At 33.0% G+C, this 57,671-nt stretch carries 54 protein-coding genes; 26 read left to right on the plus strand and 28 right to left on the minus strand.

Features of this window, described 5'->3' with window-relative positions; genetic code table 11:
* Nucleotides 1-57 precede the first annotated feature (57 nt).
* Nucleotides 58-930, minus strand: a complete 873-nt coding sequence (gene speB, locus MY490_RS21450; protein ID WP_069033703.1) for an agmatinase — start codon at nucleotides 928-930, stop codon at nucleotides 58-60.
* Between the two features lie 12 nt (nucleotides 931-942).
* On the minus strand, nucleotides 943-1,770 hold the full coding sequence (gene speE / locus MY490_RS21455; RefSeq protein WP_025671010.1) for a spermidine synthase: 828 nt from the start codon (nucleotides 1,768-1,770) through the stop codon (nucleotides 943-945).
* Nucleotides 1,771-2,082: 312 nt separating this feature from the next.
* On the opposite strand from speE, the gene MY490_RS21460 reads away from it, so the two are divergent.
* Nucleotides 2,083-4,101 (plus strand): transglycosylase domain-containing protein, encoded by a 2,019-nt coding sequence (locus MY490_RS21460; RefSeq protein ID WP_248267452.1) that lies wholly within the window; start codon nucleotides 2,083-2,085, stop codon nucleotides 4,099-4,101.
* Nucleotides 4,102-4,257: 156 nt separating this feature from the next.
* On the opposite strand, the gene MY490_RS21465 is transcribed toward MY490_RS21460, so the two are convergent.
* Nucleotides 4,258-4,770: a YwhD family protein gene (locus tag MY490_RS21465; protein ID WP_025671008.1), complete on the minus strand. Its 513-nt coding sequence runs from the start codon at nucleotides 4,768-4,770 to the stop codon at nucleotides 4,258-4,260.
* 10 nt (nucleotides 4,771-4,780) lie between these two features.
* On the minus strand, nucleotides 4,781-5,449 hold the full coding sequence (locus MY490_RS21470) for a site-2 protease family protein (protein ID WP_248267453.1): 669 nt from the start codon (nucleotides 5,447-5,449) through the stop codon (nucleotides 4,781-4,783).
* Nucleotides 5,450-5,613: 164 nt separating this feature from the next.
* Between MY490_RS21470 and MY490_RS21475 the strand changes: the two genes are divergently transcribed.
* Nucleotides 5,614-5,799: a 2-hydroxymuconate tautomerase gene (locus tag MY490_RS21475; protein ID WP_025671006.1), complete on the plus strand. Its 186-nt coding sequence runs from the start codon at nucleotides 5,614-5,616 to the stop codon at nucleotides 5,797-5,799.
* 51 nt (nucleotides 5,800-5,850) lie between these two features.
* Here MY490_RS21475 and MY490_RS21480 read toward each other — a convergent pair whose 3' ends face one another.
* Together MY490_RS21480 and MY490_RS21485 are read right to left on the minus strand one after the other, a co-directional pair.
* Nucleotides 5,851-7,164 (minus strand): HD domain-containing protein, encoded by a 1,314-nt coding sequence (locus MY490_RS21480; protein WP_248267454.1) that lies wholly within the window; start codon nucleotides 7,162-7,164, stop codon nucleotides 5,851-5,853.
* Between the two features lie 382 nt (nucleotides 7,165-7,546).
* On the minus strand, nucleotides 7,547-7,774 hold the full coding sequence (locus MY490_RS21485; RefSeq protein WP_248267455.1) for a YuzB family protein: 228 nt from the start codon (nucleotides 7,772-7,774) through the stop codon (nucleotides 7,547-7,549).
* A gap of 219 nt (nucleotides 7,775-7,993) precedes the next feature.
* On the opposite strand from MY490_RS21485, the gene MY490_RS21490 reads away from it, so the two are divergent.
* Nucleotides 7,994-8,842 carry an RsfA family transcriptional regulator gene (locus MY490_RS21490; RefSeq protein ID WP_248269450.1) on the plus strand — a complete coding sequence of 283 codons (849 nt, stop codon included), beginning with the start codon at nucleotides 7,994-7,996 and terminating at the stop codon, nucleotides 8,840-8,842.
* A 363-nt stretch (nucleotides 8,843-9,205) separates the two neighbouring features.
* Nucleotides 9,206-10,051 carry an octanoyl-[GcvH]:protein N-octanoyltransferase gene (locus MY490_RS21495; RefSeq protein ID WP_248267456.1) on the plus strand — a complete coding sequence of 282 codons (846 nt, stop codon included), beginning with the start codon at nucleotides 9,206-9,208 and terminating at the stop codon, nucleotides 10,049-10,051.
* Between the two features lie 133 nt (nucleotides 10,052-10,184).
* Here MY490_RS21495 and pta read toward each other — a convergent pair whose 3' ends face one another.
* The gene (gene pta / locus MY490_RS21500; protein ID WP_248267457.1) at nucleotides 10,185-11,156 is read right to left on the minus strand and encodes a phosphate acetyltransferase; all 972 of its coding nucleotides are present in this window, start codon (nucleotides 11,154-11,156) and stop codon (nucleotides 10,185-10,187) included.
* 235 nt (nucleotides 11,157-11,391) lie between these two features.
* Here pta and hemQ point away from each other — a divergent pair, with 235 nt between their 5' ends.
* From hemQ to gerQ, 3 genes are all read left to right on the plus strand, one after another.
* Nucleotides 11,392-12,138: a hydrogen peroxide-dependent heme synthase gene (gene hemQ, locus MY490_RS21505; RefSeq protein ID WP_248267458.1), complete on the plus strand. Its 747-nt coding sequence runs from the start codon at nucleotides 11,392-11,394 to the stop codon at nucleotides 12,136-12,138.
* Between the two features lie 221 nt (nucleotides 12,139-12,359).
* The gene (locus tag MY490_RS21510; RefSeq protein WP_248267459.1) at nucleotides 12,360-12,788 is read left to right on the plus strand and encodes a cell wall hydrolase; all 429 of its coding nucleotides are present in this window, start codon (nucleotides 12,360-12,362) and stop codon (nucleotides 12,786-12,788) included.
* Nucleotides 12,789-12,816: 28 nt separating this feature from the next.
* Nucleotides 12,817-13,203 (plus strand): spore coat protein GerQ, encoded by a 387-nt coding sequence (gerQ, locus tag MY490_RS22265; protein ID WP_348983776.1) that lies wholly within the window; start codon nucleotides 12,817-12,819, stop codon nucleotides 13,201-13,203.
* A gap of 51 nt (nucleotides 13,204-13,254) precedes the next feature.
* Here the strand turns inward: gerQ and MY490_RS21520 are convergent, their stop codons facing one another.
* Together MY490_RS21520 and MY490_RS21525 are read right to left on the minus strand one after the other, a co-directional pair.
* A complete protein-coding gene (locus MY490_RS21520) occupies nucleotides 13,255-13,620 on the minus strand; it encodes a DUF423 domain-containing protein (protein ID WP_248267460.1) in 366 nt (121 codons plus the stop codon).
* An 18-nt stretch (nucleotides 13,621-13,638) separates the two neighbouring features.
* Complete coding sequence (locus MY490_RS21525; RefSeq protein ID WP_248267461.1) at nucleotides 13,639-13,929, minus strand: YwdI family protein; 291 nt, start codon at nucleotides 13,927-13,929, stop codon at nucleotides 13,639-13,641.
* 139 nt (nucleotides 13,930-14,068) lie between these two features.
* Between MY490_RS21525 and MY490_RS21530 the strand changes: the two genes are divergently transcribed.
* On the plus strand, nucleotides 14,069-14,881 hold the full coding sequence (locus MY490_RS21530) for a Cof-type HAD-IIB family hydrolase (RefSeq protein WP_248267462.1): 813 nt from the start codon (nucleotides 14,069-14,071) through the stop codon (nucleotides 14,879-14,881).
* A 57-nt stretch (nucleotides 14,882-14,938) separates the two neighbouring features.
* Here the strand turns inward: MY490_RS21530 and MY490_RS21535 are convergent, their stop codons facing one another.
* The 6 genes from MY490_RS21535 to MY490_RS21560 all read right to left on the minus strand — a co-directional run bounded on the left by MY490_RS21535 (nucleotide 14,939) and on the right by MY490_RS21560 (nucleotide 22,142).
* The gene (locus MY490_RS21535) at nucleotides 14,939-15,607 is read right to left on the minus strand and encodes a uracil-DNA glycosylase (protein WP_248267463.1); all 669 of its coding nucleotides are present in this window, start codon (nucleotides 15,605-15,607) and stop codon (nucleotides 14,939-14,941) included.
* A gap of 76 nt (nucleotides 15,608-15,683) precedes the next feature.
* On the minus strand, nucleotides 15,684-16,667 hold the full coding sequence (locus MY490_RS21540; RefSeq protein WP_248267464.1) for a YeiH family protein: 984 nt from the start codon (nucleotides 16,665-16,667) through the stop codon (nucleotides 15,684-15,686).
* A gap of 112 nt (nucleotides 16,668-16,779) precedes the next feature.
* A complete protein-coding gene (locus MY490_RS21545) occupies nucleotides 16,780-17,709 on the minus strand; it encodes a glycosyltransferase family 2 protein (RefSeq protein ID WP_248267465.1) in 930 nt (309 codons plus the stop codon).
* Between the two features lie 106 nt (nucleotides 17,710-17,815).
* Nucleotides 17,816-19,963, minus strand: coding sequence for a YhgE/Pip domain-containing protein (locus MY490_RS21550; protein ID WP_248267466.1), 2,148 nt, complete (start codon nucleotides 19,961-19,963; stop codon nucleotides 17,816-17,818).
* A gap of 164 nt (nucleotides 19,964-20,127) precedes the next feature.
* Complete coding sequence (locus MY490_RS21555; RefSeq protein ID WP_248267467.1) at nucleotides 20,128-21,225, minus strand: ABC transporter permease; 1,098 nt, start codon at nucleotides 21,223-21,225, stop codon at nucleotides 20,128-20,130.
* Nucleotides 21,222-22,142, minus strand: a complete 921-nt coding sequence (locus MY490_RS21560) for an ABC transporter ATP-binding protein (RefSeq protein WP_248267468.1) — start codon at nucleotides 22,140-22,142, stop codon at nucleotides 21,222-21,224. The genes MY490_RS21555 and MY490_RS21560 overlap by 4 nt, the downstream gene beginning before the upstream one ends.
* A 359-nt stretch (nucleotides 22,143-22,501) precedes the next feature.
* On the opposite strand from MY490_RS21560, the gene MY490_RS21565 reads away from it, so the two are divergent.
* Entirely contained in the window at nucleotides 22,502-23,548 is a 1,047-nt protein-coding gene (locus tag MY490_RS21565; RefSeq protein WP_248267469.1) for an acyltransferase family protein, read from the plus strand.
* Nucleotides 23,549-23,574: 26 nt separating this feature from the next.
* Here the strand turns inward: MY490_RS21565 and MY490_RS21570 are convergent, their stop codons facing one another.
* Nucleotides 23,575-24,114, minus strand: a complete 540-nt coding sequence (locus MY490_RS21570; protein ID WP_432707027.1) for a PTS sugar transporter subunit IIA — start codon at nucleotides 24,112-24,114, stop codon at nucleotides 23,575-23,577.
* 273 nt (nucleotides 24,115-24,387) lie between these two features.
* On the opposite strand from MY490_RS21570, the gene MY490_RS21575 reads away from it, so the two are divergent.
* The gene (locus MY490_RS21575; protein ID WP_248267470.1) at nucleotides 24,388-24,885 is read left to right on the plus strand and encodes a precorrin-2 dehydrogenase/sirohydrochlorin ferrochelatase family protein; all 498 of its coding nucleotides are present in this window, start codon (nucleotides 24,388-24,390) and stop codon (nucleotides 24,883-24,885) included.
* 36 nt (nucleotides 24,886-24,921) lie between these two features.
* Here the strand turns inward: MY490_RS21575 and MY490_RS21580 are convergent, their stop codons facing one another.
* Nucleotides 24,922-27,102 (minus strand): DNA topoisomerase III, encoded by a 2,181-nt coding sequence (locus MY490_RS21580; protein WP_248267471.1) that lies wholly within the window; start codon nucleotides 27,100-27,102, stop codon nucleotides 24,922-24,924.
* Between the two features lie 617 nt (nucleotides 27,103-27,719).
* On the opposite strand from MY490_RS21580, the gene MY490_RS22220 reads away from it, so the two are divergent.
* The 3 genes from MY490_RS22220 (at nucleotide 27,720) to pepT (ending at nucleotide 31,432) form a co-directional block, all read left to right on the plus strand.
* A complete protein-coding gene (locus MY490_RS22220) occupies nucleotides 27,720-29,303 on the plus strand; it encodes an Ig-like domain-containing protein (RefSeq protein ID WP_282439826.1) in 1,584 nt (527 codons plus the stop codon).
* Nucleotides 29,304-29,542: 239 nt separating this feature from the next.
* Nucleotides 29,543-30,073, plus strand: a complete 531-nt coding sequence (locus MY490_RS21595; RefSeq protein ID WP_248267472.1) for a lysoplasmalogenase — start codon at nucleotides 29,543-29,545, stop codon at nucleotides 30,071-30,073.
* Between the two features lie 117 nt (nucleotides 30,074-30,190).
* On the plus strand, nucleotides 30,191-31,432 hold the full coding sequence (gene pepT, locus MY490_RS21600) for a peptidase T (RefSeq protein ID WP_248267473.1): 1,242 nt from the start codon (nucleotides 30,191-30,193) through the stop codon (nucleotides 31,430-31,432).
* Nucleotides 31,433-31,467: 35 nt separating this feature from the next.
* Here pepT and MY490_RS21605 read toward each other — a convergent pair whose 3' ends face one another.
* The gene (locus MY490_RS21605; RefSeq protein WP_248267474.1) at nucleotides 31,468-32,664 is read right to left on the minus strand and encodes a class I SAM-dependent rRNA methyltransferase; all 1,197 of its coding nucleotides are present in this window, start codon (nucleotides 32,662-32,664) and stop codon (nucleotides 31,468-31,470) included.
* Nucleotides 32,665-33,062: 398 nt separating this feature from the next.
* Here MY490_RS21605 and MY490_RS21610 point away from each other — a divergent pair, with 398 nt between their 5' ends.
* Nucleotides 33,063-33,947 (plus strand): acyltransferase, encoded by an 885-nt coding sequence (locus MY490_RS21610; RefSeq protein WP_248267475.1) that lies wholly within the window; start codon nucleotides 33,063-33,065, stop codon nucleotides 33,945-33,947.
* A gap of 273 nt (nucleotides 33,948-34,220) precedes the next feature.
* Here MY490_RS21610 and treR read toward each other — a convergent pair whose 3' ends face one another.
* The 4 genes from treR to MY490_RS21630 form a co-directional block, all read right to left on the minus strand.
* Nucleotides 34,221-34,946, minus strand: coding sequence for a trehalose operon repressor (treR, locus tag MY490_RS21615; RefSeq protein ID WP_348983777.1), 726 nt, complete (start codon nucleotides 34,944-34,946; stop codon nucleotides 34,221-34,223).
* A gap of 23 nt (nucleotides 34,947-34,969) precedes the next feature.
* Nucleotides 34,970-36,646, minus strand: a complete 1,677-nt coding sequence (gene treC / locus MY490_RS21620; RefSeq protein ID WP_248267476.1) for an alpha,alpha-phosphotrehalase — start codon at nucleotides 36,644-36,646, stop codon at nucleotides 34,970-34,972.
* Nucleotides 36,647-36,715: 69 nt separating this feature from the next.
* Nucleotides 36,716-38,134 carry a PTS system trehalose-specific EIIBC component gene (treP, locus tag MY490_RS21625; RefSeq protein WP_248267477.1) on the minus strand — a complete coding sequence of 473 codons (1,419 nt, stop codon included), beginning with the start codon at nucleotides 38,132-38,134 and terminating at the stop codon, nucleotides 36,716-36,718.
* Nucleotides 38,135-38,520: 386 nt separating this feature from the next.
* Nucleotides 38,521-39,735 (minus strand): ROK family transcriptional regulator, encoded by a 1,215-nt coding sequence (locus MY490_RS21630; RefSeq protein WP_248267478.1) that lies wholly within the window; start codon nucleotides 39,733-39,735, stop codon nucleotides 38,521-38,523.
* 243 nt (nucleotides 39,736-39,978) lie between these two features.
* Here MY490_RS21630 and MY490_RS21635 point away from each other — a divergent pair, with 243 nt between their 5' ends.
* The 3 genes from MY490_RS21635 to MY490_RS21645 all read left to right on the plus strand — a co-directional run bounded on the left by MY490_RS21635 (nucleotide 39,979) and on the right by MY490_RS21645 (nucleotide 42,779).
* Complete coding sequence (locus MY490_RS21635) at nucleotides 39,979-40,797, plus strand: purine-nucleoside phosphorylase (RefSeq protein ID WP_248267479.1); 819 nt, start codon at nucleotides 39,979-39,981, stop codon at nucleotides 40,795-40,797.
* 454 nt (nucleotides 40,798-41,251) lie between these two features.
* Complete coding sequence (locus tag MY490_RS21640; protein WP_248267480.1) at nucleotides 41,252-42,160, plus strand: EamA family transporter; 909 nt, start codon at nucleotides 41,252-41,254, stop codon at nucleotides 42,158-42,160.
* A gap of 205 nt (nucleotides 42,161-42,365) precedes the next feature.
* Nucleotides 42,366-42,779, plus strand: a complete 414-nt coding sequence (locus MY490_RS21645) for a CBS domain-containing protein (protein WP_248267481.1) — start codon at nucleotides 42,366-42,368, stop codon at nucleotides 42,777-42,779.
* A 49-nt stretch (nucleotides 42,780-42,828) separates the two neighbouring features.
* On the opposite strand, the gene MY490_RS21650 is transcribed toward MY490_RS21645, so the two are convergent.
* From MY490_RS21650 to MY490_RS22225, 3 genes are all read right to left on the minus strand, one after another.
* Complete coding sequence (locus MY490_RS21650) at nucleotides 42,829-43,431, minus strand: hypothetical protein (RefSeq protein WP_248267482.1); 603 nt, start codon at nucleotides 43,429-43,431, stop codon at nucleotides 42,829-42,831.
* A gap of 9 nt (nucleotides 43,432-43,440) precedes the next feature.
* A complete protein-coding gene (locus MY490_RS21655; RefSeq protein ID WP_248267483.1) occupies nucleotides 43,441-44,643 on the minus strand; it encodes a ParM/StbA family protein in 1,203 nt (400 codons plus the stop codon).
* Nucleotides 44,644-45,397: 754 nt separating this feature from the next.
* A complete protein-coding gene (locus MY490_RS22225; protein ID WP_282439827.1) occupies nucleotides 45,398-45,709 on the minus strand; it encodes a glycosyltransferase family 2 protein in 312 nt (103 codons plus the stop codon).
* Nucleotides 45,710-46,326: 617 nt separating this feature from the next.
* Between MY490_RS22225 and queC the strand changes: the two genes are divergently transcribed.
* The 9 genes from queC to MY490_RS21705 all read left to right on the plus strand — a co-directional run bounded on the left by queC (nucleotide 46,327) and on the right by MY490_RS21705 (nucleotide 54,079).
* A complete protein-coding gene (gene queC, locus MY490_RS21665) occupies nucleotides 46,327-46,992 on the plus strand; it encodes a 7-cyano-7-deazaguanine synthase QueC (RefSeq protein ID WP_248267484.1) in 666 nt (221 codons plus the stop codon).
* A complete protein-coding gene (gene queD / locus MY490_RS21670) occupies nucleotides 46,985-47,461 on the plus strand; it encodes a 6-carboxytetrahydropterin synthase QueD (RefSeq protein ID WP_248267485.1) in 477 nt (158 codons plus the stop codon). The genes queC and queD overlap by 8 nt, the downstream gene beginning before the upstream one ends.
* Entirely contained in the window at nucleotides 47,454-48,170 is a 717-nt protein-coding gene (gene queE, locus MY490_RS21675; protein ID WP_248267486.1) for a 7-carboxy-7-deazaguanine synthase QueE, read from the plus strand. Before queD ends, queE begins: the two co-directional genes overlap by 8 nt.
* 5 nt (nucleotides 48,171-48,175) lie before the next feature.
* Nucleotides 48,176-48,673 (plus strand): preQ(1) synthase, encoded by a 498-nt coding sequence (gene queF, locus MY490_RS21680; RefSeq protein WP_248267487.1) that lies wholly within the window; start codon nucleotides 48,176-48,178, stop codon nucleotides 48,671-48,673.
* Nucleotides 48,674-48,804: 131 nt separating this feature from the next.
* On the plus strand, nucleotides 48,805-49,491 hold the full coding sequence (locus MY490_RS21685; RefSeq protein ID WP_248267488.1) for a response regulator transcription factor: 687 nt from the start codon (nucleotides 48,805-48,807) through the stop codon (nucleotides 49,489-49,491).
* Nucleotides 49,491-50,495, plus strand: coding sequence for a sensor histidine kinase (locus MY490_RS21690; RefSeq protein WP_248267489.1), 1,005 nt, complete (start codon nucleotides 49,491-49,493; stop codon nucleotides 50,493-50,495). The genes MY490_RS21685 and MY490_RS21690 overlap by 1 nt, the downstream gene beginning before the upstream one ends.
* A gap of 104 nt (nucleotides 50,496-50,599) precedes the next feature.
* Nucleotides 50,600-51,361, plus strand: coding sequence for an ABC transporter ATP-binding protein (locus tag MY490_RS21695; RefSeq protein ID WP_098426301.1), 762 nt, complete (start codon nucleotides 50,600-50,602; stop codon nucleotides 51,359-51,361).
* Nucleotides 51,351-53,294 (plus strand): FtsX-like permease family protein, encoded by a 1,944-nt coding sequence (locus tag MY490_RS21700; protein WP_248267490.1) that lies wholly within the window; start codon nucleotides 51,351-51,353, stop codon nucleotides 53,292-53,294. Before MY490_RS21695 ends, MY490_RS21700 begins: the two co-directional genes overlap by 11 nt.
* A 113-nt stretch (nucleotides 53,295-53,407) precedes the next feature.
* Nucleotides 53,408-54,079: a YdeI/OmpD-associated family protein gene (locus tag MY490_RS21705; protein ID WP_248267491.1), complete on the plus strand. Its 672-nt coding sequence runs from the start codon at nucleotides 53,408-53,410 to the stop codon at nucleotides 54,077-54,079.
* Between the two features lie 86 nt (nucleotides 54,080-54,165).
* Here MY490_RS21705 and MY490_RS21710 read toward each other — a convergent pair whose 3' ends face one another.
* From MY490_RS21710 to MY490_RS21720, 3 genes are all read right to left on the minus strand, one after another.
* Nucleotides 54,166-54,369, minus strand: a complete 204-nt coding sequence (locus tag MY490_RS21710; RefSeq protein ID WP_248267492.1) for a YbdD/YjiX family protein — start codon at nucleotides 54,367-54,369, stop codon at nucleotides 54,166-54,168.
* On the minus strand, nucleotides 54,359-56,437 hold the full coding sequence (locus tag MY490_RS21715; protein WP_248267493.1) for a carbon starvation CstA family protein: 2,079 nt from the start codon (nucleotides 56,435-56,437) through the stop codon (nucleotides 54,359-54,361). The genes MY490_RS21710 and MY490_RS21715 overlap by 11 nt, the downstream gene beginning before the upstream one ends.
* A gap of 284 nt (nucleotides 56,438-56,721) precedes the next feature.
* Nucleotides 56,722-57,612 (minus strand): TetR/AcrR family transcriptional regulator, encoded by an 891-nt coding sequence (locus MY490_RS21720; RefSeq protein ID WP_248267494.1) that lies wholly within the window; start codon nucleotides 57,610-57,612, stop codon nucleotides 56,722-56,724.
* Nucleotides 57,613-57,671: the final 59 nt, after the last annotated feature.

Consider the following 57,671-nt stretch of genomic DNA (forward strand, 5'->3'; position numbering starts at 1 on the left):
AAATTCAAAATAAAAAGGCGATTCTCGATGAACGAAAATCGCCTTTTGCAAATCTATTTATTTTACCCAACCTAGTAAAATTTCACGAATAAATTTACTTGCCGCAACTTGAGTTTGCTCTGCATGATCGTAAACTGGAGCTACTTCTACTAAGTCTGCCCCAACAACGTTAATATCACTGTTTGCGATTGCTAGGATGCTATCAAGCATTTCTTTTGATGTAATACCACCTGCTTCAAGAGTTCCTGTTCCAGGAGCATGTGCAGGATCTAATACATCGATATCAATCGTTACATATACTGGACGGCCGGCAAGCGTTGGAAGTACTTTCTTTAAAGGCTCAAGCACTTCGAATTTGAATAAATTCATTCCAACTTCTTTAGCCCATTCAAATTCTTCCTTCATACCAGAACGGATTCCAAATGAATAAACATTTTTTGGTCCAATTAAATCACAAACTTTTTTAATTGGTGTTGAGTGAGATAATGGCTCACCTTCATATGAATCACGTAAATCAGTATGAGCATCAAAGTGAATAATAGCTAAATCCGGGTATTTCTTGTACATAGCTTTCATTACTGGCCATGATACAAGATGCTCCCCACCCATTCCTAGAGGAAATTTACCTTCAGCTAATAACCCGTCAATATAATCTTCAATCATATCAAGGCTTCTTTGCGCATTACCAAATGGTAATGGAATATCCCCTGCGTCAAAATACTTAACTTCTTCTAGTTCTTTATCTTGATATGGACTATATTCCTCTAATCCAATTGAAACTTCACGAATACGCGCAGGACCAAAACGAGAGCCTGGTCTGAAACTTACAGTCCAATCCATAGGCATACCATAAATAACTGCTTTACTTTCTTCAAAGCTTGGATGACTCTTAATGAATACATTTCCAGAATAAGCTTCATCAAAACGCATAATAAAGCCCCCTTATTTAGTAAGATCAGCTACAAATTTTGGTAATACGAACGCTGCTTTGTGTAGCTCTTTAGTATAGTATTTTGTCTCAATATCAAAGAAACGATTCTCTTCTACTTCAAGTGGATCATGTTTTTTCGAACCGATTGTAAATGTCCACATTCCACTTGGATATGTTGGAATGTTTGCAATGTATAAACGAGTGATTGGGAAGATTTCTCTTACATCACGTTGAACTTGTGTGATTAACTCAGGAGTAAACCATGGGTTGTCCGTTTGAGCTACAAAAATACCATCTTCTTTTAATGCTTTAGAAATACCAGCATAGAAGCCTTTTGTAAATAAGTTAACTGCAGGACCAACTGGTTCAGTTGAGTCTACCATAATTACATCGTAAACATTTTCACTATTTGCAATATGCATAAATCCATCGTCTACTTTTACTTCTACACGTGGATCTTCTAATTTTCCTGCAATTTCAGGTAAATATATTTTAGAGTACTCAATTACTTTTCCATCGATTTCAACTAGAGTTGCTTTCTTTACGCTTGGGTGTTTTAATACTTCGCGAATAACACCGCCGTCACCGCCACCTACAACTAATACGTTTTCAGGATTTGGGTGTGTGAATAAAGGTACATGCGCAACCATTTCGTGGTAAACGAACTCATCTTTTTGAGTAGTCATAACCATACCATCTAAAATAAGCATGTTTCCGAACTCTTCTGTCTCTACCATGTCAAGCTTTTGAAACTCAGTTTGCTCTGTATGTAAAGTTTTATTAATTTTAGCCGTAATTCCAAAGTTTTTTGTTTGTTTTTCAGTAAACCATAATTCCATTTAATGCATCTACCCTTCTTTATCAAGATTTAGTTTGAAACATAGGTATCGTTTTGTCGGGGCTGAACAAAGCGCCTCCACTTTTCCGATTATGTTTCGTATTATCCCCACTCTTCCTAATTCCTATCGGATTTGTGTTGTTACGACAATTTTTTGCCGTACAAAAGAAAAGTATAGAGTAATTTTTGTGAAATGCAAGATTTTTAAAGCTAAATTATTTGATATTTTTTCTACGTTAATTTGAATAAAATTTCTCTTAATCTACCATACTAGTATTAAATTAGAGAAACGAATCGAGAGGAGGATACATTTTTGTATAATATCAATTACTCTTTTCATTGGCGTACACTTCAAAAGGTCGGTATTTTGCTTACGATTATTTCAATTTCAGGAACACTATTTTTATCTTGTGTCTACTTGTTTGCAGCTACGTCTACAAAACCTTCATTATTTATTGAGTCAAATTCCAGTTATTATGATCACAATCAAAAGCTAATTAGTAAAACTAAGCTACTTCAAAATCGTAAAACACTTAAAATTGCAAATGTGCCTCCAATTGCAATCAATAGTATTTTAGTATCTGAGGATCGTAATTTTTTTCATCACCATGGCTTTGACTTAAAAAGGTTGGGTTCTGCTATTTTAATTAATATAACAAAGGGACAATACGCTCAAGGCGCAAGTACAATAACCCAGCAACTTGCAAAAAACTTATATCTTTCACAACAAAAAACACTTAATCGTAAATTAAAAGAGGCTTACTTAACGATGAGACTTGAGTCAGCTTACAGTAAAAATAAAATATTAGAAGCATATTTAAACACCATTTATTTTGGACATGGTATATATGGTCTAGAAACTGCGGCAAATACCTTCTTAGGAAAAGAGACAAACGAGCTGACAATTGGTGAATCGACATTTTTATTAAGTATTCCAGCCAACCCTTCTAAATATGATCCTTATGTTCATTTTTCATCAGTAAAGGAAAGGCAAAAACGAATTTTATCAGCACTTGAACAGAATAAATTAATCAACTCAAAAAGTGTTAAAAATGCAATTGATGAAACGATTAGGTTAAAACCAATTAAACACACTTCAAATTCTTCATTTACATCCTATTTCCAACAAAGCGTTCAAAAAGAAATTACTGCTTCAATTGGACAATCAATCAATAACAATGGTAGCCAAATTTATACAACATTTAATCCCGCTATTCAAAAACACATTGATCAAGCTTTTGATAAGTATATTAGGCCAATACCTGATTTACAGGCTAGTGTAGTCGTATTAAATAGTCAAACTGGTGAAGTATTAGGGATGACAGGAGGCCGTGAGAAAGGACAGTTTTTATTTAATCGAGCAATAGCGTCGAAAAGACAGGTTGGAAGTACAATAAAACCAATTCTATATTACAGTGCACTCGAAAATGGATATACCCCTTCAACAAGACTTCAAAGTAAGCCTACAATATTTCATTTTGAAAATGGAGATTCATATAGCCCAAAAAATAGTGGTAATCTATACGCACATGATTCAATTACTCTAGCTAAAGCTATTGCCGTTTCAGACAATATATACGCTGTAAAAACCCAACAGGCGATTGGAACTGACGAATTTATTAAAGCACAGAAGTTATTCCATTTAACCATACCAAATAACAATCTAGCTTCAATGGCACTCGGCACTCAAGATGCTTCATTGCTCGATATGACAAGAGCGTATGCTTTAATTGCAAATAATGGTAATGAAGTTATTCCCCATTTCGTAAAAGAGATTAAGACTCAAACTGGAAAGACAATTTATAAAGAAAAGTTTGATAAAAAACAAAGATTAGATAAAGATCAAACCATTATTCTTAAACAACTAATGAACGGTATGTTCAACACAAATTTTTCAAGCTACTTGCCAGTAACAGGTACTAGTATTATTCCTGAACTATCAAAAGATTATTATGGTAAAACTGGCACTACAAAAACGGACAGTTGGATGATTGGATTCCATTCGAATCTTATTGTTGGAGTATGGGTTGGATATGATCATTCAAAAAATTTAACCATAGAGGAAGGTTCACTGTCGAAGAAGGTATGGGCATCAGTTATGACAAATTTATTGGATAAAAATATAGACACTAAACTACCTAGTGATCTAATTAAAGTTGCTGTAGATGAAAAGACTGGTCTTTTGTATAAAGAAGGCTGCGGCGATAAGGTTTCACTTTATTTTCGTAAAGGGACACAACCTACAAAACCTTGTATGAATAAAAAAATGTACCCAAAACATAAAAAGGAAAATAAAGACAGTAAGCCTTGGTATTCAAAATATTTACTGTAAAAACAAAAGACCTCACCAAATTGGTAAGGTCTTTTGTTTGTCCTAGTCCTAGCTTTGTCCAAGCTATTATTAGTTTACTTTATTTAGTCTTAAATGTAAAAAGATTATTCGACGATTTCTTCAAATTTTTTATATAATTTTCCAATAAAAAGTATACTAACCTAAAAGTTCAGTTTTTAATTGTTCAGATGAATTATTCCACATCTCTTCATTGTGCGATTTTAAGAAATTGGCTAATAATTTACGAGACTTTTCATCCATCTGTTCAACCATTATTTTACGTTTCATCGCTTTATCCATTTTATTTACGTGGTCAGGAAGAAGCTTATATCCCCTTCTAGCTTCACGATCAACAGTCATGTAGCAACCTGTTACTCCAGCATAATAAGGACCGCTTTCCGTTCGCTCAGTTGCGACCCACACTAACCAATAAGGTTTTCCATTAGGAACTTCATCCTCATTCGTTAAAAACTTGATCCCCTTTTCAACTGAACTTCTTGCGTGCATTGCACCGATATCTACAAAAACATCATTCTCTTGTATATCAATAAAGACAGGCGAAATATTTTCTAAACTAATTGCTCCAACACCAAATCCGCCATGCCCACTCGTTGAATCATTTTTTAATATATTAAAACCTAGTGATTTCTTTTTTGGTTGATCAGACATTGTGCCCCTCCTAAAAAATTAATGGTGTAACGATTGAATTAATCCAATGAAAAACTGACGGTATAGCAACCTGAAAAATTGGTTGAATTGTATAGTTATCTAATGGAGTTAATACTAAAACTAAAAATACAAATGCCCCATACTGCTCATATTGTGACATTTTTGCACGAAGATCATTAGGAGCCAAATCCTCTAAAATTCGATATCCATCTAGTGGTGGAAGAGGAATTAAGTTAAATACAAATAATACTATATTCATTTGAATGAAAATATTAAAAAAAGAATCTAAAGTAAGTGATAGTGCTTGTGGGAAAGAATGAAAAAATCCGTATTTATATAATAATGAATAAACGATTAAACCAAGCGTCGCTAGAATTAGATTACTAATCGGACCCGCTGCAGTGGTTAAAATTCCTGCTAATCTCGGATGTTTAAAGTTATGGCGATTTACAGGAACTGGTCTTGCCCAACCAAAGCCTAAAATAATAATCGCAATTGTACCGAAAATGTCTAAATGTCTAAATGGAGAAAGCGTTAATCTGCCTTGTCTTTTTGCCGTGTCATCTCCAAATTTATAAGCTACATAAGCATGCGCAAATTCATGAACTGATAACGAAATTGCAACAACTAATAATATTAATGGTATATCTTTTAATGGATATTGAAAAAATGATCCCATTCTTTGCTCCTTTCGAGAAATGGCTGTTTTATGTAACTGAACGGTTAATTTATTTATAGTTTAATTTATTCTTTATGATTTCTTCAATGTTAATCGATTTAATCGTTATTATTCTGACTTCCTGAGTTATAATAAAAATGAAATAAAACGAAGGAGGTCATATTATGCCATACGTTACAGTAAAAATGCTAGAAGGTCGCACTGAAGAACAAAAGAAAGCATTAGTTGAAAAAGTTACTGATGCTGTAAGTGAAACAACAGGTGCTCCAACTGAAAAGATTGTTGTATTCATTGAAGAAATGACAAAAAACCATTATGCAGTTGCAGGCAAGCGCCTTAGTGACGAATAGAATTTCCTTACATACATCAATAGTAAACGGAGAAACTTCCGTTTACTATTTTTATCTTCTTTTAGCCCCTGCTATTTCTTCAATCATTTCGATTACTTTCTTTTTCTTTTCATCAGGATTGTTATAAATTAAATCATGAGGAAAATATAACTTAGAATCGAATAACTTTTTACCAGTTATTCCATCTACTAGCTCTGATTTACGCGAGATTTCTTTCAAATCACCGTTCGTTTGCAATAGTAAAATCGGCTTCTTCCCACCTTCTTCACCATACCTAAAGTAATCATAAGCCTCGTCTGAAATTGTATCAATAACTAAATAGTATTCCGGGTCTATCTCTATTTCTAAAAATAAATCTTTTAATTCAGCAAACTTTTCAGTATGTTTTTGTGTATCAAAGTCTACATATTGAAATAATTTTCTATCTAAGAACCGTTGACATAGATCACTCAAGATTTGGTCAGATTCCTCTTGCCATACTTGGAAATAATACAAAAGGACTGATTCATCTAATTTGATATATTCATCTAAATCAACTTTTCCTTCAAACAAAAGACCAAAATGAACTGGAACATAATTAAAATGGTAACCTGTTTCGTGCAAATATTTAGCCCTTTGTAATATTTTTTGTAAAATGGCTTCCGCACTTCTAGATACTGGATGGAAGTAAACTTGCCAGTACATCTGGAAACGACTAATCAAGTAGTGCTCAACAGCATGCATACCTGATTGTTTAATAACAACGCCATCTGGTCGAGGACGCATAATTCTCAAAATACGTTCCATATCAAAATTACCGTAACTTACTCCAGTGTAGTATGCATCTCTAAGAAGATAGTCCATTCGATCTGCGTCAATTTGGCTTGAAATCATGCTCGTAACTAACTTATTCGCCGATGTTTTCTCAATGACTTCTGATACTTTCTTAGGAAAGTCATCACTTACTTTTCTTAGGATTTCGTTAATTTCTGTTGAACCCTCAATAATTTCTCTCGTTAATTTTTCATGATCTAAATTAAAAATCTTCTCAAATGTATGCGAAAAAGGACCATGACCAACATCATGTAATAATCCAGCACAAAGAGCTAATAAGCGATCATCATCATTCCATTCAGGACGACCAGAAAAAACATCATCTACCATACGTCTTATAATTTCATAAACGCCAAGCGAGTGAGTAAATCGACTATGCTCAGCTCCATGAAACGTCAGATAAGTAGTACCCAGCTGCTTAATTCTGCGTAGTCTCTGAAATTCTTTCGTACCTATTAAATCCCAAATAACTTGATCTCTTACGTGAATATAACGATGTACAGGATCTTTAAATACTTTTTCCTCATAAAGCTTTTGGAAACGATATGACATATCTTGGCCCCCTTTCAATATGTATACTAATTTCTTTATATGCTAATTGATTTACTTTCTGAACAGGACTCTATTATCTTTCCTTATGTCGCTCTAAGCATTAACCCCTAAAGTCATAACCAAATGTTAAGGAAGGTAAAAACCAATCTTCTACATTTATTATTAATTCTTATCCCTTAATCCTTAAATATTAAAGTTAAAATAGGTATTTCATGGTGTCTAGTTCCGAAAGCTAGCTCTTCGGTAATATTCCATCCATCTTCGAAGTGGAAAAATCGCCACTTCTTCAGCTGAATGGAGATATTCCCTTCAGAGCTGGGCAAGCTTTCTCCACATTTCAATCTATTATATCAAAAAAACGCTCCTAAAGATGAAGGAGCGTTTAATTCTTACCTAGTTTTGACTTTATCTTTACAAGTAGTTCATCTTCGTTTGGTGCAGATAAGGGACGATTGTTTACGAAACAAAATGATTTTTTACGCCCTGGTCCACAGTAAGATTGACAACCAATTTTAATCTCTGCTTCATCATCTATTCTTTTTAAGCGAGGGACTAATGTTTTAATATTTGTCGCCTGGCAGTCATCACATATTCTGAATTCATTTGACATTTTTTTACAACCCTTTCTGTTCTAAATTGAACATACTCAGCAGTAATTTTACTCGTTCCAAAAAGGACATGCAAGTTTTCCAATTAAATCACTCCAAATAGTATTCTATTATTTTCTATTTTTTGTATAGTTTTCTATTTTTTTGTCCAAACTTCTATTAATCAGCTAGGAAATTAAATCATTAATTGAATAAAAGAAAGTTGAGGGGAAATTTCTATGATGAAATTAAGACAGGATGCTTGGACTGAAGAAAATGATTTACTTTTAGCAGAAACCGTTTTACGTCACGTACGAGAAGGTAGTACCCAATTAAATGCCTTTGAAGAAGTAGGCGATGTTTTAGAACGTACTTCGGCTGCATGTGGTTTTCGTTGGAATGCTGTAGTCCGCTATAATTATGAGAAAGCACTTCAATTAGCAAAGAAATTTCGTAAAGAAAAGCTTCGACACGCTAAAGGTGAAGATGCAAAGAAAAAATTATTATATACACCTTCTGAATCTAGTTATATACAAACAGATGTATCTAGTAATTTGGATCGTTATTTAAATGATGAACAAGATTTGGAATATGGTGTTGAACTCGATCAAGAATTTGGGTCTTTTGTGGAAACTGATAATGAAAATGATGTAAGTGTAGAAGTAAGGCATATCGAGGAACCAACGACTGAAATCTATTCTAGTATTCCTTCCGTTCAAAATCAGTATCAATCACAGACTCAGACTCCACCAGCTTCACCAATGAATACAAGAAAAAGTTCAATTACAATGTTTGATGTCATCCAGTTCTTACAAGGTCTCTCAAGCAGTCAAATTGGTAGCGATCGTTTAGTCCGTGAAAATGATCAACTAAAAAGAGAGCTTATGCAATTACAGGAACGAAATTCACAGTTACAGAGACAAGTAGAAAAGCTTGAAAAAGACGCTACTACTGTTCAAGAAGACTATGAAACAATGATGAAAATAATGAACCGTGCTAGAAAATTAGTATTATTTGAAGAGGAAGAGAAACCAGCAGCAACATCGTTTAGAATGGATAAAAACGGAAATTTAGAAAAAATTGCAGAATAACATTGTCGGTTTTAATATAGGGGAACTAAATCAAAATTAAGATTTAGTTCCTCTATTTTTATGCATACTATATTTGAAAATCCTGCTACAGTCTATTAATTTCCTAAAAATGATTTTTTAAAGAATGCTAGCTGTTTTTCAAGAGTGACTGGGTCACTGAACGAAGCGCCTATATACACGATTATTATTTTCAGCTCGAATAGATTTATATGGATCTGTTTTCTGAAATCATAATTTAATTACTATATTTTGATTCTAATTATTTTCAACCTATAGTTACTATTTAGAATATGAAGTTTTTTTATTTAGTTTAAAACCATGCTAAAATAGGAAAACAAACGCAAAACGCAAGGGGCTTATTTAATGAATCAACATTTGAATCGGTTACAAACAGATGAAATACGTTTTATAGACGGCTCAACTTTAGGACCATCCTTTGAGGCGATCCAATCTTTTGCATTAGATGACACATTATGTACAAAAATTGGGAAAATGGAGTCTCCAACAACAATTCGTACTTGGGTACATCACAATACAATAGTTTTAGGTATTCAAGATACTAGACTACCGAATTTAACAAATGGGGTTAAATTCCTTAATGATCAGGGATACAAAGCAATCGTACGAAATTCTGGTGGGCTTGCTGTTGTTTTAGATGAAGGTGTTCTAAATATATCGATCCTGTTTCCGGAAGTGGAACATAAGCTGCAAATTAATGATGGTTATGAAACGATGTATGCACTAATTCAAGATATGTTTAAGGATATAACAGATAAAATAGTTGCAAAAGAAATAGTAGGATCATATTGTCCAGGAGATTTTGATTTAAGTATTAATGACAAGAAATTTGCGGGTATCTCTCAACGTAGGATCCGTAAAGGGGTTGCTGTTCAAATTTATTTATGTATTAACGAAAGTGGTTCAAAACGTGCTTCAATTATTAAAGATTTTTATAAAATTGCGATTGATAACAAAGAAACTTCGTTTAAATATCCTACAATTATACCTGAAACAATGGCATCTCTTTCTGAACTACTATCATTAAATCTTACAGTGACGGATGTAATGACAAGACTACTTCAATCATTAATTAAATTAACGCCAAAATTAACACCTAACTCCTTACTAGATGATGAAATAGAATTATATAATTATCACTTGCAACGAATGATTAATCGTAATTCGGATATAAGTTCTATGCAAGAATGATTAGAACAGTTTTTTATGATTTTCTTATATTGAGATTTATCAGTAATTAAACTAACACTAGGTGTTCCATAAAAAAAAGAGTGCTCAAAAGTTCATTGACTTAAGAGCACTCTTTTTCTTAACTCCGTCCTAATTATAGTGACTGTGCAGCTGTGATGATTGATAATTTATATACGTCTTCACTGTTACAACCACGAGATAGGTCGTTAACAGGCATATTTAGTCCTTGTAGGATTGGTCCGATTGCTTCAAAATTACCTAAACGTTGAGCAATTTTGTAACCAATATTACCTGCTTCCAAGCTTGGGAATACGAATGTATTAGCATCTCCTTGAATAACTGAATCGGGAGCTTTGCTTTTTGCAACAGAAGGAACAAATGCTGCATCAAATTGGAACTCGCCATCTAAAGTTAATTCAGGAGCAAGCTCTTTTGCAATTTTAACTGCCTCTGCAACCTTTTCAGTTTCAGGCGATTTTGCAGATCCTTTAGTTGAAAAGCTTAACATTGCGATTTTAGGGTCAATGTCAAATAGTTTAGCTGTTTTTGCACTTTCAATTGCAATTTCAGCTAAATCTTGGCTATTTGGGGCAATATTAATCGCGCAATCTGCGAATACGTATTTCTCATCCTCACGAACCATGATAAATACACCAGATGTTTTTGTAACGCCTGGTTTTGTTTTAATGATTTGAAGCGCTGGTCGTACTGTATCGGCTGTTGAATGTGTAGCACCACTAACTAAACCATGAGCAATGTTTGCATATACTAACATCGTTCCAAAGTAGTTTGGATCTAATAATGCTTTACGAGCTTGTTCTTCTGTCGCTTTTCCTTTACGGCGTTCAACAAAAGATGCAACTAATTGCTCCATTTCTTCATAAGTAGATGGGTCTAAAATTTCTACACCTTGAAGTTCTAATCCTAAGCTACTTGCTTTTTCTTTTACGTTATCTACGTTACCTATTAAAATCGGTTTTAATACATCTTCTTTTGCTAGTCTGTCAGCTGCTGATAAGATTCTCTCATCTGTACCTTCTGGTAAAACAATTGAAATACCTTTACCTGATACTTTTTGTTTAATGCTTTCAAATAAGTTGCTCATAATTGCCTCCAAGATCTTTAAAATTATTTTATTTGTACATAATTAGAATAAAACCTTTTTAGAATAATGAAAAATATAATATATTTAATAAAGCGCTATCATTTAAAGTAAATTAATTCCTAATTTTCTAACTAAATTTGGATTTTGTATAATTTTGTATGTTTTTACAAAATACTTTTATTTGTAGTATGCTATATAAATGAAAATCAATACGATAACGTTTGGGGGATTTAAAATGAGTGAAGCTGCAAAAACTTTAGATGGCTGGTATTGTTTACATGATTTTAGAAGTATGGATTGGCATGCTTTTAAACAATTAGGTAGTGATGAGCGTCAACTAGCGATTACAGAGTTCCAACAAGTTTTCTCAAAATGGAACCAAGTTGCTGATACTGGTGAAGGTAGCCATGCTATTTACAATATTTTAGGTCAAAAAGCAGACATTATGTTTATGGTTTTAAGACCTACAATGGATGAGTTATTACATATTGAAACAGAAATTAATAAAACTACATTATCTCAGTATATGATTCCAACTTATTCATACGTTTCTGTAGTTGAATTAAGTAATTACTTAAGCGAAGAAGATGGCGATCCATATCAAAATCCGCATGTTCGCGCTAGACTTTACCCTGCTTTACCAAAATCTCAATACGTATGCTTCTATCCAATGGATAAAAAACGTGAAGGCGAAGATAATTGGTACATGCTTCCTTCAGGTGCTCGTAAAGAAATGATGTACAGCCACGGAAAAATTGGTCGTGGATACGCTGGTAAAGTTAAACAAATTATTACTGGTTCTGTAGGCTTTGATGATTATGAATGGGGAGTTACTTTATTCTCTGAAGACGTACTTCAATTCAAAAAATTAATCTATGAAATGCGCTTTGATGAAGTAAGTGCTCGTTATGGAGTATTTGGTTCATTCTTTGTTGGAACGATTCTAAAAGAAGACGCATTCTCAAAATATCTTTACGTATAATTGAATACTTAAGGGTATCCACTGAATACGATCAGTCATAGTATATAAATTAAAAGACTTCTCTTTTTTGAGAAGTTTTTTTATTTTCCTGTTGGAAAAGAAGTCATATGTTTCTTTCAATTTTAATATAGTTACAGTAGTGAACGAACTAATTAGTCCTCGCTTTCCGATCACCAATGGGATTCATGCAGAATAGATAATTCGGATGAGGAGGCTTATTTATGGGTGTAATTCGATATACCGATGCCGAGGTTTCTTTACTTGCTAGATTAATGCGTGCTGAAGCTGAAGGTGAAGGTAAAGAAGGTATGTTAATGGTTGGAAATGTATGTGTTAATAGGGTTTTGTCTGATTGCTTAGATTTTAGAGACATTCGAAGTTTAACAGATATGGTTTATCAGAATCCAGGTGGATTCGAAGCTGTTCAAAAATCTTACTTTTATCAACGTGCTAGGGACCAAGATATTGAGCTATCTAGAAAAGTAATAGCGGGACAGCGTTTTTGGCCAGCAACTTATGGCTTATGGTTCTTCAGACCTGCAGGTTCATGCCCAGGAACTTGGTTTAACCAAAAACTAGCAGGAAGATTTAAGTCGCATTGCTTTTATCAACCAACTGCTGGAGATTGTCCTAAAGTTTATAGCGTTTAATTTGATTTAACTAAGGGAGGTTTTTTCTTTGAGTAATCCTTACGAATATTATCCAAATCTTTATCGTGCGGTGCAACCTGCCCAAGGGCAAGGACAACAAGCAGGACAGGGGCAAGGATTTGCAGCACCATCAGGCGGTATGATTTCCCAACAAGGTCAAGTTACTGCCACGGCTGGCCTTTTTGAACAATCCTATGTAGAAAATATACTTAGAGCCAATCGTGGGAAAATTGCTACGGTTTATATGACATTTACTGGTCACCAACAGCAAGTATTTGTAGGGTATATTATGGGAGCTGGACGCGATCATATTGTACTCAGAGATGTAAATACAACTAAAACCTTCATATTGTTAACAATTTACTTAGATTACGTTACATTTGACGAAGAAATAGCTTTACCTTATCAACTTTAAAAAAAAGTGTTCAATATAGTGCAATAAATGCACTTTTATTGAACACTTTTCTTATTTCATTACTGAAATTCCTACTAATATCCAAGCTACTAAAAATGCTAAACCACCTAGTGGAGTAATCGCACCTAGTATTTTAATTCCAGATATACTTAATATGTACAAGCTTCCTGAGAATAAGATGATTCCTATTATAGATAACCATCCCGCCCACATTAATTGAGTTGTTGAACCAAATTTATCAATTAAAAATGCAATGATAAATAGACCACCTGTTTGAAACATTTGATATTGAACAGCTTTTTGCCAAATTTGTAGTGATCTTTCGGAAATTTTCCCCTCAAGTCCATGTGCTCCAAATGCACCTAATGCGATTGCTAAAAAAGCAAAAATACTACCTAATAAAAAAAATAGTTTCACTTCTTCTCCCCCTTTATCTTAAAAATCTAATAATGATCCACTTTGTTCCGAGTCATCCAATTTCGGCATAACAGAAGGTCGGGACATAATAGGCTGACTTGGTATTGATTGAACGATACCACTAGTTACTATATTCTTTGGAACCTCTACACCGTTGCTTTCGTCTTCAAGAAGCAACTCGCATAAAGAACGAATACTGGCAATTCTTTCTCTAAACTGTCCAGGTTTTTGCGTACTTACTTTTGCCTTATGTAACTCATTTTCAATTTGCTGGATTACTTTTTCTACACTGATATTCAGATAAATCACCACCAAACTTTATTAACACAATCCAATAAATCCTATTATACTATGGCTTTTTTCTGAAAGCGAATACCAACCAAATTAAGCACTATTTTAATCGAACGGTGGTATACTAAAAAAGTTAATTTTTAGGAGGTAATGTAATTTGAACTATAAAATGATCGTTTTGGATATCGATGACACACTTTTAACGGATCAACATGTTATTTCGCAAAAAACGAAGGAAGCTTTACTCAAAGCTCAAGATATGGGTGTAAAAGTAGTGTTAGCTTCCGGTAGACCAACCTTTGCTATGCATAAGTTAGCCGAGGAACTATTACTACATGATTATGGTAGCTATGTCCTATCATTTAACGGAGGAATCATTACTGACTATCGAACAAAAAATAATGTTTATGAATGTACACTAACAAAAGAGCAAGCACATGAACTTTATGAGATTAGTAAGAAACATAATGTCTTCGTTCATACATATGTTGAAAATGATATTATTACAGAAAAAGGTAATCAATATACTGATATCGAAGGCCAGCTCACAGGCATGCCTATTAAAGAAGTAAGCAGCTTTACTGAGCATGTGCAAAATGACGTTGTAAAATTGTTAATGTTGGAAGATCCAGAAAAATTAGCTCAAGTTGAAAAAACACTTCAAAAAGAGCTTGAAGGTAAAATTAGTGTCATGCGCTCGAAGCCATTCTTTTTAGAACTAACGAACAGTGAAGTAGATAAAGGTAAAAGTCTAAATCATTTAATTCAAATTTTAGGAATTCGACAGGACGAAGTAATCGCTGTAGGAGATGGATATAATGACCTACCAATGATTAAATTTGCGGGTCTAGGTGTTGCGATGGGAAATGCACCTCAAGAAATTAAGCAACAAGCAGATTATGTCACTGATACAAATAACGAAGATGGCGTCGCTAAAGTTGTTGAAAAGTTTATATTGAGTAATAAGTAATGAATGCAAGAAAGGGCTGTCTTTTTAGACAACCCTTCTTTAAACTTCATTTATAAACTACTCTACTGTCCAGTCAATCGGTTCTAGTTGAAGTTCTACTAGTTTTTGGTTAATTTGTGAAAATGGTTTACTCCCAAAGAACCCTCTACTAGCTGACAATGGACTTGGATGGTTTGACTTTAATATGACGTGGTGGTTACTCGTAATCAACTCTTCTTTAGCTTGAGCATGTTTACCCCATAGAACAAAAATAATCGGACGATCTTGCTTATTTAACTCGGATAAGATTGTATTCGTAAATAGTTCCCATCCTTTATTTTTATGCGAATTCGGTTCCCCTTCACGAACAGTTAAAACAGTATTTAATAATAAAATCCCCTGCTTCGCCCACTTTATTAAATAACCACTCGTTGGAATTTCTACCCCTAAATCTTTGTTTAATTCCTTATAAATATTTCTTAATGAAGGAGGTATTTTTACTCCAGGTAATACAGAAAAACTTAAACCATGTGCTTGACCTGGCTGATGATAAGGATCTTGTCCAATAATCACAACTTTACAATTTTCATATGAACACTCGTTTAAAGCCTGAAATAAATGCTCTTTGGCAGGGTATATTGTTTGTTCACTGTATTCTTTTTCAAGAAATGCCAATAAATCTTTAAAATACGGTTTTTCAAACTCTGGTTTTAATTTTTCTCTCCAATCTGATGATAGTTGAAGCAATGAAATACCACCTTTCCTGACGAAATTTCCCGAGAAATAGATCTGTTTTGTTGTTTCTTGTCGTTGTTCGCAGTTATTAATAGATTACTTGAATTAGCAAAATTGCGATGATGATTTGAAAACCTACGATGCTTAATGCATAAAGTGAAAGCGACTTCCCATGTTTAATGATCATTTTTAGATTTACATTTAAACCGATTGCAGCCAATGCAATAATCTCAAATAAATGACTAGTCTTATTTGAAATATTCGTAGCCCAACTTGGTAGCAATCCTAAACTACAAAAAACACAAAGGATGACAAACCCAATTACATACCAAGGAAATTGAATTTTTACTTTTTCAATAGATTCCTCTGCTAAGTGTCTTCTTTTTATAGTAGATAAGCTAAAAACTACAACAACTAAAAAAACTACTCGAATTAGTTTAAATAAAGTGGCATAATTCTTTACCTCATCATTTACTAAACTACCGCTAGCAACTACTTGTCCAACTGATTGTAATGTACTTCCGATAAGTGCTGAGGTGGGCAATGTTTCTGAGTGATATAGTACAGATGCTATTAAAGGCAGAATAAACATTAAAACAGTTCCCATCATATTTACGAGTGTGACAGCCAATCCTTTTTCTTCTTGTGTGGCTTGTATAGCTGGGGCTGTTGCTCCAATTGCTGACGAACCGCAAACTGCATTTCCACTTGCCATTAAATAGCTAAAATTTAAACCAAAACCTAATTTTTCGCCTAACCAGATCGTAAAAATAATGACTAAACACATTTGTGTTACGATTAACAAAATTCCTTTTAATCCTAGTAGGCTAATCATTTGAATGCTGATCGTTGCTCCTAATAAAAATATTGAGACCTCTAATAATTTACTTTCTGCAAACTTTCTACCGCCTTCAAAATAAGGCTTTAGATGTACTGTATTACCGACAATCAACCCGATTAATATTGAAAATGTTGCAGCTCCAACCGGCAATATATAAGAAAATGTTTCACTAATAAGTGCAATAAAAAGGCAAAGAATTACCCCCGGAATAACTTTATAAATATTCCCCATATTATTCTCCAAGCTTTCATTAAAATATTATTCTATCTTTGAATATTATGTAACGAAAAAAGAAATTCGACAAGATTCTTGTCGAATTTCCAAATTTATCATATTTTAACATTTAATTTTTTTCATCATAGCTTGAAGCTTCAACAATATACTGGGGTCTTCTTTTTGTTTCGTAATAAATCTTACCTAAATATTCGCCTAATACTCCAATCATCAAGATTTGAACCCCGCCAAATAACATAATAAAATTGGATATCGTATATAATCCAGGAATTCTAATCCCAACTAAAAGAACCTTAAAGCTCATCATAATAAAGATTACAATACTTATACCAATTAATAATAATCCGACTTTCGTTAACAACCTCAATGGTCTTGTATTAAAGCACAATATATATTCAATAGATCTTTTTATTGAATCTATTCTTTTTACTTCGGACTCTTTGTTAATGATTCTTGATGTTATTTCGAACTCAATTGTTTTTATCTTGTAACCAATCCAGTTAAAAATACCTTTTGAATAGCGGTTTGATTCTGGCATGCTTAAAATAGCATTCACTACTTTTCTGCTTAACAAACGAAAGTCTGATTCGTTTTGCAAAATATCAGGGTCCACAAATTTTTTAATAACCTTCTCAAAAATGCCCTTTTTTGCTTTTTTTAGAACTGTATTCTCTATTTTTTTCGATGCTACTACATGGTTATGTCCTTTTTTGTATTCATCCATCATTTCTAATATAACATTCGGTGGATGTACAAAGTTGCCATCCATTAGAATGACTACATCGCCTTTTGCATGTTCAAGTCCAGCACAAATTGCTCCCTCTCTTCCGAAGCGGCGAGTAAACGAGATATATTTCAAATGACTGCTATGATTTGCAACAACTTGAAGTGCTAGTAGTGTATCATCATCACTTCCGTCGTTTATATAAATAATTTCATAATCTTCTTTAAGTAATTTTACTGTATTTGATAAATTAACGTGAAATCTCTCAAAATTTTCTCCATTGTTATAGCAATATACAATAACTGATAATTTCATACAAAACACCTACTTCTCCTAAAGCTATGAAGATATAACTTTTATCTATGTTATAGCACTTGGCAAAACAGTTCAATGATTTTTATATGAATTTTTTTTCAAACGACTAATGGATGAGTCTACTCTTCTTGGAAAGATCCGCAATTTTATTTGCTCTTTTATTAATAGTTGGTTTAAGAACTACCCCTACAATGGTTGCAATGATGACAAAAAGAACTAGTATTGGAAGGTCCTTATAAATGGTTTCCCAAACGATTCCACCAGTCGCCTCCCTTAGCAAGCTTAATGCATAGGTAAAAGGCAGGAACGGGTTTATTTTTTGGAAAAATGGCGGAGTTACTTGAATCGGATAAACTCCTCCCGCTCCAGATATTTGGAGAACTAAAAAAATAATACCGATGCCTTTCCCGATATTTCCGAAAACCGAAACAAGCGTATAAACTATAAACGTAAATACAATGCTAATCAATAGTGCAAATAAGATAAAATAACCTTTACTTGCTGCATAAGTACCTAATATCAGGAAGTTACCAGTAGTCACTACTAATGTCTGTAATACCCCAATAGTTATAAAGGTCAATAGTCTTCCAAAATAAACTTCTCTACTTCTATATGGCTTTTCTTCATGTACTTCAGTAGTTAATAACGATACCATTAATAAAGCTCCTACCCATAACGACAATGTTGTATAAAAAGGGGTCAAGCCTGTGCCATAATTCGGTATTGGAAACATTCGCTCCTTTTTTATAGTGATTGGGCTGGAATAAAAGTCGCTTACCTTCTCTATATCTGTTCGTAGAAAATTAATTAAATCCTCGATGCTTCCTTTTTCTTTAGCCTTTCTAATTTCATTCGCTATTTTTTTTATTTTCGCTTCAATCATTGGTAACTCATTTACTAATTGTTGTATATCACCCTTTTTGGTTGCTAATAAATTTGAGGTGTCCTGTAGTACACCTTTTATTGTAGGTATATTCATTTTTGCATCAGCCAAAACAGTCTGGGTATTTTTTAATGATTCATTCACTAATCTTGAAGCTTCACTTATTTTTGGCGCTAAATCTTGATCAAAATTTCCAGTTAAACTGTTTACTTTGTTATTTAAACTTGCCACGCTTTCACTCATCTTTTTAAGTAAATCACTCGGTAGACCGTTTCCGCTTTGTATTGCACTTTTTAATTGAGCATTTTCATTTTGAATCATCAATAGATCTGCTTCTAAATCTTTTAATGTACTAACATTTTTACTAAAATCTACTTTAGTACCTAAGCTATTTAATGATTGAAGAACTTGATTTAAAGAAGTAACCATATTTCTTGAATTCGGTAGCACTTTTCCGATCTCATTCGATAGCCTCAAGGATTCGTCTTGATTATACGTTTGATTCTGTAATTGTGATAATGTACTTTGCATAACAACAGACTGGTTTTGGAGTAGGTTAAGTGTTTCTTTAATAAGTGGAGTTGAATCTTGAATTGCTTTGTTAATTTGATTAAAAAACCCACTTAAACTTGCCGTTAATTTTTCACCATTTGCTATGATATTATTAATCAATTCCATGTCTTTTTTTGTAGTTTGAATAACGCTTTGTACTTTTTTATAGTCATTTAAGGCTGTATTCACAGTTGTCTTTATTTCGGGTAAGTCTTTTTCAAGCTTAAAAACCATTTGTTCAAATTTTTTTATTTCAGGTAAATTTGCTTGTAAATCAATTCCTATTTTATTAAACTCCTGCAATACTTCTTTACTTACGGTCTTTTCAAATTTCTTTGTAATCTCACTCGCAATACCCGTTGCACCTTTTTCAGTATATTTCGGCGCAACAATATTTAGCTTTTCATTAACTTGATAAACGAGTTCAGGTTTTTGAGGATGATTTGTTAAAACCGTGCTAATTTTATTTGAAAAATCATTTGGGATTAAAATACTAGCGTAATATTTTCCTTGTTTAACCCCTTCATTTGCGACTTTTTTACTTGTAAATCTCCAGCCTAAAGAAGGATTTTGTTTTAAAGAATGTATTACTTCGTTTCCGATATTAATTTTATTGTTTAAGATAGTAGCACCATGATCCTCATTTACTATTGCAATTTTTAAGCCCTTTGTATTGCCGTACGGATCCCAAGAGGCCTTTATATTAAACCATGCATACATTGAGGGCATGATAATTAAACCAATGATAATCATCAATGCAGCCCAATTTGTTACAACCCGCTTTACATCACGAAAATAGATTTCAAATATTGAACTCACCTATAACTCACCTAATCTTAATTTTTAAATAGTATGCAATAAATTCTGCATAACTATTCTTAAAGGCAAGAATGGGAGTCGGGATAAGAAAAGGTAAAATAAAAAAGACTTTCACCAAATTAGCGAAAGTCTTTTCTGCAAAATTCATTATCTAGTTTCTGCCCTTACTCCCATCTAAATGTACGTGCAGCGATTAAGAAGCTTACGACCATCCAGACACATAGCCAGCCGAAATCTGGAAGTAAATCACCAAATGACGCTCCGACATTCATGATGTCACGCATTGCGGTTGATAAGTGCGTAATTGGAATTGTCTTTATAATTGGTTGTAAATATTCGGGCATATTTTTTACAGGGAAAAATACTCCACCTAAAAACATTAGTGGGAACGAAATGAAGCCAGCAATTGGCCCAGCACTTTCTGGACTTTTCGCTAAACTTGCTATAATAAATCCAATGCTCATAAATGTTAATGTACCTAATACAACAAACAATACTACTAACAGGAATGAGCCTCGAATACTAACGTCGAATCCAAAGTAGCCAATTAGAATTGTTAAGATAGCTTGTAAACTATTTAATATTAGCCTTGCTGTAATTTGAGCGGCAATAAAGGTTGAGGCTCTTAATGTGGTGCCTTGCATTCGTCTTAGTACGCCTCGTTCTCTCCAAGACGCAATTTGGCCAGCGACACCATTCATATTATTATTCATGATTTGCATTGCAATAATCCCAGGCACTAAAAAGTCTAAATATGAAAGAGTAATTCCAGCTACTCCTTTAAAGTCTGTTACGATTTTAGGTGTATACCCGGCCATTTGTTTACTAGCGGCATCAACATATGCTGTAATCGTTGCTATTCCACCTTGAAGCTGGCCTGCATTACTTTCATTATAAAGTACTTTTATTTGTGCAGGAGCGGATTGTTGTTTAGTTGTAACTTGATTTTGAAATCCTTTTTTAATGACGATTACAAAATCGGTTTTACCATCAGATAATAATTTCCTAGACTTTAATTCGTTTGTTTTTTTATGAATTTTAAGCGACTTTTGTTTCTCTAAAACAGTTGTAATTTGTTTACTTACTTGAGTGTTATCATAATCAATTAGGTTTACTGAATAACTAGTTGTATTTCCATCATTAAACATTAATCCGAAAATAATCATAAAGAAAAAAGGAAATAATAGTGTCCAAATTAGTGCTTGACGATTACGTACATAAATCCGGAGTTGCGCTAAAGTCAATTGATAATAAGCCTTCATTCTTCACGTAACCCCCTTCCAGTCATATGTAAAAATACGTCCTCAAGAGTCGCAGTTCTAGTCGATAAATCCGAAATTGTCATATCTTGTTCTTTTGTATATTCAAGCAAAGCCATTAATGAAGCTTGTAAGTTACGAGTATACAATGTTACGAAATCATGGTTAATCACGACATTCATTACATTATCTAAATGTGCGAACTTTTCATCTTGCTCTGGTATTTTTGTCTTAAATTCAATCGCGCTCTCTGCAGAAATTGAACTAACTAGATTGTTTGGTGTATCTAGCGCAATTAATTTGCCTTTATCCATGATACCAATGCGATCTGCTAGTACATGAGCCTCATCCATATAGTGGGTTGATAAAACTACTGTTTTACCTCGTTCTTTTAGTTTTAATATGATTTCCCACAACGTTCTACGAGCTTGTGGATCAAGTCCTGTAGTTGGCTCATCTAAAAATATGATTTGAGGATCATGAATTAATGCTAATGCAATCGCTAATCGCTGTTTTTGTCCTCCTGATAATCCTTTTACTAGACTATTTTGTTTCTCAGATAAAAGCATTTCATCGATCAACGGTTCTATTGGAATATGACTTGGATAAAAGCTTGCATACATTTCAATGATTTCTTTTACTTTTAACAGTTCAAATAATGATGTTGATTGGAGTTGGATTCCAATCTCTTGTTTGATTTTATATGAGTCTTTACCGATCACATGCCCTGCAATAGTAGCCGTTCCTTCATCTGGTTTTCTTAAGCCTACAAGCATTTCCATTGTTGTTGATTTACCAGCTCCATTTGGGCCGAGTAATCCAAATACTTCACCTTTTTCAACTTCAAAACTAATTCCATTAACAGCGTAAAAATCTCCATATCTCTTTTTAAGATTTTCAACTTTAATAATTGAGCCCATTGTTTTCCCTTCACCTCGACTAATGAAATAATTATTTAAAAGTGTACTATCATTTTTAATTCAGCCTGCTAAGTATATAATGTAAAAATTAATATATTTGTCGAAAGAACTGAATATTAATAATTTTTAATAAAAATTTACATTTTTTACCAATATTTATCATCCGATTCTACACCTAATATGAAAATTTATTTATTGCATTTATGAAATATTCATTTACATTTTATAACTTGATTGTAACGTCCATGTTGTCACTTTGTAATACTCATCGGTTACAATATGTTGGACATTATTTAAAAAAATTGGCTATGGTTTGAAGTTTTTACTCTTTAGGCGAGCCACAAAAACAAGGTGATAAAATGAAAATAGAACGTGAAAATTGGTTGGATGTTGCCAAAATGATCGGCATCTTTTTGGTTGTTTATGGTCATTCTACAGAAGGTCCGAATTCTATTACATTTATTTACTGGTTCCATATGCCCTTATTTTTTATTATTAGTGGCTATTTATTTAAACCGGTCAATTCAATTAATGAACTCAAATTTTTTATAAAAAAACTAACATGTAGATTACTTGTACCGTACTGTACGTATTTAGTTTTATTTAGTTTATATAACATGACAATTGAGGTAATAGACGGTACCATTAACCAATCAAATTTAGTAAAAGAAGTCCTATCATTGTTAATTGGTGGTAGATTTATTACTGGAGTCCATGGCGTATTTTGGTATGTGACATGTTTATTTATTACTCAAATATTATTTGCGTTAATCTGTTTATACTTTAAAAAGAATAGTACCCGTCTATTCATCGTAATCGCTTGCTATTTGCTTGCACATTTTGAAACAATTAAATTAATTCCACATATTGGTAAAAATACCTTTAATGAAATTTCGATTCCATGGAATATGGATGTTGCTCTACTAGCTATTTTCTTTTTAGGGTTAGGTTTCTTTACGAAAAAGTTGATAGCGTCAATTTCTAACTTCCTTGGAATATCATGTATTGCACTTAGCATCGTTTATATGACCTTATATGAATTGAATAAATTAGACTACCATCTAAGTCTTAAATATTTAAGATATAACCATTTATTTTTAGATGCTTTGATTCCAATAACAATGACGATTGCCGTACTATATTTATGTCAAAAATTAGCAAAACTACAATTTATCCAGCCTTGCACAATCTTTGGTAAAGAATCATTAACAATAATGTACATCCATATTTTTGCGAATGCTGTTTTTTCACAGTTTTTCGATTATGGACCGTTATTGTACACAATGATTGGTTTAGCTGTGCCTATGATTGCGAAGAAATTTATTATTGAATCACAACCTACTATAAAACCATTATTCATTGGTTTAAATGTAAAACGAAAACATTTTAAAGTAAGAACTGCATAAAAAAAAATAGCCCTAGGGCTATTTTTTTATTTTAATGTAGCAATAGCTGCGTCTGTACCTCTTTGAATTGAGCCAGTTGCTGTAACTTTAATATTTTCTAGCGCATCTCCATTTGTAAAAATAACTGGAGTAATTGTGCTTTTTGCATTTTCTTTTATATAGTCCATATTGAATGTTAATAAATGATCTCCAGCATTAACTTTTTGTCCTTCTGTTATATGCGCATCGAAACCTTCACCATTTAGTTTAACTGTTTCTAGTCCAACATGGATTAAGATTTCAACACCTTCATTTGAACGAATTCCAATAGCGTGTTTTGTATGGAATACTTGTACGATTTCTCCATCAAAAGGAGCTACTACAACACCTTCAGAAGGTGTAATAGCAAATCCATCACCCATCATTTTTTCTGCAAATACAGGATCTGGTACTTCAGATAGTGGATGTATTTCTCCAGTTAATGGCGCTTTAATGACAACTTCCTTAGCTGCTTCTTTAGTTACAGGAGCAGATCCTTGTTGTTGTTCTTCCTCTAAACCGAACATTTTTTTTAATTTGTTAAACATAATACTCACCTTTTCTTTAATTTAGATTCCAGTCTTATCATTATCTTTTCAGAAAAAATAATACTAATTATCCTAACAGAAAAAATACTTTTATGCTAAAGAAAAGATGAACTTTTATTGAATTATTAACAAAACTGTATCATTTTTACAATAATAGACATGAAAAACCTCTAATGAATCATTAATTAGCTAGTTCTAAAAATTGGCATTACATATGATAAAATGATGATGCATAAATATTTGTCCATACAATTAATAGATAGGAGCGATTAGATGACTGAAATGGTTCCATTAGTTTTCTCACTTCAAAACAAAAAAATAACGATCATCGGTGGTGGAAAAATCGCTTATCGAAAAGCAAAAGCATTTATAAAAAGCGGTGCTTCGATTACGATTATTAGCCCTCAACTATGTGATGAATTTAAACAGTTACCTACAATAAAATGGATAAATAAGTATTTTGAAAAAGCTGATCTAACTGGAGCTCATATTGTTATTGCAGCTACAGACGATAAAAATATTAATAAATTCGTCAAAGATTGTACTTCAGATTTCCAATGGTTTAATGATGTAAGTGATCAAAATAATAGTGATTTCCATACACCGGCAGTAGTTCGTAGAGGCGACCTTATTGTATCAGTCTCAACGTCAGGTAAAAGTCCAGTCCTATCTAAAAAGATAAAAAAGGAACTGGACACTTATTTTGACGAACATTATAGTGAAGTCGTGGATGAATATGCTATTGAACGAAAAAAACCAGTCATAGAGTAAACTCATATGACTGGTTAAAAGTGCAGAGTCTCTGCCTTATTGTTTTTTCAGCTTTGCTAAGGCTTCTGCAAATGGGTTATTAAATGGTTCGTCATCTTGTTTGTTCTGTTGTTTTAAATATTTTTGAACATCATGTTTAGAAACTTTACTATTTTTTTCTTGCGAACGTCGATCTTTAAAAGTAGAAAGTTTTTCTCTATGCCCACATGCACATACAAAAATTTGACCTTCTCCTTCGCCTCTTAGTTCTAAACGTTTGAAGCAATTAGGACATCTCGCGTTAGTAGATTGAGAAATTGTTTTACGATGACCACATTCCCTATCCTGGCAAACTAACATTTTTCCACGTTTACCGTTTACTTCTAACATTAGCTTTCCACAGTCGGGACATTTAGTGCTAGTCATGTTATCATGCTTAAATTTTTGTTCAGTTTGTTTTATTTCTTTCACAGCATCTGAAGAAAAACGAATCATTTCACTCATAAATTTTGATTTAGCTAATTTACCTTTGGAGATGGCTTGAAGCTTCTGCTCCCACTCGGCTGTTAGGGCTGGTGATTTCAAGGCTTCTGGAACAAGGTTTAATAATTGCTTGCCTTTATTAGTGATGAAAATATCTTTTCCCTTTTTTTCTATTAAAAAGCTACTGAAAAGCTTTTCAATAATATCTGCTCTAGTTGCAACTGTCCCCAATCCGCCTGTTTCGCCTATTGTCTTTTTTAAATCATTACTATTACCAGACATAAAATGGACTGGATTTTCCATTGCACTTAAAAGTGTGGCTTCATTAAAGTATGCTGGTGGTTTCGTATGCCCTTTAGTTTCAATAATTTTAGCTACTTCAATACGCTCATTCTCATTAATAATTGGTAATCGTTGATCCTCTGTACTATCAAGATCGTCTTCATCCTTAAAGACCTCTTTCCATCCCAGTGAAATAACCCTTTTACCTTTTGCAACAAAGATCTCATTATCAATTTCTGCGATAACTTTTTCTTGTTCATATACATATGGAGGTAGTAAGACTGCTAAAAATCTTCTAACGATTAGATCATATATTTTAAATTCTTTTGAAGAAAGTTCACTTAATATAGGTGCTTGCTCTGTTGGTATAATGGCATGGTGATCTGAAACCTTATTGTCATCTACAAATGACTTATTTACTTTAATCGGTTGATTCGTTAACTTCATAATGATTTTTCCATAAGGTTTTATGTTACATGCTAATAAACGTTCCTTTAATGTATCAACTAAATCTGATGATAAGTATCTAGAATCAGTTCGTGGATACGTAACGACTTTATGGTGCTCATATAGCTTTTGCATGATGGATAAAGTTTCTTTAGGTGAAAAGTTAAATCGTTTATTCGCTTCTCTTTGGAGCTCAGTTAAATCATAAAGCTGCGGAGCAAAAGATTTTTTTTCAGCTGTCGAAACTTCTTTAATCTTTAGCTGTTTTCCTTTTATCGTTCCAATTATTTTTTGTAATTCATCAGTCGTTTTAATTTTCTGGTCATTCGACTTACGATTTTGCCACGTAAAGGTTACATTATTTGCTAATACTTGTAACCCATAATAAGTTTGTTGCTTAAATTCTTTAATTTCCTTTTCACGCTCTAAAATCATTGAAAGTGTCGGAGTTTGAACCCTACCGCATGAAAGTTGAGCATTATGCTTACAAGTAAGGGCTCTTGTTGCATTAATACCCACGATCCAATCTGCCTCAGCTCTTGCTACAGCAGAAAGATATAGATTTTCATATTCCTTACCACTACGTAAATTTTCAAAGCCTTTTTTTACTGCCTGATCTGTTGCAGAAGAAATCCACAGTCTTTTAATTGGTTTATTAACCTTTGCTAATTGAAGTATCCATCTTGCAACAAGCTCACCTTCTCGCCCTGCATCTGTTGCAATAACGATATCTGAAACATCTTTTCTTAATAATTGAGTTTTGACAGCTTGAAATTGCTTGCCTGTCTTTTTAATAACAACAAGCTTTAATTTATCTGGAATCATTGGTAAATCTTCTAAATTCCATGACTTATATTTATTATCATATCCCTCTGGATCAGCCAAAGTCACAAGATGCCCTAAAGCCCATGTCACAATATACTTTTTACCTTCTAAAAAACCGTTACCTTTTTGATTGCACCCAAGCACTTTAGCTATATCTCTAGCAACTGAAGGCTTTTCAGCTAATACTACTGTTTTGCTCATATCATACTCCTTAGTTTGTTTACAATTTTCTTATTAACTAACTTTAACACTTCTACTTATCTAAATTCAAAATCTAAATAATTTCGATTCGACACTTCTTTTCTTCACTCAAATGAATGCTAAAATTTATTTTCACATAATTTGTCCACATTTTGCACCTAAATCACAGCTTTTAACTTAAATAATAGAAACAATTGATGATCAATTTTCTATAATTTTTTATGATTCACATCGGAAAGGAGTAAATAAAACCATGTATTCCTTATTGTTCATCACACTTATTCCAAGCTGTTTTCTTACTTTTATTTGATTATTCCTAATATAGAAGACAATCAGTATTTCAATATATTTTACCATTGATTTTTTCAATCGTAAGCATCGCTTTAATTGTTATTGGTTTTGCGGTAGAAAGATGGGGTGGGATTAAGTGCAGTTGGAATTGCACTCTTAATTTTATCAATTATATCTATAATTGTAGGATCTATTGTATCTCTTAGAAAATATGGTAAATCTTCTTTTTTGCTGAAAATTGACGTTTTATTTTACTAAGAAAACAAAGGAATTCACTCTCTATATGGCAAATTTAGTAATTAATTCCATATATAAGGAGAGAGACAATGATTAATAAGATTGTATCCGTAATTTTAGGGGTATTTTTATTCCTATTACCCACAGCCAACGCGACTTCTTTTTCACAAAGTTTTAGTGATGATGAGTTATCAAATTATATAGATAATCTAAATTTAAACACTACTGAAGCCACATTTGGACAATCTATTGAAGTTGGATTAACGACTAAAGAACATTTCAACAATGTAACTCTCACATTTAAAAACGGGACTAATTTGACGGAAGTTTTGCTAAAAAACCCATCATCTTCTGATCTATACTATGCTGGAAAAATTGGGGTTACAGCTTCTTTTATAAAAGGCACTTATCAACTAAGTTCAATTACACTAGATGATCAAACTCTAGCTGTTTCAGACCAGGCTATTAAATTTATGATTAAAGATTTGCCAACTCCGAAAATCAATCCAATTACTAATAAATCTACTTCCGTGACAGGAGCATTTTTAGAAAATAGTAGTGTTCAAATCCTCTTCAACAATAAGCTTGTAAGCACTGTACAAACGGATGCAAAAGGCAATTTTCAATTCAATACTAAACCTCTAAAAGAATTTACGAAAATAAATGCAGTTGGTGTTTCAATTGGATTAAAAAGTAAAACTGCTACATCATATGTTTCAGATGTAATCGCACCTTCTATCACTTCCATACCTTCAATATCAGATCAATCACTAAGCATATCAGGTAAATCGGAACCGAATGCTGATGTTCTCATTTACTTAAACAAGAAAGTATTAGCAAAAGGCAAAGTTAACTCTGCTGGTAAGTTTACTATTAAAATAGCAAAGCAAAAGGCAAACACAGTTCTTCAAGTTGTTGCAGTTGATAAAAGTAAAAATCAAAGTAAACCTATTTTAGTTCGTGTATTAGATCGTACTGCACCTCAAGCGCCTACAATCCAAACAGTTAAAGAAAATGCCACTGTCATTAGTGGAAAAACAGAACCAAATGCTTCTGTTAAACTATATCTAAACGGTAAATATTCAGCTAAAACGGCTGCAACAAAGAATGGTAGTTATTCTTTTAAGGTCAGTAAATTAAAAGTATTTACTCCTATAAAAGTGCAGTCAATTGACGCTGCTGGAAATCAAAGTAAGCCTTCATTTACTGAGGCAAAGAGCTCCCAACCTCTTTCGAATGGGCAGCTAATTATTGTTAATACAAAAACAAATAAACTTTCATATTATAACAAAGGAAAACTAGTAAAAACATTTAGTGTAGCCACAGGAAAAGCCTCCTCTCCTACACCTACTGGAAAGTTTAAAATCTTAAACAAAATTAAAAATAGACCTTGGTATAAGGAAAATATTCCTGGCGGAGCTCCAAATAATCCACTAGGTAAAAGATGGATGGGCTTAAGTATGGGTAGTTCCCCGGGAAACTCATATGGAATACACGGAAATGCTAATGAGAGCTCAATTGGTAAATCAGTCAGTCACGGCTGTATTCGAATGCATAACAGTGAGATTGAATGGTTATTCGATCAAATAAATGTTGGAACGACAGTTATTATTGCAAAATCTTCTAGTACTAATGGGCAGATTGCTCACTCATATGGAATAGCGATCGCGTAAAAAGCAAACCTTTCAGGTTTGCTTTTTTAATAGTTTAAGAGATTACTCTCTTTCGTTTTTCTAATAGCATTCTTTTTACTTTTCACTGATAATATTTAGTAAAAAGGAAATAGTTAGAAAGGGGTATTTTTATTTTGAAAAGGTATTTACCCATACTCATTTTGTTTTTCGGTATTCTCTATATCTTTTTTATTCCTTCAGAGCCTGTAAGCATAAAAATACTATTTAAGGTAATTCCAATGGTGTTGATTATTAGTTTGGCCTTTTCACAAATTCCTTATCAATCAACTAAATACCGTACTCTCATAATTTTAGGTCTCTTTTTTTGTATGATTGGTGACGGAACATTAATATGGTTTGTTGTTGGTTTAAGTGCTTTTTTAATTGGGCACTTATTTTACGCTGCTGGTTTTATAACGAAATGGAGATTTTCAATTTATCGTGTACTATCGATCATTCCAATTGCAATTTATGCATTTTTTCTATGCTCTAATTTAGTAAGCTCTTTAAACGAAAATGGTCAGGAAAATTTAGTTATTCCGGTAATAGCCTATTCAGTAGCTATTTCAATGATGGTATTTACAGCAATAATGACTGGAAACAAATGGGCTATTTTAGGGAGCCTATTATTTATCATTTCAGATTCTATCTTATCGTGGGACCTATTTGTAAAAAGTGTTAAATATGGTCACGAATTAATCATGATTACCTACTACACAGCACAGTTTTTAATCGCTAAAAGCATTTTAAATAGAAAGAGAGTTGCGTAATATTTTACTTTCAATTAAAGAAAGAACTACAATATAAATGTAGCCTCTTTTACTAAAAAATAAAAAATGAAAGCGCATTACATACAGATTATGAAATGTAAAAAAGGAGATTTTTATATGAAAAATGAGTTAATAAATCGTTTAATTAGTTATGCAAAAGTTGATACACAATCAAATGCAAGTAGTGAAACATGCCCGTCTACACCAGGCCAATTAACTTTGGGCCGCATGTTAGTGGAAGAGTTAAACAAAATCGGTTTAGTTGATGTAACAATGGATGAAAATGGTTATGTAATGGCTACACTTCCGGCAAATTCCGACAAATATATTCCTACAATTGGATTTTTAGCACATTTAGACACCGCGACTGACTTTACAGGAAAAAACGTTAATCCTCAACTAGTTGAAAACTATGATGGAAATGACATCGTACTAAATGAAAGTTTAAATGTTGTATTATCTCCAAGTCATTCACCAGAGCTAACTAAATATATAGGTCATACATTAATGACAACTGATGGAACAACATTACTTGGTGCAGATAATAAGGCTGGGATTGCCGAAATTATGACTGCGATGGAGTATTTAGTTCAGCATCCTGAAATCAAACACGGCAAAATAAGAGTCGCATTTACACCAGATGAAGAAATCGGTAGAGGCCCACATAAATTTGATGTTAAAGCATTTGATGCTAAATATGCTTACACAATGGACGGTGGTCCACTAGGAGAGCTTCAATACGAGAGTTTTAATGCTGCAGGTGCAATGATTACAGTAAAAGGTAAAAATGTGCATCCAGGTACTGCCAAAGGTAAAATGATAAATTCTATGAAAATTGCCATGGAAATAAATAATTTATTACCTGTAGAAGAAGCGCCAGAATCAACAGAAGGTTACGAAGGCTTTTATCATCTAGTATCAATTGAAGGTGATGTAGAGTTAACAAAGATGCACTACATTATTAGAGATCATGATAAAACAAAATTTGCTAATCGAAAAGAGACATTGTCGAATATTGTAAATCAATTAAAAGAAAAACATGGTGAAAACAGCATTATTTTAGAGTTAAAAGACCAGTACTATAATATGGGTGAGAAAATCTTACCTGTTAAAGAGGTTGTTGATATTGCTCACGAGGCAATGACAAACCTAGAAATTACACCAATTGTAGAACCAATTCGTGGTGGTACAGATGGTTCACAGCTTTCATATATGGGACTACCAACTCCAAATATTTTTACAGGTGGAGAAAACTATCACGGCAAATTTGAGTATATTTCAATCGACAATATGGTTAAAGCAACGAATGTTATGATTGAAGTGATCAAATTATATGAAAAAAAAGCAACTTCAAAGTAAAAAAGTAGGACTGACAGAGCTGTCAGTCCATTTTTTTACTTAATTTTACGAATAAATACGACCTTTAGATAGTTTCCTTCTTTAAACAGTTTAGTTGTTTTAAAATCATTAGGTAGGCTGAATTCTTCCATTAATTTATATTGTCCGCCTAATTCTTTAAACGCTGTGTCAATAAACCCTTTAAATTTATTCATTCCAAACGTACTGCAGTTCGTTGAAGCAACAATTACACCATCATTTTCAGTAATCGTAATCGCTTCTTTCAATAGGTTCTTATAGTCCTTTTCGGCACTAAAAGTATGTTTTTTAGATCTTGCAAAGCTTGGTGGATCTAAAATAACCATATCAAATGAAAGGTTCTTTTTTACTGCATATTTAAAGTAATGAAATACATCCTCAACGACTATGCTCTCGGATGCAGGGTCAATTCCATTAATGTAAAATTGTTCCTTTGTTTTATCTAGGCTCCGATTTGCTAAGTCAACACTAGTAGTCTTACTTGCCCCTCCAACTGCTGCAAAGACTGAGAATGCCCCTGTATAAGAGAAAGTATTTAAAACTGTTTTATCGTAAGCATATTTATCTCGAATTAGTTTTCTTACTTCACGTTGATCCAAAAATACGCCTACCATTGCGCCATCATTTAAATAAATAGCGAAATTAACCCCATTTTCCTTTACGATAATAGGAAATTGACCTCTTTCCCCCATCACAAAGTCATCTTCTTCAATATACTGACCTTTTGTATCAAAGCGCTTTTTCTGATAAATCCCTTTGAATTCGACAATATTCTTTATTGCTTGAATAACCCAATCTTTGAATTGATAGATTCCCTCGCTATACCAACTAATCAAATAAAATCCATCAAAAAAATCAATTGTTAATCCACCGATCCCATCGCCTTCTCCATTAAATACTCTAAATGCTGTCGTATCAGAACTATCATAAAAATGTTGGCGTTCTTCGATTGCTTGTTTAATTTTATCTTCAAAGAACTTAGGACCAATCTTTTCATGCTCCTTCAGGCTAAGAATCCAACCTAAACCTTTATTTTGCTTTCCATAGTAACCCTTTCCAATAAAACCATTACGTTCATCTATTAGATTAATGATAGTTCCTTCATTAATGAAATCTTTACTATTTACGATCGACTCTTTTGAAATTAGTGGGTACCCGTTTTTATAATCTTTTACAAACTTTTGTTTAATTTTCAGATTCATTTCTTTATCCATAAGCCCATCCATTCATTCTCTTTTTTACTCATTATTTCCAGAATCAATTATTATAGTGTGACCTGTTAGACAAAACTGCAGATTTTGGTAATATATAATCTTTTTCTATGAAATAAGCACTGAAGCCATTACGCGCAAAATACGCTTTCAAGTCTTTTATTATAACATGACAAACAAATTACTTTCCCTCTCTTATTTAAGCAAGATTGATAGTGATCTTTAAATTTGATGCATAAACTAATCTCTTTCACTTAAAGGATTAGTGATTTTCTCTGCTAGTTATTTTAATATTAATATCATAAATACCTTTGATGTAGTTATAAAAGTGGCAATACTAAAGTAAGCGCCATATTATCTAGGTCAGAACAAATTCTTGTTCAAAGTGAAAGGATAACATTATGGAAATTATTAATGAAACAATGCAAATAGGGGACTTAAAAGAGAATAAGATAATAGGGAACCTTAAATTAACAAATTCAAAAATAATATTTAGAGGAAAAGGAAATCTTCTATATTGTGATAATGAAAATGTTCATTTAGTAAATAGTAATATTGAGTTTAATGGAAATGACACAATTATTTTTCTTTGTAAAAACAGGTTTAATTATATACTCAATGCAATTGTTTACAATAATTCTGTATTATTTTTTGGAAGAGATAATTATTTTAACAACAAATTAAATATAATTATTTCAGAACAAAAAAATGTTATCGTAGGAGAAGCTTGTTTATTTTCATTTGATTGTTGGTTTAGAACAGCAGACCCACATCTAATTTATGATTCTTTCACGAAGAAAAGAGTTAACCCAAGTAAAAGCATTTATATTGGTGATCATGTTTGGATTGGTCAACATGCATTTATTTTAAAAGGAACTCAAATTGGTTCCGGCAGTATTGTCGGCGGGATGTCTTTAGTTAGTGGGAAAATAATTGAATCTAATTCTTCATATGCGGGCAATCCAGCAAGTAAAATTGGCGAATCGATTTTTTATACTAGTGACAGCGTACATGCGTTTACAGAATCAGAAACACGAAGTCATGATGTTTTTGAGAGTGACGATTATATTTATTCATATAATCAGAATGAGGCTCTCCCGTTTCCTTCAATTGAAAAATCATTAACAGAATTTAAGTTAGTTTCACAAAAACTTGATTTTATTATTGAGAATTTGCAAATGAATCGAAACAAAAACCGCTTTTTCATTGGAAAACCTATTGCTAAGCAGAGTTTTATAGAAAGAATTAAAAAAAATGTATACGAGTATTTAATGACAAAGAAGTAAAGTCGCATGCTTTAGGTTAATAAGAGAAAAGTAAAGATCACAATTGTCATCAACCTCAAAATAGAAATGTAAAAAACGGAGTTATTTTCTTTTGGAAATAGCTCTTTTTTTGGTTGACCTATTAACCCGTTAATCCATATTTCTTATTACACTATTATATGGAACAATTTTCTGCCCTAAAAAAACACCCCTTAAATTCGTTGTATCAAAAACACAGGGTTTTTTCTACATTAATGTTAAGGGGTGCAGTCTAAATTGAATAAGACATTAAACTCATTCATTAACCTGTTGAATTCTTCTAGCAAAATCGACAAATTTGAACTTATCTGGGCGATGTCTAGATTGACCGTATTGTAGTAAGGAACCATCATCTAAATAGACAAAAGTATTTACAACGACTACCATATCATAGCCATCTAAATCCAAATATTTTTGGTCATCTTCTGTGCAAGCTTGTACTACAATTTCTTTTTTCGCAAAGCCAATAGTTAAGTGTAGCGTATTTTCAATATAGTCAAAAATTGACCCTTCGCAGATAGACCTTGAAAGTTTTTCTACATATGAACTATTGTAATACTCTTTGTCTAAAATTATTTTTTTTCCGTCAATTTTTCGAGCTCTAACTACTTTCCAAATCGCTGTTTGCTCATCTATTTCTAGTTGTTCTCTTATAAACTTACTAGGCCACTTCTTTTCAAGAATTTCTACAATCGTTTCTGCTTCTCTACCAATTTGGTTTGATAATTCTTTAAAACTAATTAATCCTGTAACCGGAAAATTTAATTTTGCAGTGTCTAAAATAAACGAACCTTTCCCTTTGACTTTATTTATATAACCGTTTTGCTCAAGCATTTGTAATGATTTTCTAATTGTATCTCTAGAAACATCAAACTGCTCCATTAATGACTTTTCAGAAGGTATTTTACTACCAACAGTAAAAGCCCCTTTTTCAATCTGTTCAATTAACTTATGATAGATTGAAATATACTTTGCGTTCATTTTCATCACCTAGAAAAAGTTTATTATATTCTCACACTTTTCTCAAGAAGGTAACAAATAGACTCATATGGGCGCAACGTCATTTCGGTTAAATCCTGACTAGAATCTTTATAATTTGAAATTAAAATCTGCTTGTTATACTCCCCGATAGCAATATCTTCTGGTATTTTAAAAAGTGTATCTTCTCCATAAAAATTATTAACGACTAACAACATTTGATTACCCAGCTTTCTAGTGTATGCAAAGATTTGTTTATGATTTAGTAATAAAGAATCATACGTACCTGTCGAAATTATGTCGAATTCTTTTCTTAAATTAATTAGTTTTTTATAATGATGAAACACTGAATCTTCATCAGCTAGAGACTTTTCGACATTTATTTGTTCGTAATCTTTTCCTGTTGAAATCCAAGGTGTTCCAGTTGTGAATCCAGCATGTACTGAATCATTCCATTGCATAGGCGTACGAGAATTATCCCTTGATTTGCTCTTTAAAATGGCTAATATTTCTCTTTCTGGAACCCCATTTTCTTTTAATATTTTATAATAATTTAAGCTTTCTACATCTCGATAGTCTTCAATCGCGTCGAATTTAGGATTAGGCATTCCAATTTCTTCACCTTGGTAAATATATGGAGTTCCCCTTAATAAATGCATTGAAGTAGCAAGCATTTTGGCTGATTCTTTATGATACTTTTGATCGTTTCCAATTCGTGATACAATACGCGGTTGGTCATGATTACACCAAAATAAGGCGTTCCATCCATTTCCTGACTGCATACCTTTTTGCCACTGATCCAATATTGACTTAAGTGACATAAAATCAAAATCCATTAATGACCATTTTTGCCCATCTTTATAGTCAATTTTTAAATGATGAAAGCTAAAAACCATGGATAACTCATTCTCTGACGGATTTGAGTATCGAATACAATGGTCGATTGAAGTTGAAGACATTTCACCAACAGTAATGATTTCTTCCTTCTTACCAAACGTCTCATTATTTAATTTCTTTAAATACTCATGAATTCGAGGTCCGTCTGTATAATATTTTCTGCCATCACCTGTTTCGTCATCAACCATAACTTCTGGCTTTGATATCAGATTAATTACATCCAAACGAAATCCTTTTACTCCTTTATTAATCCAGAAATTAACGATATCGAATATTTCGTTTTGTACCTCATCATTTTCCCAGTTTAAATCTGGTTGGGTTTTATCAAAAAGATGCAGATAATATTCATTTGAATTCTCAACTTTTTCCCAAGTTGAACCACCAAATTTGGAAATCCAATTCGTTGGCTCTTTTCCATCTTTTTCTTCTCTAAAAATATAATAATTTTTATATTTTTCATCTCCATCTATGGCTTTCTTAAACCACTCATGTTCTGAAGAAGTATGATTAAATACCATATCCAGCATTATTTCTATATCACAACGTTTAGCAGCCTTCACCAACTCATCAAAATCTTCCATTGTTCCGTATGCTGGATCAATATTTCGATAGTCTGCGACATCATAACCATTGTCATTTTGAGGAGATACATAAAATGGAGTAAGCCAAATGTAGTCAACACCTAATTCTTTTAAATAATCAAGCTTTTTTGTAACTCCTCTTAAGTCTCCTAAACCATCTCCATTCGAATCATAAAAAGACTTAGGATAAATTTGGTATACGACACTGTTCTTAAAATCCTTCATTTTGATAATCTCCTTGATTTATAAATAAATTCGAAAGGAAGGAAAATAAATTTCCTTCCTCTTAAATAATTATGAGTTTTTCACTAGCAGTTTTTTCTTGTTAAAGATAATCGTTAAAATAAATGGGACAACGACTGCAACTAGCATAGCGATTGAAAACATTCCTATATGTTTAGGCTGAATAGATAAAATTGCTGGTAGACCTCCAACACCAATTGAATTCGCCATTACACCTGATCCAACTGAAACAATAGCAGCTATACCAGAGCCAATCATGGCAGCTAAGAATGGATAAGCATACTTTAAGTTAATACCAAACATTGCTGGTTCTGTTACCCCTAAGAAACAAGAGATAGCAGCAGGAATTGATACTTGCTTTTCTTCTTCATTCTTTCTATTTAAATAAATGATTGCTAAAACAGCTGAACCTTGTGCGATATTTGATAAAGCAATCATCGGCCACAGGTTCGTTCCGTGTAGCTGACTCATTAGTTGAAGATCGATTGCGTTAGTCATATGGTGCAATCCAGTTATAACTAGTGGCGCATAGAAGAATCCAAAAACTAAGGCAAATAGCCATCCAAATGAAGACGTTAATCCTGAATAAACTAAATGTGAGATAGCTGACCCGATTTTCCAACCAATCGGACCTAATACTACATGTGCAATTAACACTGTTGGTACTAGTGCAAAGAACGGTACCACAATCATTGAAATTGCACTTGGAACGATTTTTCGAATATTTGTTTCTAAAATCGCTAAAGTGAACCCGGCTAAAATAGCTGGAATAACTTGCGCTTGATAACCAATCATATCGATTTTAGCAAAACCAAAGTCCCAAACTGGTGGTACAGCCCCGCCTGCTACTGCGTATGCATTTAGTAGTTGTGGTGAAACAAGTGTAATACCTAAAACAATCCCTAGAATTTGAGTCGTACCCATTTTTTTTGTAATTGACCAGGTAATACCAACTGGTAAGAAATGAAAAATGGCTTCACCAATCAACCATAAAAAAGAATGTGTACCTGCCCAAAATTGAGAGGTTTCGACAAGTGTTTTAGTACCATGATCTAATAGTTTAATATCCCCAATTATGTTACGGAATCCTAAGATTAGACCACCTACAACAATGGCTGGAATTAATGGTGAAAAGATTTCCGCTAAGTGAGCAAGTAATCTTTGAATCCATGTCATATTTTGCCTTGCAGCTATTTTTGCTTCATCCTTTGAAGTTTCCTCAACCCCAGCTAATTTTACAAATTCATTATAAAAAACAGATACTTCATTACCGATAATTACTTGAAATTGCCCGGCTTGCGTAAAAGTACCTTTAACTATTTTTATTTCTTGAATCATTTTTTCATCAGCTTTTTTAACGTCTTTCAGTACAAAACGCATTCGTGTTGCACAATGAGTTACTGTAGCAATGTTTTCTTTACCACCAATGTACTGAAGTAATTGTTTTGCTTCATCACTATATCGGCTCATGATTTCCCCTCCTCGAGCAATCTTTTTTTATTTAATTTTATCCTGTACGTACAAGATTAGTATATTCTTGTACGTACAGGATTGCAAGCGTTTTTTGTAAACGTTCTCAATTCTTATTAATTTCCATGGAAATTGCTAGTCAATTACTAGAAAGTTACAATAAGAAATCAGAAAGGGTTTATGCTATTTATTCATAAATCATTTTGAGGAATTATTCAGTAAATTAATGGTTGCCATAAAGTTTTACCAAGATGAAAACGGTATGAGATTGCTAACCCATACCGTATTTATTAAAATTTTATTTATTTAAACAGATAAAAATTGAAAAAAACCGTTAATGCTCTAGCTGTTCCTTAGGTAGAGCATTAACGGTTTTTTAGCTATTATTACATAGTTTCCTCTGTAAAGTGATCAAATACGATACAGCCAGCTCCTTGTGCAACGATGTTATACGCTGTTGATGATTTAATGATTTGTACAGGACAGTTTGGATAATTTTTCAATCTTCCTTGTGCTGTTTCGCATGCTACATCAAAGAATAATGGCTTTGGAACTAATGTACCTCCACAAATTACAAGATCAGGGCGAACGATATAAATAAGATTAGTTAGTCCAATTCCAAAGTAATTAGCTGATTCTTTTATAACCTCTAAACAAAGTGGGTCTTCCTTCTCTAAAGCTTCAAGAATTTGATGATAGCTAATATGTTCGACATCGTTTATTTCCCCCATCAAGGAAGTAATCTCGCCGCGCTTAACGCGTTTGATCACCTCTTCTCGAATCGCAGGTAAACTACTGTACGCCTGTAAACAACCATATGAACCACACGAACAAAGTTTTCCATGAATATCAACGATCATATGACCAAAAGCATCGTCCATTTCGTTCTTATTACTTATTAATTTACCTTGTTGAATAATTCCACAACGTATTCCCATATCACTTGAAACAAAAACAATATTTTCGTTTTCTTTACTGAAATTTAGTCTGTACTCCGCTAAGGCGGCTAAATTTGTGCCGTTATTTAGTAATACTGGGCACTTATTGGCTTCTTCTAGGTGCTTAACAATATTTAAATCGTCCCATCCATCTGCTAAAAATGATTCCGATTTTATCATTACACCCTTTTCTTGATCAATTGGGTCCAACACTCCAATACCAATACCTAATAATTGTCCTCTATTAATCTGATTTTGATCTAATAATTCACTTACACTTTTTGTTACAAAATTTAACGTATACTCCCCAGTACTCACGTTGCTCATTTTTAATTTTTTTGATTCGACTATTGTTAGATTTAAATCAAGCAGTAGTACTGTTGTAAATAAATTCGTGATTTCGACACCGATTAAGTAAAATGCAGTTGGGTTAATCATATACATTGCTGGTCTCCTTCCACCACTAGAAACCCCTAAACCACTGTCATATATAAGTCCTTCCTGTACTAATTCATCTAATAACCGAACACAAGTAGTATGCTTATACCCTGTCATTTCAGTTAATGTACTAACTTTAATTGGCCCTAATTTTCGTATTAAGCTATATAAAAGCTTTAAACTTTTGATTTTAGGCGACTGATAGCCTATAAATTGCCTGATCATTGACTCCTCCGAAACTCTAATCTTATTTTACATTCATTTAACTTTTTATATTTTATGAATTAAGTATAGCTATTTATACACTATATTTACAACATCTTCAGTGAAAACGAATAAACTTTTTACCAAAATGATTTTTAGTTTGTTTACAAGTAAGGAATTATCCATTAGACTTATGTTGAAAGCATTATTATTTATTAGAATTCTTATAACAATCCCTATCGCTCATTTTAGGAGGAAAAATAAATGCATAAAACTGAACATATTTTAGAAACAAGAAATTTTTTATTAGGTAAAACAAACTACCGTCCAACGGTTGGATTAATATTAGGTTCTGGCTTAGGTACTCTTGCAGATGAAATCGAAAACTCTGTTGTGATCCCTTACAGTGAAATTCCTCACTTTGCAAAGTCTGAAGCAGTTGGACACGCAAATGAATTAGTAATCGGTGAATTAAAAGGCCAAGCTGTTGTAGCAATGAAAGGTCGTTTCCATTATTATGAAGGCTTTACTTTAGATGAAGTAACGTTCCCTGTACGTGTAATGAAAGCTCTTGGAGTAGAAAAATTAATCGTAACAAATGCTTGTGGCGCTGTTAACACTAGCTTTAATCCAGGCGATTTAATGTTAATTACTGATCATATTAATTTAGTTGGAACAAATCCTTTAATTGGACCAAATAACCCAGAACTTGGAACTCGCTTCCCTGATGTTTCTGAAGTATATAACAAAGAATTACGTAGCCTTGCATTAAATGTTGCTGCGAAACAAGATCTTAAATTACAACAAGGTGTATATGCTTGGTGGAGTGGCCCTTCATACGAAACACCTGCTGAAATCCGTATGATCCGTACACTTGGTGCTGATTCTGTTGGGATGTCAACTGTTCCTGAAGCTATCGTAGCTGTTCACGGAAGTATGAAAGTTTTAGGTATCTCTTGCCTAACAAACATGGCTTGTGGCATCCTAGACCAACCATTAAACCACGAAGAAGTAATTGAAGTAGCAAGCATGGTGAGAACGAAATTCGTTAACTTAGTTAAGGGCATTTTAGAAGAAATGTAATACGAAATGCGCAAGGCGTTTGATCAGCCCCGATAAGCATAAGACGAAGAACGATAAAGGTTGGTTTTTACCTTTATTGAGCTTTGGCTTATGACCTCGAGGGGCTAACGCCTGGAGCTAGACAATGCGCAAGGCGTGTTGAGTGGCTCTAGGTGGAGTATTACCGGAGAAATATCTCGCACAACTAGACAGTAACAAAATATGAAATTAGATATAAGTAAAGAGGTTTTCTCTCTTTACTTCATTGTATAGACAAAGTTCTAAAAACTTGAGTTTCAGACTGATTGCAAGCGCTTGTCTTTCGAGGCGCGAAGCTTGGTGAGGAGCGGAGTTACCCTGGACGGTAATAAGCACCGCAGACGGGCGAAGCAACGAAGAAAGCGAGCGTTTGTCAACAGTCTGAAGTAAAGAGGTTATCCCTCTTTACTTCTTTTTATTAAAACGGGGTGTTATTTTGAAAGGTATACTTTATATAATAATCGGTTCAGTTTGTTATGGCGTTTTGTCTACCTTTGTAAAATTGGCTTATGATGATGGTTTTATTGTAAATGATGTAGTCGGTATTCAAATGTTTGTTGGAGCTATCTTGTTATGGTCCATCGTACTTATGAATAGAAGTAAATCCACTAAATCAAATAATAAACAATATTTAAAGCCTACAAAGAAGGATGTTTTATTACTCGTTATATTAGGGTCTACTACTGGATTAACAGGGATGTTTTATTATTTGGCTTTGCAATATATTACTGCATCATTAGCAATTGTGCTGTTGTTCCAATTCACTTGGATTGGCGTTTTATTAGAATCAGTCGTCAATCGAAAACTTCCTGAAAAAAGTAAATTGCTCTCATTGATTCCTCTCGTTATCGGCACGATTTTTGCGACAAATGTTTTAACAGATGGTATCGGTTCATTGAATTGGTTTGGAGTTTTATTTGGGGCGTTGTCCGCGTTTTCTTACAGTACTTTTATATTACTTAGCGGTAGAATCGCTTTAAAAGCAAACCCAATAACAAAAACGGCTTTAATGATTACAGGTGGTTTTATAATTTGTACTCTCTTCCTCCCACCTACATTTTTCACAAATTGGCACTTATTTGCAGAAATTTCATTAAAGTACGGACTGATCCTTGGCTTTCTAGGTCCATTTTTCTCTACTTTAATGTTTTCAAAAGGCGTTCCTTTAACAGGTTCAGGTCTTGCCTCTATTTTAGGAGCAGCAGAGTTACCGACAGCTACGTTAATGTCAGCGATTGTATTAAAGGAAACGGTTGGGACTCCACAATATTTTGGTATCTTTTTAATCTTAATCGGTATCGTTTTACCTGAATTCCTTAAAAGAAAGTCACTTCAATCAGCATAAAAATATTTTCTTACATTAAACTTGTTAACATACATTAGGCAATATAAATCTGCTAATACTCCGAATAATTAAATAGATATTCCAAATAATATATTTGATTGCAAGCAAAGCACTAGCAATCAGTCTGAAAATCATTTTTTTGGACTTTGTTTAAAAACAAAGATATTCAATGTAATATCTTTGTTATTTTTTTGGAGGTGTTTTTATGAGAGTAAAAGACGTAATGTCGAGTAATGTTGAATGTTGTTCAAACCAGGATTCTTTACAATCAGTGGCAAGTAAAATGGAAACCTTAAATGTTGGAGCAATTCCAGTTGTTGACAATGGACAAGTAGTTGGAATGATTACAGATCGAGATTTAGCTTTACGTGGTATTAGTCAAGGGGGTAATGCAAATGCTTCCCAAGTAATGTCTAATAATATTGTGACGATTGATTGTAACGCAAGTCTTCAAGAAGCATCAAATTTAATGGCACAGCATCAAATAAGAAGATTACCAGTTGTAGAAAATGGTAACCTCGTTGGAATACTTTCACTTGGTGACTTAGCAGTACAAGAGCAGTCAGATGAAAGTGCTGGCGAAGCATTGTCTCAAATCTCTCAGAACGATATTCAATAACTAGAAAAATGGGACCGCTTTATATGGTATTCGGTCCCATTTTTATTTTTTATTTATTCATTTGTGCTAGAAAATCTCCGAGTAGACTATCCATATCTTCCTCTTCAATTTCTTCTTTTGCTGCAGAGATTTCGCTTTTGCTTGCAGCTTCCCAATCAAAGTTATCTAAATCATCATCACGGTCAGCTTTTCTTTCAACATTATCTAATTTCGTTACAACCAGTTCACTAGTACGAATATTTGATTGAACGGGTTCCAATTCTGGCTCTAGCTCATTCATTTCTTCTTGAAGATATAGAGCTTCTTCAATTGCTAGACTATTACTATTTAGCGATGTAATAAGAGAAGCAGTACGAATTGGGTTAGATAATAGTTGGTACACAATACTACCTAATAGTGCCTCAGAATGCTCATGTTTTAACCAATCTCTTTGAGCTTTATCTAGACTTTTCGGTAGTGGAATTGTTATTGTTTGCCTTTGCTTTGATAATGAGTCATTAACTCCGCTTATTACGTACTCAGCAATCTTACTTGAAAAATTTCGTCTTTCGCTTTGTTTAAGCTGCTGCAAATGTTTCATTATTTGATCAGGCGTATCAGAAGGGATACGAAATGTAATAGGTTGTCCCCTCGTCAATTCTTTTTCCTGCATGGAATCACCTTATTTTGCTTTAGACATTTTTTGTTCTTCTTTTTCAGTGTGTTGTGTTTCTCTTCTAGATTCTCTTACTCTTTTTATTTCATAATCAGCGATTAGCTTATAATAAGCATTCGCCATCATCCAGATACTTTCCTTCTCATCCTCAAAGAAATCAATATTATAACCATCTAGGTTATTATTAAGTGTTTTAAGATACTCTTTTAAGATTAGCGATCCTCCACCAATGAAATAACATATTTCAGTTTGTGAGTTCTTCTGCCAAATATTTCTTAAATGACGATATTGTTTTTTTGCTAATTCTAATAGAATTCGGTCTACAATATCATGAACGCTTGTCCGACTACCCTTAACCATTATATGATTTCGATCACTTTTCTTAGTAATGATCTCTACAACGTCTCTTCGGCTATCAAGTTCAACTCCATGTCTTGAACGAATCTCTTCACGAATTGCCTCAAGGGACTCCGCAACGCCAAGATTAAAACCTTGAGCCTTATCGTCATCTACTTTTCGATTTCTAATGACTGCAATATCAGTTGATAACCCTCCGATGTCTTGAATAAGGATTTTTTTATCTATCAGGTCTTTATTAATTATGTTTAAATGATTGTCCATAACTAAGTTAATAAAAGCTGCAAATCCTTCGGGATAGACTTTAACTTCTTCAAACTTAATATTAACTTTTAATCCTTGATGTCTTGGTGTTACTAAAAACTCTACTTGGTGAACTGAGCCTAGTAATCTAGAACGATAACCAACGTCCTTTCCTTCCTTTACTTCTCTAAGCGGAAGACCAGTTCCTAATACGTATGTTGCCTCAATTACATTATTAGAGTTCTTTACAATCTGTTTATTATCTTCTCTAGCTGCATCTAACGCTAAAGCTGCAAATAACATAATAAGTGTTTGATCCTCTTCAGACTTATTACTCCCAGGATCTAGTTCTGTTGCATTACCGCTTTTAGTTGCTAAATTTCCTACACGATAAACAGTATTATTCTCTTTTAAGGTTGGCGAGTGAACGCGAATATGTATTCCATCAACTGGATCTTGGTTGTCTAATTCTTCTATCCCAATGATTGGACGATCTTCTGTATCCCTTGCAATAATATTAGGAATATTAATCTCTGATTCCATCTTCCCAAAAATCCCTTTGAGTGAATCGTTTCCTACATCAATAGCAGCTATACGAGCATTTACCACTTTAATCATCCCTTTCGCTAATAGGTTTACATATTAATAGATAATTCTGATATTAGATTATCTAACTTTAGCCATCCGGTCAATGTCCCATGCTGAACTATTATAAAAATGTAACTGAATTGTCATCTTGTATACAAAATTGTAAACACATAAAAATTTGTATACTTTTCTGTATACATGTGTACAAAAATGTATACAAATGTTTACAAAAGCGTGTACTTGTATACAAAAGTGTATACATCCCCTTTTTTATTCTAGAATTAAATTCAGAACAACTGACTCCTACCTGTGGATTATAAGTTTACGTTTTTGTGTACAAGTATACTTTATCGTATACAATTGTTTACAAAATGTATTCTTGTGTACAAATATGTGTACAACGCACCTTTGAACGGTTTCCTATAAAAATAAAAAAACAGGTAGATGGCTTCTACCTGTCAATATGTGTATAAGTCCACCTTATTAAAATATCCACATGTGGATTACTTATTTTTTATTATGACTAACTAACTCTTGAATAGGATTATTTTCAATGATTATTATATATGAATCCTGTAGCTTATTGTAATCCTCTTCAGACATAAGCTTTAAATTTAATAGGTCCTCCTTTGTTGTAAATTTTGGGTATGACCTTCTCCGTAATGGTCCAAATCCTTTTAGATTATAAAATTTTCAATCTAAAAGTCCAAAATAAAAAACGATCCACAAAAGGATTGTAAATAAAATAAAAAAACGTATGTCATGATTTGTCATTTTAAAATAGGATTTTACTATATTTATATATCGCCCGAAAGTCCAATATTAAACGCCAAAACCGCATAATTACCTCTTGTCCAACCTGTGCCCAACAAATTCTTTGATTCCAAATTCCTTTTAATGTTTCTTGTACTAACATCCAGCAAAGTGCACGAGGTTCATAGCGAATATCCCAAAATCTTTCTTGTAGCTTCCACGATACTGCGATATCTTCTGTAATCATGTCGCAGTTCCATAATCCTACATCTACAAGTGCTTTTTTCGAAATGCAACTTACTTCGCCTGATACAGTCATAATTTTACCAAGCATTCTTTTGGTTCTTTTTATAGCCCCAATAGATAGAAGAATATTCCACTATCTGTAATCTACTCAGTAGCATATCACGATTTCGAATTCTTGGATTTCCTGTTACGGCACCGAGTCTTTCCCCACTATGTAGAAAATTTACTTCTTTTCCTTTTTCTCGGTATCGGAAAAATAGACTGGATCCTGCCACCCAAAATAAAGACATAACCAATGGATACCAAAATACAAATTCCGACAAAAGACTTATAAATTTGTTTAATTTTAATCACCTAATTTACTAAATTCAAAAATGTAACTTCCATATAAAAGCTAGTATCAGCAAATACAAATAAATTAATAGTGTTTTTCTAACCTATATATGTAATTTTTTACTTTCTTACAAAAGTTTTTGTTCTTTTAACATGAAACGATTATAATGGGAATTATGATTGTACTTCTCTAGTACAATTTAATAGGTAGAAAATTTAATAAAAAAATCCATAAGCTTTATTGCTTATGGTAGAGGTCGCAAACTCCCCTCTACAAAAAAATAAGGCGAAAAACAATATTTGTCGTATTGTTTTTATTTTTGTTATTCGGGATGCCCTCTTCTTTTTAATCATGTAAAGGAGAGAAGAAATATGAAAAATGAAAAAGCAATCGTTGTATTTAGCGGTGGCCAAGACAGTACTACTTGTTTATTCTGGGCTATGCAACAATTTGGCGAAGTTGAGGCTGTTACGTTTAATTACAATCAGCGCCATAAACTAGAATTAGATGTAGCTGCAGATATTTGTAAGGAATTAAATATTCCTCACCATATCCTTGATATGTCCTTGTTAAATCAGCTTGCACCAAATGCTTTAACAAGATCAGATATTGATATAACTCACGAAGAAGGCGAACTTCCTTCTACATTCGTCGATGGACGTAACTTATTATTCCTATCTTTTGCAGCAGTGCTCGCTAAACAAAAAGGAGCAAAACACATTATTACTGGTGTTTGTGAGACTGATTTTAGCGGATACCCTGACTGCCGAGATATCTTTGTTAAATCATTAAATGTAACTCTTAATCTATCAATGGATTATCCATTTGTTATTCATACTCCTCTTATGTGGATTGATAAAGCTGACACATGGAAATTAGCTGATGAATTAGGCGCATTTGAATACGTAAAAAATAAAACTTTAACTTGCTATAACGGCATTATTTCTGATGGTTGCGGAGAATGTCCAGCATGTGAGCTTCGTCAGGCTGGTTTAGATCGTTACCTACAAACGAAGGGAGCCACAAAGCATGTTTGATTTTCGCATCGTAGAAAGACTTCATAAAATTGATGAGCATATAAAAAAAGAAGACTTAAAATATCACCATAAACGAGTTCTCGTTAATAAAGAATTTACCTTTGATGCTGCACATCACTTACACTGCTATGAGGGTAAATGTAAGAATTTACATGGTCACACTTATAAAGTTATTTTTGGAATCAGTGGTTTTGTTGATGAGATTGGCTTAGTAATCGATTTTGGTGATATAAAGCAGATTTGGAAAGAAAAAATTGAAATCTATTTAGATCATCGTTATTTAAATGAGATGCTACCTCTAATGAATACAACAGCTGAAAATATGGTTGTTTGGATTTATGAGCAAATGGAAAATGCACTAAAAGATCATACAAATCCTGTGCAAGATATTCGAGTAGAGTTTGTTCGATTATTTGAAACACCTACTTGCTATGCAGAAGCTCGTAGGGAGTGGATGATCAATGAGTAAAATTCCTGTACTTGAAATATTTGGACCTACTGTACAAGGTGAAGGTATGGCAATCGGTCAAAAAACGATGTTTATTCGTACTGCGGGTTGCGATTATTCTTGTAGTTGGTGCGATTCCTCATTCACATGGGATGGTAGTGAAAAAGAAAATATAAAATGGATGACCGCAGAAGAAGTTTGGGAGAATTTAACCAACTTAGGCGGCGATACATTCTCTCATATTACGATTTCTGGTGGAAACCCTGCACTACTTCCATCTTTAGGCCCTGTAGTTGAGCTTTTAAAGGAAAAGAATATGACATTAGCTCTTGAAACTCAAGGTAGTAAGTGGCAACCATGGTTACCTTCGATTGATGAAGTTACTTTATCGCCTAAACCGCCTAGCAGTGGCATGAATACTGATTTTGATATGCTAGGAAGCATCATTCAAAATTTAGAAAATCATCCAAAGTTTTGCTTAAAAGTTGTTATTTTTGATGAAAAAGATTTAGCTTATGCGGAAGCTGTTCATCAAAAATTCCCACATGTTCCGTTCTTTTTACAAGTCGGAAATAGTTGGCTAAATGCGGATGATAGCACTTTATTACAATACATGTTAAATCGTTACGAATGGCTTATAGATGAAGCAATGAAATCAAAAGTATTTAAAAATGTAAAAGTTTTACCTCAATTACATGCATTTGTTTGGGGAAATAAGAGAGGAGTTTAACCAAAATGGTAGGAAGATCAAAAGGTTCACTAGAAGATGTATCATTACTTGGCAGCAACAACACAAAATATTTATTTGAATACGATCCAGGAATATTAGAAACATTTGATAATACTCACCCAGATCGTGATTATTTCGTAAAATTTAATTTCCCTGAATTCACTTCACTTTGTCCAAAAACTGGCCAACCTGATTTTGCGACAATTTATATAAGCTATATTCCTGAGAAAAAAATGGTTGAAAGTAAATCATTAAAATTATACTTCTTTAGCTTCCGTAATCATGGTGACTTCCATGAGGATTGCATGAATATTATTATGGATGATCTAATCGAATTAATGGATCCTCGTTATATTGAGGTCTGGGGGAAATTCACTCCACGTGGGGGAATTTCAATCGACCCATATTGTAACTATGGTCGTCCAGGTACTAAATACGAAAAAATGGCTGAACATCGTATGATGAACCATGATTTATATCCTGAGAAGATTGATAATCGATAAGAACTAAAAGTGCACTGTTTAAAATACAGTGTACTTTTTTTAATCAGGCAAATACTATATTCGTTTATGGCACTTAACTTGTTTTTATTTTACAATTAATGGAAAGTAAATAAAAAGTGTGGTGAAATCATTTGTTTAAACTATTACTCATTGAAGATGATTCTTCTCTATTCACTGAGATTAAAGATCGCTTATCTGGATGGTCCTATGAGGTATTTGGAATAAAAGATTTTAGTAAGGTAATTCAAGAGTTTACAGAAATAAAACCTGATTTAGTCATCATTGATATACAACTTCCAAAATACGATGGTTTCCATTGGTGCCGCATGATTCGTTCCCATTCAAATGTACCAATTATCTTTCTATCTTCAAGGGATCACCCCTCGGATATGGTCATGTCGATGCAGCTTGGAGCAGATGATTTTATACAAAAGCCATTCCATTTTGATGTACTAATTGCGAAAATCCAGGCTACTCTTAGACGCGTATATAATTACAATACCGAAAAAATTACTCTTAAAACTTGGTGTGGTGCAACGGTCGACTATGAAAAAAATAATGTATCGAATGAAACTGGTACAATTGAACTGACAAAGAATGAGATCTATATTTTAAAATTGCTAATTGAACAAAAAAATAAAATCGTAAGTCGTGAGGAATTAATAAATGCCCTTTGGGATGACAAGCGATTTATTAGTGATAACACTTTAACAGTAAACGTAAACCGATTGCGTAAAAGACTAGATGAAATAGGATTAGGACAATTTATTGAAACAAAAGTTGGTCAAGGATATATTGCTTTAGAAGAGGGGATCTAATGTTTAAAACATTTCTAATAGAGCGATTTAGTTGGATTCTTTTTTTTCTATTAACACAAGTACTCGTTGTATTTGTATCATTTATTGATTCGTCAATTCCTTTAAAATCACTACTTTACATTGTCTTTCTATCACTATTATTGTTTATCATTTTTTTAGTTATTCGATATCCTAAAGAAATAAAATTTTATAAGAGTCTTGTTGAACGTGAAGATAACCTTGATTTGACGGGGATTGAAGAACCAAATAGTCCATTTGAAGAAATTGTTGAAAACAGCTTAACGAATCAAACAAGCTTATTGAAAAAAATAGCGATTCAGAATCAAACTTATTTAGAGCAAGAAAAAGATGAGCTCCTATCATGGATTCATGAAGTAAAAACACCTCTAACAGCAATGCACTTAATGATTGATCGTATGAAGGATGAAAAGTTGAAATCAAATTTAACATATGAATGGCTTCGTATTCACCTATTACTAGATCAACAGCTTCACCAAAAAAGAATACCTTTTATTGAAAATGATCTTTATATCGAAAAAATTCAGCTTGAAGATGTCATTTATCCAGAGATTAAAACTTTGCAATCATGGTGTATACATAAAGGGATTGGATTTGATATTGAATTAGAGGAGTTAGAAGTATTCAGTGATGCTAAATGGCTATCATATATACTACGACAGCTATTAACAAATGCCGTGAAATATAGTCCATCCTCAGACATTCGGATTATAAGCAAGCAAGAAAATGAGCAAGTCATTCTTCAAATTGAAGATTTTGGTCGTGGTATTCATTCAAAAGATTTGCCACGTATTTTCGAAAAAGGATTTACTTCTACGATCCAACATCAAGACAATGCCTCTACAGGGATGGGGTTATATTTAGCAAAGAAGGCTGCTCAGTCCCTACATATTACTTTCCAGGTAAAATCTGAGTTAGATAAAGGTTCAATTTTCACACTAACCTTCCCTAAACGAAATGAATTTGTAAAAATAACAAGCATGTGACAAAATTGTCACATGCTTTTGTTTATTGTTCGGTTAATCAAAGGAAACGGTCTTGGTAACCATTTATACTAACTTTATCGAATGAAAATAAAGGAGTGTATGAATTGAATATTTTAGAAGCAAATAAAATTCATAAAAGTTACGGAAATAAATTTAATAAACAAGAAGTGTTAAGTGGCATTAATATAAACATTGAAAAAGGTGAATTCGTTAGTATCATGGGTCCATCTGGATCTGGTAAAACAACTTTACTAAACGTACTTTCCTCGATTGATAAGATTAATAGTGGAACGATTGCAATTGAAGGTAAGGATATAACGGATATGAGAGAAAAACAATTAGCAGAATTTCGTAAATACTATTTAGGCTTTATTTTCCAAGAATATAACTTACTAGACACATTAACTGTAAAAGAAAATATACTTCTACCTTTATCAATAACAAAAACATCACCGAGTGAAGCTAATCAAAAGTTTGATGTAATTGCTAAAGAGCTAGGTATTTATGAATTAAAAGATAAGTATCCTAACGAAATCTCCGGGGGACAAAAACAGCGTACTTCGGCTGCTAGAGCATTTATTCATGAACCTAGTATTATTTTCGCAGATGAACCTACAGGCGCACTGGATTCAAAATCTGCTTCAGATTTATTAAATAAACTAAGTGAACTAAATGAGAAAAGAAATGCAACAATTGTAATGGTTACACATGACCCAGTAGCAGCAAGCTTTTGCAATCGTGTTGTCTTTATTAAAGATGGACAAATCTATTCACAACTACACAAAGGCGATGAAACAAGACAGAATTTCTTTAAAGATATCATGAAAACCCAAGGTGTATTAGGTGGTGTTCACCATGAGCATTAATCATTTGATATTCCGAAATTTAAAAAAGAATTTAAAAAACTATTATCTATATGTTTTTGCATTAATTTTTAGTGCTGCATTATACTTCTCATTTGTTACATTGCAGTATGACCCATCAATGGAAGCGACAAAGGGTTCAATCAAAGGAGCAGCAGCAATTCGCTCAGCGTCGATTTTACTTGTCGCAATCGTTTCGATTTTCCTTTTATATGCCAATATGATTTTTATAAAAAGAAGAAGTAAAGAAATTGGTTTGTTTCAATTAATTGGAATGACTAAAAACAGGATTTTCGGTATTTTAACTGTTGAAAATTGTATGCTATATTTTAGTTCATTGGTTCTAGGGATTTTAGTAGGTTTTTCAATTTCAAGGCTGATCATTATGATTTTATATAAAATTGTCGGAGTTAAAGCGATTGCAACTTTACATTTTTCTTCACAAGCATTAGTGCAAACATTAATTGTCTTTATCGTAATTTACGCTTTTATTATGTTAATGAATTATGTTTTTATTAAAAGACAAACTATTTTATCTTTGTTCCGAGTAGTCTCATCGACTGAAGGAAAGCTTAAAAAAATGTCTATTTTCGAGATTTCTATTGGAATTTTAGGTATTTTATTAATAATCTCAGGTTATTTTCTATCATCAAAATTATTTGATGGTGATTTTACTACTATGACTGAACTATTTTCGGTAATGATCTATATTTTAGCGTCAGTCATTATCGGAACTTATTTAGTGTATAAAAGTTCTGTTCGTTTTATTTTAAATATCGTTCGTAAAAAGAAAAATGGCTATTTAAATATTAATGATGTCCTATCTTTATCTTCAATTATGTTTAGAATGAAGTCTAATGCCTTGCTACTTACAATTATTACAACTGTTTCAGCGCTAGCGATTGGCTTATTATCTTTAAGCTATATATCTTATTATTCTGCAGAAAAAACTGCAGAGAGCCATGTCCCTGCTAACTTTTTCTTAAATAACAAGAAGGATTTACAAAGTTTCACAACTGGGCTAAATGAAAATGGTATTAAATATACAGAAAAACATACAGAGGTTATTCAAGTTAATGCAAATATCAAGAATATACTAGATACAGAGTTAAAAGGCATGATGAAGGATGCTGACAAATTCCCACTAGCGGTCGTAAGCGAAAAGTCAGTTAAAGTAAACCTTGCTTCAAATGAAGCCTTATTTACTGGATATGATGATCTGCTTCAAAAATTTATGACATTAAAGGATTCAGGGCATATTGAATTAACTAGCAGCCAGAAAAAATTCAACCTGAACTATTTAGGATTAAAACGTGAAAAGATTATACCTTCCTACTTTACAAATGGAGGATTTCCTACTGTTATTGTAGACGATCAAGTATTTAAAACATTAAAACAGAATCTGGATTCATCAATTCAAAAAGATTCAACTGTCTACAATGGGATTAATATAATTGATGAAAAACAAATTGAAAAAGCAAATAATATCTATATCGACCATCAATTTGATAAGAATTATCCTAATGCTTCTCGACTTGAAATCGTTAAAAGTCAGAAAGCAAATATGGGCCTTATTATGTTCATCGTTGGATTTTTAGGACTAACGTTCTTAATGACATCTGGATGCATTTTATACTTTAAACAAATGGATGAAAGTGTTGACGAAAAACCAAACTATACTATTTTACGTAAACTAGGTTTCTCCCGTAGAGACTTATTAAGAGGTATTCGTTCTAAGCAATTGTTTAATTTCGGTATCCCATTAGTAGTCGGACTAGTTCATAGTTATTTTGCTGTCCAATCTGGATGGTTCTTATTCGGTACTGAAGTCTGGACACCAATGATTATCGTCATGGTTTTATATGCTGTTTTATACTCGGTATTTGGACTTTTATCCGTTCTTTATTATAAAAAGGTAATTAAAGAAGCTCTTTAGACTAGCACTACTACCTAATAAATAATAGAAGCTCGAACGTGAGCTTCTATTATTTTTTTACTTATTTTGATTTATAATAGCCTTAAACATACTACGTTTAAAGGTGGATTGGGATGACTAAAACCATTGTTGAAAAGCTAAACTTAAAAAAATATAAAAAAGCTACTGTTTTAAATCAACCAAGTGATGCAAATTATTTTGCAGATCTACCACATTTTGATACGGATCTACAAAACCATCCTTACGACCTGATATTTGCTTTTGTACTTGATATGGATTCGCTAAAAGAGCTAATCACAAAGATTATCCAGAATCATTATTTAGATAAAAATGGCTATTTTTTTATTGCCTATCCTAAAAAAGGAAACAAAGTATATCCGACTTATATTCATCGTGATGATTTATTTGAAGGATTAGGTGCGGATGAGAGCGGCTATATTGGTTCAAGTACAATGAAATTTGCTCGAATGGTTGGATTAGATGACGTCTTTACAGTTGTTGGATTAAAAGACGAATCAAAAACAAAAGCTGCGAATTCATCGAAAGCGAGTCAATGTGTAGATGATTATATCGATATGATTCCAAATGTTGAAAAGGATTTAGAAGATTCTCCTGAATTACTTACGATCTATCAATCTCTAACTCCTGGGTATCGTAAAGATTGGGCACGACACGTCTATAGCGCTAAGCAAGAAGTAACGAAAGCTAAAAGACGTGAAGAAATGAAAATGGTCTTAGGTGCTGGATACAAAACGCTGGATTTATATCGTAAAGATAAAAAATAGAAGCCAAAAATCCACAAGATTATTTACTTGTGGATTTTGTTCACTTATTAAACTTTTTAGATGTACAGCCTGTCTGTTTATATGTTTCAACAACAACGAGTAACTTTACCACCTTTAGCATTAAAGCGTGACTCTTGCGCTTCGATAAAGAACTCTTTTCTAGATTGAATTGGTTGATCAGGATGGTGTGTTTTCATATGTTCAACGTATTTTTCATAGCTTGGTACACCTACTAATAAACTAATAAACTGTTTATAATATTTTTTGAACTCCTTCACTTTATAGTGCATAATTTTTCGGTTCACTTTCTTCGCGTTTAATGTACGGAGTTTCATGTAATTTTATCGGTTTATTAGACAATATATTTATCCAATTTCGAATCGAAGCAATTAGAACTAAAAGCACAATCACCATAAACAATCCACAAATTGTTGCGTCAATATAGTCATTTAAAATAATTTGGTTCATTTGTGCTTTACTAGCTGCTGGTGCGAGGATTTTGCCAGCATCTAAACCATCTTTAAAAACTTTAGCATGCGCTAAAAACCCTATTTTTGGTAACGCATGAAATAGTTTTTGCCAACCGGCAGTCATTGTGACGATTAATATCCAGATTGTTGGCACTAATGTAATCCATGCATATGCCTTTTTCCCCATTTTAAGCAGGATAGTTGTGCCTAGCAATAATGCAATAGCTGCAAGCATTTGATTTGCGATACCAAATAATGGCCATAAAGTATTAATCCCTCCAAGTGGATCAATAACTCCTTGATAAAGGAAATAGCCCCAGCCGAAAACGCAAATAGCAGTCGCAATTAAATTTGCAGGAAGTGAATCTGTCTTTCCAAATGGCTTATACACATTACCTAAAATATCCTGCGTCATATAACGTCCAATCCTAGTTCCAGCATCAATTGTAGTTAATATAAATAACGCCTCAAATAGAATAGCAAAATGATACCAAAAAGCCATCAATGCCTTACCACCAATTACTTTAGAGAAAAGTGCCGCCATGCCGATTGCTAAAGTTGGTGCCCCACCAGTACGAGAAAGAATTGTTTGTTCCCCTACATCTTTGGCTAGCGTAGTCAAATCATTTGGAGCTATTGTAAAGCCCCAGCTAGAAACTACTTGAGCCACTTGGTTTACGTCAGTTCCAATTATGGCAGGTGGGCTATTTATAGCAAAATATGCTCCTGGAGTTAATAAACAAGCGGCAATCATAGCCATAACAGCTACAAAAGACTCCGTTAACATAGCACCATAACCAATTACACGTGCATGCGTTTCACGCTCAATCATTTTAGGGGTAGTGCCCGAAGCAACTAATGAATGGAACCCAGAAACAGATCCACAAGCGATTGTTATAAATAAAAATGGAAATAGATTTCCGGCAAATACTGGTCCTGTTCCGTTAATAAACTTTGTAACGGCCGGCATTTGTAAATCCGGTGCGACAATAATAATGCCAATTGCTAAAGCTAAAATCGTACCAACCTTTAAAAATGTGCTTAAATAATCACGTGGAGCTAATAATAGCCAAACTGGAAGTACTGATGCAATAAACCCATAACCAATTAACATAAGAGCAATTGTTTCTCCCTTAAACGTAAACATTGCCGCTAATGTTGGGCTTTCTGCTACATATTGTCCTGCAAATAAAGAAAGTAGTAATAAAATTACACCAATAAAAGATCCTTCTCCTACTCGACCTGGACGTATGTATCGCATATAAATACCCATGAAAATCGCGATTGGAATAGTTGCTGCAATCGTAAACATTCCCCACGGACTTCCTGCAAGTGCTTTAACTACAACAAGTGCTAATACAGCTAATAAAATAACCATAATGCCTAATATACCAATTAACGCAATGACCCCTGTTATAGGACCTATCTCTTCTTTAATCATTTCTCCTAGCGATTTACCATTTCTACGTGTCGAAGCAGCTAATATGACAAAATCCTGTACTGCCCCTGCAAATACAACTCCTACTATAATCCAAATCGTTCCGGGTAAATAACCCATTTGCGCAGCTAAAATTGGGCCAACCAGTGGGCCAGCCCCTGCGATTGCTGCAAAGTGATGACCAAATAGTACCCACTTATTCGTTGGTACAAAGTCTTTCCCATCGTTATTAATTTCAGCAGGTGTTTTACGATCTTCGTCCAGTTTAAATACTTTTTCTGCAATAAACTTACTATAAAATCGATAAGCCACTGCATACGTACAAACTGCCGCTGTGAGGAGCCAAATTGCATTTATTGTTTCCCCTCTTTTTAAAGCTAATACAGAAAAACAGAAAGCTCCAAGTATTGAAATTAATCCCCAAACTACTATTGATTTTAAAGATTTCACAACCAAGTTACCTCCTTTTTCATTTATAAAAGAAAGTATATCATCAATTCAGAATTTTTTGTCAATTAATGGTAAAAAAAGTATAATAACGACATTTATACTGTTTTTCAACTGATTTTTCTTCATAAAAGTAGACGAAAGTTGTATTGAATTTACTTAATTAAAGAATTTCAAGGGAAAATAAAACTTTAGATATCGCAACATTTGAACTAATCATTTTTAAACAAAAGAAAACCATCCTAAGTATTAAAAGCTAAGAATGGTTTTCCTTCATATTCATTAAGTTATTTTACATGTTGTATAAAATTAATGTCGATCAGTTCATTAAGCCTTTGTAGTTCTTTTTCTCCTAGTAACATTTTCCCTTCGTTTAAGGATACTAGAGCACTCTCAATTAAATATTTTCGCGGTGTTTTTGACTGCAACAATTCGTTTTGTAAAAAATCTAGTAATTCATTGTACTTTTGTTGTTCATTACTATTTAATGCTGATTTTTTCATTGTACAAATAATACTACTAAGCTTTTGTTGAAGATTTTCTTCGGTCTTTCTTACTGGTAACCATCTATCTAATAGTTCCAAATTGAATAATTGCTCACCAGATTCCTCAACATCCTCAACAATCTTAATGATACGTTTTACACTATATCGGACAACTTGATCCATACTAATATTCATATCTTTTGCGAGGTCATAGTATCTCACATTATGATGAATAATTCCTAAAAACATAATGGCACTATCTAATAAAAAATCTTTCTTCTCGCTACCAAAAATGTCTAAGAAACGAGTATACACCCAATTTAATGTCTTAAAATTACCTTCTCTTATGAACTGTTTAATATCTAAGTCATTTATATAAATTACTTCCTCAAATAGAGAAATCAATTTATTATCTCTATTTGCCTCCATTAACAAAGTTATTTGTTTAATGAAAATTTCAATATTTGAAGGGCTCTGTCCGATCAACAACTCATTTCTTTCATGTTCAAGTTTTTTATAAATCATATTAAATAATGCGACTACTAAATCACTTTTAGACGAAAAATAATTATAAAATGTACCTTTAGAAATACCACTATATTCTAATATGTCTTGAATAGATGTTGCTTGAAATCCTTTTTCAATAAACAATTCATGAGCTATTTTTACAACATGCTGTTTACGATCATTCATATAATCACCTTGGTTTTAGTTAATTACTGCTTAAAAAACATAGTACATTATTTTAACAT

Origin of the sequence: Gottfriedia acidiceleris (assembly GCF_023115465.1) — a bacterium.
Taxonomy (GTDB): Bacteria; Bacillota; Bacilli; order Bacillales; family Bacillaceae_G; genus Gottfriedia; species Gottfriedia acidiceleris_B.

What these genes read in the sequence shown, in the direction of transcription:
- pta (WP_248267457.1), bottom strand. Translation starts at nt 11,156, where the DNA reads ATGAGCAACTTATTTGAAAGCATTAAACAAAAAGTATCAGGTAAAGGT.
- treC (WP_248267476.1), bottom strand. Translation starts at nt 36,646, where the DNA reads ATGAAGGATTTTAAGAACAGTGTCGTATACCAAATTTATCCTAAGTCT.
- MY490_RS21705 (WP_248267491.1), top strand. Translation starts at nt 53,408, where the DNA reads ATGACTAAAACCATTGTTGAAAAGCTAAACTTAAAAAAATATAAAAAA.
- MY490_RS21560 (WP_248267468.1), bottom strand. Translation starts at nt 22,142, where the DNA reads ATGGGCTCAATTATTAAAGTTGAAAATCTTAAAAAGAGATATGGAGAT.
- MY490_RS21595 (WP_248267472.1), top strand. Translation starts at nt 29,543, where the DNA reads ATGGTGTTGATTATTAGTTTGGCCTTTTCACAAATTCCTTATCAATCA.
- MY490_RS21565 (WP_248267469.1), top strand. Translation starts at nt 22,502, where the DNA reads ATGAAAATAGAACGTGAAAATTGGTTGGATGTTGCCAAAATGATCGGC.
- MY490_RS21465 (WP_025671008.1), bottom strand. Translation starts at nt 4,770, where the DNA reads ATGTCTGATCAACCAAAAAAGAAATCACTAGGTTTTAATATATTAAAA.
- MY490_RS22225 (WP_282439827.1), bottom strand. Translation starts at nt 45,709, where the DNA reads ATGCTTGGTAAAATTATGACTGTATCAGGCGAAGTAAGTTGCATTTCG.
- MY490_RS21650 (WP_248267482.1), bottom strand. Translation starts at nt 43,431, where the DNA reads ATGCAGGAAAAAGAATTGACGAGGGGACAACCTATTACATTTCGTATC.
- MY490_RS21610 (WP_248267475.1), top strand. Translation starts at nt 33,063, where the DNA reads ATGGAAATTATTAATGAAACAATGCAAATAGGGGACTTAAAAGAGAAT.
- treR (WP_348983777.1), bottom strand. Translation starts at nt 34,946, where the DNA reads ATGAACGCAAAGTATATTTCAATCTATCATAAGTTAATTGAACAGATT.
- MY490_RS21700 (WP_248267490.1), top strand. Translation starts at nt 51,351, where the DNA reads ATGAGCATTAATCATTTGATATTCCGAAATTTAAAAAAGAATTTAAAA.
- MY490_RS21605 (WP_248267474.1), bottom strand. Translation starts at nt 32,664, where the DNA reads ATGGATAAAGAAATGAATCTGAAAATTAAACAAAAGTTTGTAAAAGAT.
- MY490_RS21630 (WP_248267478.1), bottom strand. Translation starts at nt 39,735, where the DNA reads ATGATCAGGCAATTTATAGGCTATCAGTCGCCTAAAATCAAAAGTTTA.
- MY490_RS21495 (WP_248267456.1), top strand. Translation starts at nt 9,206, where the DNA reads ATGAATCAACATTTGAATCGGTTACAAACAGATGAAATACGTTTTATA.
- queE (WP_248267486.1), top strand. Translation starts at nt 47,454, where the DNA reads ATGAGTAAAATTCCTGTACTTGAAATATTTGGACCTACTGTACAAGGT.
- queC (WP_248267484.1), top strand. Translation starts at nt 46,327, where the DNA reads ATGAAAAATGAAAAAGCAATCGTTGTATTTAGCGGTGGCCAAGACAGT.
- MY490_RS21580 (WP_248267471.1), bottom strand. Translation starts at nt 27,102, where the DNA reads ATGAGCAAAACAGTAGTATTAGCTGAAAAGCCTTCAGTTGCTAGAGAT.
- MY490_RS21710 (WP_248267492.1), bottom strand. Translation starts at nt 54,369, where the DNA reads ATGCACTATAAAGTGAAGGAGTTCAAAAAATATTATAAACAGTTTATT.
- hemQ (WP_248267458.1), top strand. Translation starts at nt 11,392, where the DNA reads ATGAGTGAAGCTGCAAAAACTTTAGATGGCTGGTATTGTTTACATGAT.
- speB (WP_069033703.1), bottom strand. Translation starts at nt 930, where the DNA reads ATGCGTTTTGATGAAGCTTATTCTGGAAATGTATTCATTAAGAGTCAT.
- treP (WP_248267477.1), bottom strand. Translation starts at nt 38,134, where the DNA reads ATGAGCCGATATAGTGATGAAGCAAAACAATTACTTCAGTACATTGGT.
- MY490_RS21490 (WP_248269450.1), top strand. Translation starts at nt 7,994, where the DNA reads ATGAAATTAAGACAGGATGCTTGGACTGAAGAAAATGATTTACTTTTA.
- MY490_RS21690 (WP_248267489.1), top strand. Translation starts at nt 49,491, where the DNA reads ATGTTTAAAACATTTCTAATAGAGCGATTTAGTTGGATTCTTTTTTTT.
- MY490_RS21540 (WP_248267464.1), bottom strand. Translation starts at nt 16,667, where the DNA reads ATGGGGAATATTTATAAAGTTATTCCGGGGGTAATTCTTTGCCTTTTT.
- MY490_RS21570 (WP_432707027.1), bottom strand. Translation starts at nt 24,114, where the DNA reads ATGTTTAACAAATTAAAAAAAATGTTCGGTTTAGAGGAAGAACAACAA.
- speE (WP_025671010.1), bottom strand. Translation starts at nt 1,770, where the DNA reads ATGGAATTATGGTTTACTGAAAAACAAACAAAAAACTTTGGAATTACG.
- queD (WP_248267485.1), top strand. Translation starts at nt 46,985, where the DNA reads ATGTTTGATTTTCGCATCGTAGAAAGACTTCATAAAATTGATGAGCAT.
- MY490_RS21470 (WP_248267453.1), bottom strand. Translation starts at nt 5,449, where the DNA reads ATGGGATCATTTTTTCAATATCCATTAAAAGATATACCATTAATATTA.
- MY490_RS21555 (WP_248267467.1), bottom strand. Translation starts at nt 21,225, where the DNA reads ATGAAGGCTTATTATCAATTGACTTTAGCGCAACTCCGGATTTATGTA.
- MY490_RS21485 (WP_248267455.1), bottom strand. Translation starts at nt 7,774, where the DNA reads ATGTCAAATGAATTCAGAATATGTGATGACTGCCAGGCGACAAATATT.
- queF (WP_248267487.1), top strand. Translation starts at nt 48,176, where the DNA reads ATGGTAGGAAGATCAAAAGGTTCACTAGAAGATGTATCATTACTTGGC.
- pepT (WP_248267473.1), top strand. Translation starts at nt 30,191, where the DNA reads ATGAAAAATGAGTTAATAAATCGTTTAATTAGTTATGCAAAAGTTGAT.
- MY490_RS22220 (WP_282439826.1), top strand. Translation starts at nt 27,720, where the DNA reads ATGATTAATAAGATTGTATCCGTAATTTTAGGGGTATTTTTATTCCTA.
- MY490_RS21480 (WP_248267454.1), bottom strand. Translation starts at nt 7,164, where the DNA reads ATGTCATATCGTTTCCAAAAGCTTTATGAGGAAAAAGTATTTAAAGAT.
- MY490_RS21720 (WP_248267494.1), bottom strand. Translation starts at nt 57,612, where the DNA reads ATGAATGATCGTAAACAGCATGTTGTAAAAATAGCTCATGAATTGTTT.
- MY490_RS21545 (WP_248267465.1), bottom strand. Translation starts at nt 17,709, where the DNA reads ATGAAATTATCAGTTATTGTATATTGCTATAACAATGGAGAAAATTTT.
- MY490_RS21475 (WP_025671006.1), top strand. Translation starts at nt 5,614, where the DNA reads ATGCCATACGTTACAGTAAAAATGCTAGAAGGTCGCACTGAAGAACAA.
- MY490_RS21645 (WP_248267481.1), top strand. Translation starts at nt 42,366, where the DNA reads ATGAGAGTAAAAGACGTAATGTCGAGTAATGTTGAATGTTGTTCAAAC.
- MY490_RS21575 (WP_248267470.1), top strand. Translation starts at nt 24,388, where the DNA reads ATGACTGAAATGGTTCCATTAGTTTTCTCACTTCAAAACAAAAAAATA.
- MY490_RS21510 (WP_248267459.1), top strand. Translation starts at nt 12,360, where the DNA reads ATGGGTGTAATTCGATATACCGATGCCGAGGTTTCTTTACTTGCTAGA.
- MY490_RS21635 (WP_248267479.1), top strand. Translation starts at nt 39,979, where the DNA reads ATGCATAAAACTGAACATATTTTAGAAACAAGAAATTTTTTATTAGGT.